This is a genomic window from Burkholderia sp. BCC1996, assembly GCF_905339955.1.
Classification (GTDB): domain Bacteria; phylum Pseudomonadota; class Gammaproteobacteria; order Burkholderiales; family Burkholderiaceae; genus Burkholderia.
The window spans coordinates 115,102-171,740 of record NZ_CAJPHM010000004.1; the positions used below are offsets into that span (position 1 = coordinate 115,102).

Consider the following 56,639-nt stretch of genomic DNA (forward strand, 5'->3'; position numbering starts at 1 on the left):
CTTACGTGGCTTCGGTTGCCGCGCTGGCGGCCGCCGCCGGCTACGCGGCGCTCGCCGGCTTCAACGTGCCGGCGCAGCGCGCATGGTGGATGATCGCGGCCGGTGCGGCCGCCTATCTGGCCGGACGCAGCGTGCCGACCTCCGCGGTGCTGTGCGCGGCGCTCGGCGGCGTGCTGCTCGCCGATCCGTGGGCCGTGTTGTCCGCCGGTTTCTGGCTGTCGTTCGGCACGGTCGCGGTAATCCTGATGGCGGTCGCGGGCTGGCGCGCGGTGCGCGAATTCGACGGGGGCGACAGGCGCGACAGCGGCGACGGTGCGGGGGATGGCACCGCCACGGTCGACCGCTGGCGGTGGCTGCGAGCAGGGTGCGCGCGTGCCGGGCGCCGAATCGCGGAGGCCACGCGCGTGCAGTACGCGGTGACGATCGGCCTCGCGCCGCTGACGGCCGCGTGGTTCGCGCAAATCTCGGTATCGGGGCCGTTCGGCAATGCATTTGCGATTCCGTGGGTCAGCGCCGTCGTGACGCCGGTCGTGCTCGCCGGTATCGGGTTGCCCGCGCCGTTGGACGGCTATGCGTTCCGGCTCGCGCATGCGGCGCTCGAACCGATGATGGCGCTGCTGGGGCATCTTGCCGACTGGCCGGCCAGCGTATTCTGGCTGCGCATGCCCGACTGGCCGGTGTTGATGCTGGCGTGCATCGGCGTCGCATGGGTGTTGATGCCGCGCGGCTGGCCGCTGCGCTGGGCCGCGCCGATCACGTGGCTGCCGCTGCTTGCGCCGGCGCCGGATAAACCGCCGCCGGGCGGCTTCCGGCTGACCGTGCTCGACGTCGGGCAGGGCGCGTCGGTGCTGGTCGAGACCGCACGCCGGACCTTGCTGTTCGATGCGGGGCCCGGGCCGGAGTCGACCCATGCCGGCCAGCGGATCGTTGCGCCTTCGTTGCGCTCGCGCGGAATCCGGACCGTCGATACGCTCGTGCTCAGTCATGCGGACGCCGATCACGCGGGCGGCGCGGCGGCCGTCTATGCGGCGGTCGAGGTGCGTCAGCTGCTTGCCGGCATCGCGCCGCGGCACCGGCTGTGGCGCGACGCGCAGGCGGCCGGCGTGACCGATCGGTTGCCTTGCGCGGCCGGGCAGCGGTGGAGTTGGGACGGTGTCGTGTTCACGATGCTGTGGCCGCCGCGCGTGGCGGGGGCCGGTCCGTCGAACGAACAATCGTGCGTGCTGCGCATCGACGCGGTGGGCACGTCGGCCCTGCTGACGGGCGACATCGAGGCACGCGCCGAGCGCCGCCTGGTGGCCGATGCGCGCGACGCGCTGGCCGCGCAGATCCTCGTCGTGCCGCACCATGGCAGCCGCACGTCGTCGGTCGAGCCTTTCCTCGATTCGGTCGGGCCGCGCGTCGCGGTATTTCCTGTAGGCTATCGCAATCGCTTCGGGCATCCGCACCGGACGGTCCTCGCGCGCTACGAGGCGCGCGGGATTCCGCTGCCACGCACCGATCGCGACGGGGCTGTGCGGTTCGACGTCGCGCCGGCGGACGGCGGTTTTGCGTTCGAGCGTTATCGCGATGCGCAGCGACGGTACTGGATGGACCGGTGAGTTGGTGTGGTGGCGCGCAGCAGGAACGAAGAGACCGGACAGGTGCTGGAGCAGCGGAGCTCGCCGATCGCGAAGCATGGGGCGGGAGTAAGTGCTAAAGCACCAACTCCGGTCGACCGCGAAGCATGGGACGGAAGTAAGCGCTAAAGCGCCAACTCCCGTCGACCGCGAAGCATGGGACTGGAGTAGGCGCTGAAGCGCCAACCCCCGTCGACCGCGAAGCATGGGACGGGAGTAAGCGCTGAAGCGCCAACTCCCGTCGACCGCGAAGCATGGGACGGGAGTAAGCGCTGAAGCGCCAACTCCCGTCGACCGCGAAGCATGGGACGGAAGTAAGCGCTAAAGCGCCAACTCCCGTCGACAAAGGAGACATTGGCGTTTGAAGGACATCCTCCACTTCTCGCATGCGAACGGTTTTCCGGCCTCGACGTACCGGACGATCTTCGCCGAGCTGGCAGACGACTACGACCTGCGTTACATCGAGCGCATCGGTCACGACCGCCGCTACCCGGTGACGCGCGACTGGCCGCATCTCGTCGAGCAGCTGCTCGACGACATCGGCAGCCGCTACGAGCGCCCGGTCTGGCTCGTCGGCCATTCGCTCGGCGGCTACCTGTCGCTGATGGCCGCGCTGAAAAAACCGCACTGGGTGCGCGGCGTGGTGATGATCGATTCACCGATCATCGCGGGATGGCGCGCCGGCGCGCTGCGCGCGAGCCAGTGGGCCGGGCTCGACGAGCGGCTGTCGCCGGCGGCCGCGACGCGCAACCGGCGCACGCGCTGGGCGAGCCGCGACGAAGCCTGGCGGCACTTTCACGAGAAACCCGCGTTCGCGCGCTGGGACGAGCGGATGCTGTCGGACTACATCGACCACGGCATCCCGCAGGCGGGCGCCGACGGCGAACGCGCGCTCGCATTCGACCGGCAGGTCGAATACCTGATCTACCGGACGCTGCCGCACACGCTCGGCCCGCGGCTCGCGCACGGCGCGCCGGTGCCGCTCGGCTTTCTCGCCGGCACGCGCTCGCGCGAGGTGCGGCAGGTCGGGCTCGAGGCGACGCGCCGCGCCGCGCGCGGGCGCATCGAATGGATCGAGGGCAGCCACCTGTTCCCGATGGAGCGGCCGATCGAGACGGCCCGCGCATTGCAGCGGATGCTGAATTCGCTGAAAACGGCGGAGGGCGGCGTGCCGCGAGACAGCGCGGCGCTCGCGAACAGCGCCTGACGCCTTGGTCCGGTGCTCCGCGTCCGGCGTGCGCGGTTGCACCGTCCGGCCGGCCGGTTCGCCCCGGCGCGCACGGCTGGCGCGGCACAGCGCGAAAGGGCGGGATCATCGCGTCAATTGCTGAGAGAAGGGCGGGCTTTACGGTATAATCCGTTTTTCCCGCGAGCATCCAGCGATGACCAAATATGTTTTCGTCACCGGCGGCGTAGTTTCTTCCCTCGGCAAGGGTATTGCCGCCGCCTCTCTCGCCGCGATCCTCGAATCGCGCGGTCTGAAAGTCACCCTCCTCAAACTCGATCCCTACATCAACGTCGACCCCGGCACGATGAGCCCGTTCCAGCACGGCGAAGTGTTCGTGACGGAAGACGGAGCGGAGACCGACCTCGACCTCGGCCACTATGAGCGCTTCATCAGCACGAAGATGCGCAAGGCCAACAACTTCACGACCGGCCAGATCTACGAATCGGTGATCCGCAAGGAACGCCGCGGCGACTATCTCGGCAAGACCGTGCAGGTGATTCCGCACATCACGAACGAAATCCAGGCGTTCATCGAGCGCGGGGCGGCATCGGCCACCTGCGGCGAACCGGACGTCGCGATCGTCGAGATCGGCGGCACGGTCGGCGACATCGAGTCGCTGCCGTTCCTCGAGGCCGCGCGCCAGATGAGCCTGCGCCTCGGCCGCAACAGCGCGTGCTTCGTGCACCTGACGCTCGTGCCGTACGTCGCGACGGCCGGCGAGCTGAAGACGAAGCCGACCCAGCACAGCGTGCAGAAGCTGCGCGAGATCGGCATCCTGCCGCACGTGCTGCTGTGCCGTGCGGACCGCCGCATCCCGGACGACGAATCGAAGAAGATCTCGATGTTCTCGAACGTGCCGGAAGACGCCGTGATCTCGGTGTGGGACGCCGACAGCATCTACAAGATTCCGCAGATGCTGCACGACCAGGGCCTCGACCGGATCATCTGCGAAGAGCTGAAGCTGTCGCCGAAGGACGCCGACCTGAGCATGTGGTCGGAGCTCGTCGAGAAGCTGGAAAATCCGAAACACGAAGTGACGATCGGCATGGTCGGCAAGTACGTCGACCTGACCGAGTCGTACAAGTCGCTGATCGAGGCGCTGCGCCACGCATCGCTGCACACGTCGACCAAGGTCAACATCGAGTACATCGACTCGGAAGAGGTCGAGACGAACGGTGTCGACAGCCTGAAGCATCTCGACGCCGTGCTGGTGCCGGGCGGTTTCGGCCGTCGCGGCACGGAAGGCAAGATCGCGGCGATCCGCTATGCGCGCGAGGCGAAGGTGCCGTACCTCGGCATCTGTCTCGGCATGCAGCTCGCGGTGATCGAATTCGCGCGCGACGTCGTCGGCCTGAAGCAGGCGAACAGCACGGAATTCGATCCGGAAACGCCGGAACGCGTGGTCGCGCTGATCACCGAGTGGCACGACCGCGAAGGCAAGGTCGAGACGCGCACCGAGGAATCCGATCTCGGCGGCACGATGCGCCTCGGCTCGCAACGCTGCCCGATCAAGCCCGGCACGATGGCCGAAGAGATCTATGGCAAGGACGTGAACGAGCGCCATCGCCACCGTTATGAAGTCAATAACCGCTTCGTGCCCCAGCTCGAAGCCGGCGGCCTTATCATCAGCGCCCGTACCCCGAGCGAGGATCTGCCGGAAATGATGGAGCTGCCGCGCTCGATGCACCCGTGGTTCGTCGGCGTCCAGTTCCACCCGGAATTCACGTCCACGCCGCGTGACGGTCATCCCCTGTTCAAGTCGTTCGTCGAAGCCGCGCTCGCCAACAAGCAAGCGCGCGGAGTGTAAAGCATGAAGCTGTGCGATTTCGAGGTCGGTCTCGACCAGCCTTTCTTCCTGATCGCGGGTACCTGCGTCGTCGAATCGGAGCAAATGACGATCGACACGGCGGGCCGCCTGAAGGAGATCTGCGAAAAGCTGAACGTCCCGTTCATCTACAAGTCGTCCTACGACAAGGCGAATCGCAGCTCGGGCAAGTCGTTTCGCGGCCTCGGAATGGACGAGGGCCTGCGGATCCTCGGCGAGGTGAAGCGCCAGCTCGGCCTGCCGGTGCTGACCGACGTGCATTCGATCGAGGAGATCGAGCAGGTCGCGTCGGTCGTCGACGTGCTGCAGACGCCCGCGTTCCTGTGCCGCCAGACCGACTTCATCCACGCGTGCGCACGCTCGGGCAAGCCCGTCAATATCAAGAAGGGCCAGTTCCTCGCGCCGCACGACATGAAGAACGTGATCGACAAGGCGCGCGACGCGGCGCGTGAAGCCGGGCTGTCGGAAGACCGCTTCATGGCGTGCGAGCGCGGCGTCTCGTTCGGCTACAACAATCTTGTGTCGGACATGCGCTCGCTCGCGATCATGCGCGAGACGAACGCGCCGGTCGTGTTCGATGCGACCCACTCGGTGCAGCTGCCGGGCGGGCAGGGCACGAGCTCGGGCGGCCAGCGCGAATTCGTGCCGGTGCTCGCGCGTGCTGCCGTCGCGACGGGTGTTGCGGGCCTGTTCATGGAAACGCACCCGAATCCGGCCGAAGCGAAGTCGGACGGCCCGAACGCGGTGCCGCTGAACCGGATGGGCGCGCTGCTGGAGACCCTCGTCACGCTCGACCAGGCGGTGAAGCGCAATCCGTTCCTGGAAAACGATTTCAACTAAAGATCGAATGAACCATGCGACGGCCTCGCGCGTCAGTAGCGTAAGCAATGTCGGCGCGCATGCCGTCGCAGTTTGAAGAATCCATCGTCATTCTCAGAGGAAACCCATGAGTGCAATCGTAGATATCATCGGCCGCGAGATTCTGGATTCGCGCGGCAACCCCACCGTCGAATGCGACGTGCTGCTCGAATCGGGCACGATGGGCCGCGCGGCGGTGCCGTCGGGCGCGTCCACCGGCTCGCGTGAAGCGATCGAACTGCGCGACGGCGAAGCCGGCCGCTACAACGGCAAGGGCGTGCTGAAGGCAGTCGAGCACATTAACACCGAAATCTCCGAAGCCATCATGGGCCTCGACGCGTCGGAACAGGCGTTCCTCGACAAGACGCTGCTCGAGCTGGACGGCACCGACAACAAGTCGCGCCTCGGCGCGAACGCGATGCTGGCCGTGTCGATGGCCGTCGCGAAGGCAGCGGCTGAAGAAGCCGGCCTGCCGCTGTACCGCTACTTCGGCGGCTCGGGCGCGATGCAGCTGCCGGTCCCGATGATGAACATCGTCAACGGCGGCGCGCACGCGAACAACAGCCTCGACATCCAGGAATTCATGATCGTCCCGGTGAGCCAGCCGACGTTCCGTGAAGCCCTGCGTTGCGGCGCGGAAGTGTTCCACGCACTGAAGAAGATCCTGAGCGACCGCGGCATGAGCACGGCAGTCGGCGACGAAGGCGGCTTCGCGCCGAACTTCGGCAGCAACGACGAGTGCCTGTCGACGATCCTGCAGGCGATCGAGAAGGCCGGCTACCGTGCGGGCGAAGACGTGCTGCTCGCGCTCGACTGCGCGGCCTCCGAGTTCTACCACGACGGCAAGTACCAGCTCGCGGGCGAAGGCCTGCAACTGTCGTCGGCCGAATTCACCGACTACCTCGCGACGCTCGCCGACAAGTTCCCGATCGTGTCGATCGAGGACGGCATGCACGAAGGCGACTGGGACGGCTGGAAGCTGCTGACCGAGCGCCTCGGCAAGAAGGTGCAGCTCGTCGGCGACGACCTGTTCGTCACGAACACGCGCATCCTGAAGGAAGGCATCGAGAAGGGCATCGCGAACTCGATCCTCATCAAGATCAACCAGATCGGTACGCTGACCGAAACGTTCGCGGCAATCGAAATGGCGAAGCGCGCGGGCTACACGGCCGTGATCTCGCACCGCTCGGGCGAAACGGAAGATTCGACGATCGCGGACATCGCGGTCGGCCTGAACGCCGGTCAGATCAAGACGGGTTCGCTGTCGCGCAGCGACCGCATCTCGAAGTACAACCAGCTGCTGCGCATCGAGGAAGATCTCGGCGACATCGCGAGCTACCCGGGCAAATCGGCTTTCTATAACCTGCGCTAACGCGCTACTATCGGGTTCGTCATCTCGACGCCGCTCTGTGCATGTCGCGCGGAGCGGCGCTTCTTATATCTGCGTCTCTTACATGCGGCTTGTCACTGTCGTCCTGATTGCCTTGCTGGCGCTCATTCAGTACCCCCTATGGTGGGGACACGGCGGCTGGTTGCGGGTGCACGAATTGCGCCAGCAGCTCGGCGATCAGCTGCAGAAGAATGCGGACGAGAAGCTGCGCAATGAACGGATCGCGGGCGAAGTGCAGGATCTGCAGGGCGGTACCGCGGCCATCGAGGAGCGCGCGCGCTACGAGATGGGCATGGTGAAGGATGGCGAAGTGTTCGTGCAGTTCGTATCGCCGAACGCGCCGGCCAGCCCGCTGAACAACACGCCGTCGAGCACGTCGACGCGCGGTACCGTGTCCGCGGCACCCGTGCGTGTCGTGCCGAACCCGCAGTCGATCGCGAAACCGTCGCGGCATCACGGCGGCGAGAAGGGCAAGGCCGCGCATCACTGAGCGCGGGAGTCCGAACCATTGAAAAAGCGCGGGAAATGCCGCGCTTTTTTATTTCCTGCCAGTCGTCAATCGGGTCGGTCGACGCGATGTCGCGTCACCACCACCAGCCCGGGTAACCGTAGCCATAGCCGATGCCGGTGCCCCATCGGCTGCCCCAGCCGCCGCCGTAATAGCCGCCGTAGACCGTCACGGGCGGCGGCGAGTAATACGACCACGCGCGCGCGGTGGCCTCGGCCGCCATCGCGTCGTTCTGCTCGCGCAGTACCTGCCGGTCGATCTCGTCGTAGCGTTTGCGCTCCGCGCTCGACAGGGCGGGCGGCCGGCCGCCCGACGCGCCCGGCTCGGGCAGGCGGCTCAGGATCGTCGACGAAGGCGGCTGCACCGCGCAGCCGGCGAGGGCCAGCGTGCCGGCTGCGACACTGGCCAGGACGAGGGTGCGGAACGGGCGATTCATGAGTTTCTCCAGCAGCGCGCCGCAGTGCAAAGCGGCTTGCGCCGAAGGCGGGACCTGCGGCGCGTGAGCCGTACGGGCGACGCTCGTGCGTCATTATGCGCCCGCGCCCGCATCGCGGGCACGGACGCGCGGCGCGCTCAGTGACGCTGCTCGGTCGCGGGCGTGATGCCGGTCGCGAGTTCCGGCGCGGCGAACAACTGCGCGACGTCGACGGGATCGAATTCGTAGCGCTGGTTGCAGAACTCGCAGTGGATCTCGACGTGACCGCGCTCGACGATCACGCTGTCGACTTCGTCGCGGCCGAGCATGCGCAGCATCGCGCCGACCTTCTCGCGGGAGCACGAGCACTGGAAACGCGTCCCGGCCGGGTCGAAGTGCTGCACGTTTTCCTGCCAGAACAGCCGGCGGAACACGACTTCCGGTTCGACCTCGAGCAGTTCCTTGGCGGACAGCGTGCCGCCGAGCGTGCAGACGCGCTCCCACGTGTCGGCGTCGGTCTCGGCGTTGCGCGGCACGATGCCGCCGTCGCCCGGCAGCTTCTGCAGCAGCATGCCGACCGCGCGGTCGCGATCGGCCGCGAGCCACAGCCGCGTGTCGAGCTGCTCCGAGTGGTGCATGTAGTGCTCGAGCACCTGCGACACCGATTCGAGCGGGCCGTCGACGCCGTTCAGCGGCACGATGCCCTGGTACGGCTGCTGGCCCGGCAGCTTCTCGGCCGGGTCGAGCGTGATCACGCAGCGGCCGTGACCGCTCGCGTTGACGAGCGACGCGAACTGCATGTCGTCGCCGATCGTCTGCGCCGCGTCGCCGGCGAACTTGGCCGTGGCGCGCATCGACAGGTCCGAGCCGCACTGGACGACCAGCATCTGGACCGGTCCGTCGCCGAAGATCTGCATGATCAGGGTGCCGTGAAATTTCAGGTTCGCCGACAGCAGCGCACACGCGGCCATCATCTCGCCGAGCACCGTGCGCACCGGGGCAGGGTAGTCACGGCGGGAAAGCACCTCTTGCCACGTGTTGCGCAGCGACACGATCTCGCCGCGCACGGGTGCCGAATTGAACATGAATTTCTGTAACTGGTCGCTCACTCTTCTTCCTTGAAATCCGCGCGAATCAGCCGATCCGCACGAGTTGCTCCTTGAAATGCGCACGCCGCTCGACGTACGTCTTCGCATTTGCGCGCAGCCGCGCGATGTCGTCTGCCGACAGCTCGCGCACGACTTTCGCCGGGGCGCCGAGAATCAGCGAATTGTCCGGGAACGTCTTGCCTTCCGTCACGACCGCGCCGGCACCGACCAGACAGTTGCGGCCGATCACCGCTCCATTCAAGACCACCGCCTGAATCCCGACCAGCGAACCCTCGCCGATCGTGCACCCGTGCAGCATCGCCTGGTGCCCGATCGTCACGTTTTCGGCAATCGTCAGCGGAAAGCCCGGGTCCGTATGCAGGACCGCGCCTTCCTGGACATTGCTGCCGGTGCCGACCGTGATCGTCTCGTTGTCGCCGCGAATCGTCGCGCCGAACCAGACGCTCGCGTTTTCCTCGAGCACGACCTTGCCGATGATGGCCGCCGTATCGGCGACGAATACGCTTTCGTGGATCGTCGGGGCCGTCTCGCCCAGTTTGTAGATCGTCACGGAGTCTCCTGGTCTCTTCGATGATGGGCGCCGGTAGAATGGCGCGTCTGGCGTGCCGGGCGCGTTGCGTGACGGCACAAACGCTTATTGTAAACCGTCGCGTGCGTGCGCTCCCGCGATGCGTGCGGATGGTGCCCCGTTTGATGAGCATGCAGCCTTCTTCCCTTACCGCGGCGCCGCGTTGCGTGCGCCGCGCCGCACTCGACGCGCTGCGGATCGCCGAGCCGGCCGCGAAGGCCGCGCAGGTCCGTGCGCTGTATGACGCGCTGCTCGTCGGACAGGCCGCGATCGCGCCGGCGCTCGGCCTGGACGAGCCGGCCGACCTGCCCGGCCGTCCGGCGCGCCCGCCGCTCGTCGAGCCGCGCCAGCTCGAGCGCCGCAGCATGCGCTCGCCCGCCGGGCGCGCGGTGTTGCTGCACGCGCTCGCGCATATCGAATTCAACGCGATCAACCTCGCGCTCGACGCCGTGTGGCGCTTCGCCGGCATGCCCGACGCGTTCTACGCGGACTGGCTGAAGGTCGCGGCCGAGGAGGCCTATCACTTCACGCTGCTGTCCGACCGGCTGGCCGGGTTCGGGCATGCGTACGGCGATTTCCCCGCGCACAACGGGCTATGGGAGATGTGCGAGCGGACCAAGGCCGATGTGCTCGCGCGGATGGCGCTCGTGCCGCGCACCCTCGAGGCGCGCGGGCTCGACGCGTCGCCGCCGATCCGTGCGCGGCTCTTGCAGGCGGGCGACGACGCGTCCGCGGCGATCCTCGACGTGATCCTGCGCGACGAAATCGGCCATGTCGCGATCGGGAACCGCTGGTTCCGGCACTTGTGCGGCGCCGCCGGCCGCGATCCGGTTCCCACCTACCGCGAGCTTGCCGAGCAGTACCATGCGCCGCGGCTGCGCGGTCCGTTCAATTTCGACGCGCGCCGTACCGCGGGATTCGAGCAGGCGGAGCTGGACGAACTCGCCGCGCAGGACGCCGTGGACGGCACGGCGGCGGGTTAGGACGACCGGGCGCTGGCGGCTCCCGACGGGCGGGCGAACGCTGCCGCCGGCTGGCCACACGGGCCGCTCGGCGGCATTTCCGCGGCAACTGGATCCACGTACCGTCGGCTCACCGTCGCTAGAGCGCTGCCTCGACTGCCGCGCGCCGGAACGGAAGTGCCATCGCTATAATCGAACGATCATTCTTTTTTTTGGCGGCTGCAATGAATGCCTCGAGTTCTGTTTCCGATTTCGTCACCGTCCGCGGCGTCAAGCTGCATGTGCGGCGCTGGGGCCGGCCCGATGCGCCGACGCTGTTCATGCTGCACGGCTGGATGGACGTCGCGGCGTCGTTCCAGTTCGTCGTCGACGCGCTCGCGGGCGACTGGCAGGTGATCGCGCCGGATGCGCGCGGCTTCGGCCTGTCCGACTGGCCGGTCGCGCGGCAGGGCGGCGGTCATTACTGGTTCCACGAGTACCTGGGCGATCTCGACGCGCTGGTCGATCACTATGCGCCGACCGGCGAAGTCAACCTGGTCGGGCACAGCATGGGGGCGAACGTCGTGTGCCTGTACGCGGGCGCGCGGCCGGAGCGCGTGCGGCGCGTGGTCGACCTCGAAGGGTTCGGGCTCGCCCCCGCGCGGGCCGAGCAGGCGCCGCGCCGGCTGCGCGGCTGGCTCGACGAGCTGCGCGCGCCACCGGTGCTGCGCCCGTACGCGTCGCTCGACGACGTCGCGGCCCGGCTGACCAAGACCAATCCGCGGCTCGATCCGGGCCGCGCGGCGTTCCTCGCCGCGCACTGGTCGAAGCGCGGCGACGACGGCCTGTATCACCTGCTGGCCGACCCCGCGCACAAGATGGCGGGCCCGCAGCTGTACCGGCTCGACGAGGTGATGGCCGTCTGGAAGCAGGTGCGCGCGAAGGTGCTGCACGTCGAGGCCGTCAATTCGCCGACGCTCGCCTACATCGCGGGCGACATCCCGCTGGCCGAGTTCAAGGCGCGCTTCGGCGCGTTCCCCGACTGGCGCGAAAAGCTCGTCGAGGATGCCGGCCACATGGTCCATCACGACCAGCCGGAGCAGGTCGCGGCGCTGATCGAGGCGTTCTGCGCATAGGCCGGCGGCGGCCGCGGCGGGGCAGGCGGGCGGCGCATTTGCCGCATTGCAGTAGAATGAAGCTTCACCTGCCATACCGACAATGAACGCTGATCTCCACTGCCATTCGAATGTTTCCGACGGGTTGCTGTCGCCTGCCGACGTCGCGCGCCGCGCCCATGCCGGCGGCGTGACCCTGTGGGCGCTGACCGACCACGACGAGATCGGCGGCCAGGCGGCGGCGCGCAGCGAGGCGGAAGCGCTCGGCATGCGCTATCTGAGCGGCGTCGAGATTTCGGTCACGTGGGCGTCGCGCACCGTGCACATCGTCGGGCTGCACATCGATCCGTCGAACCCGACGCTCGTCGACGGCCTGTACCGCACGCGCCACGGCCGTGCGGCCCGCGCGAAGGCGATCGCCGCGCAGCTCGAGACGCTCGGCATCCCCGGCGCGTACGAAGGCGCGCTGAAGTACGTGTCGAATCCCGACTTGATCTCGCGCACCCACTTCGCGCGTTTCCTGGTCGAGAACGGCCATGCCGCATCGACGTCCGACGTGTTCGACCGCCTGCTCGGCGACGGCAAGCCGGGGTTCGTTCCGCACCGCTGGGCGACGCTGTCCGACGCCGTCGCATGGATTCGCGCGGCGGGCGGGGAGGCCGTGGTCGCACACCCGGGCCGCTACCGCTATACGCCGGTCGAATTCGACGCATTCTTCGGCGAATTCATCGATCTCGGCGGCCGGGCGATCGAGGTCATCACGGGCAGCCACACGCCCGACCAATACCGCGAATACGCGGACGTCGCGCGCCGCTTCGGCTTCGAGGTGTCGCGCGGTTCGGATTTCCATGCGCCGGGCGAAGGCCGCGTCGAACTCGGCAGCCTGCCGCCGTTGCCGCCCGACCTGAAACCGGTCTGGGAGCGCTGGCTCTGACGCGTCGCGGCCGCTTGCCGTTCGCCGTTCGCGCTGCCGGCGAGGCGCGCATCCGACTTCTCCCTCTTTACGTGTCCCCATGTCCCAGTTCTTCAGGATTCATCCGGATAATCCGCAGCCGCGCCTGATCAAGCAGGCCGCGGACATCGTCAGCAAGGGCGGCGTGATCGCAATGCCGACCGATTCGAGCTACGCGCTCGCGTGCCACCTCGACGACAAGGACGCGGTCGAGCGCGTGCGCCGCATCCGCGGCCTCGACGAGAAGCAGCACCTGTCGCTGCTCGTGCGCGACCTGTCGGAACTGGCCAACTTCGCGATGGTGGACAACCGTCAGTACCGGCAGATCAAGTCGGTGACGCCGGGCCCGTACGTGTTCATCCTGCAGGCAACCAAGGAAGTGCCGCGCCGGCTGTCGCATCCGTCGCGCAAGACGATCGGGCTGCGCGTGCCCGATCACGCGATCACGCTCGCGCTGCTCGAGTCGCTGGGCCAGCCGCTGCTCGGCACGACGCTGATCCTGCCGCCGGACGACGAGCCGCTGAACGATCCCGACGACATCCGCGCGCGGCTCGAGAAGCAGGTCGATCTCGTGATCGACGGCGGCGCGTGTCCGCGCGAGCCGTCGACCGTGATCGACCTGACGGGCGACGCGCCGCAGCTCGTGCGTGCGGGACGCGGCGCGCTCGAACCGTTCGGGCTGTCGGCCGCGTAAGCGCCATTCATTTTTGCGCGAGTGCGCTTGTTACAATAACGCGATATGGACGCTTCCCTGATTCAGACCATCGCCGTCTACGCGCTGCCCGTGATCTTCGCGATCACGCTGCACGAGGCTGCGCACGGCTATGCCGCGCGCCTGCTCGGCGACAACACCGCCTACATGATGGGGCGCGTGTCGTTCAACCCGATGCGCCACATCGATCCGCTCGGCACGATCGCGATTCCGCTCGTGATGTATTTCCTGACCGGCGGCGCTTTCCTGTTCGGCTATGCGAAGCCGGTGCCGGTATCGTTCGGCAACCTGCGCGATCCGCGCTGGGGCAGCCTTTGGGTGGCGCTCGCGGGTCCGGCCTGCAACTTCGTGCAGGCGCTGGTCTGGGGCGTGCTGACCATCGTGCTGCCCGCGGCCGGCATCGACGAGCCGTTCTTCACGCGGATGGCCTATGCGGGCGTCAGCGCGAACCTGGTGCTCGGCGTGCTGAACCTGTTTCCGCTGCCGCCGCTCGACGGCGGCCGCATCCTCGCGGCACTGCTGCCGCCGAAGCAATCGATCGCGCTGTCGCGCATCGAGCCGTACGGTTTCATCATCGTCCTCGTGCTGGTCACGACGGGCGTGCTGACGAATTTCTGGCTGCGCCCGCTCGTGAACGCCGCGGCCGGCGTGCTGAGCGCCATCCTGTCTCCCTTCGCCTCGCTTTTCTAACGACAATCATGTTCCCAGATCGTATTTTCTCCGGCATGCGACCCACCGGGTCGCTGCACCTCGGCCACTACCACGGCGTGCTGAAAAACTGGGTGAAGCTGCAGTCCGAGTACCCGTGCTTCTTCTGCGTGGTCGACTGGCATGCGCTGACGACGCACTACGAAACGCCCGAGGTCATCGAGAAGAACGTGTGGGACGTGCTGATCGACTGGCTCGCGTCCGGCATCGATCCGGCGCAGGCGACGCTGTTCATCCAGAGCAAGGTGCCCGAGCATGCGGAGCTCGCGTTGCTGCTCGGCATGAGCACGCCGCTCGGCTGGCTCGAACGCGTGCCGACCTACAAGGAGCAGATGGAGAAGCTGAAGGACAAGGACCTGTCGACCTACGGCTTCCTCGGCTACCCGGTGCTGATGGCGGCCGACATCCTGCTGTATCGCGGCTCGCTCGTGCCGGTCGGTGAAGACCAGGTGCCGCACGTCGAGATGACGCGCGAGATCGCGCGCCGCTTCAACTACCTGTACGGCCGCGAGCCGGGCTTCGAGGAGAAGGCGCTCGAGGCCGCGAAGAAGCTCGGCGGCAAGCGCGCGAAGCTCTATCACGAGCTGCGCAATGCGTACCAGCAGGAGGGCGACGACGAGGCGCTCGAACAGGCGCGCGCGATGCTGCAGGAGTCGCAGAGCCTGTCGATGAGCGACCGCGAGCGCCTGTTCGGCTATCTCGAAGGCGCGCGCAAGATCATCCTGGTCGAGCCGCAGGCGCTTTTGACCGAAGCGTCGCGCATGCCGGGCCTCGACGGCCAGAAGATGTCGAAGTCGTACGGCAACACGATCGGCCTGCGCGAGGATGCGGAGACGATCACGAAGAAGGTCCGCACGATGCCGACCGATCCGGCGCGCGTGCGCCGCACCGATCCGGGCGATCCCGACAAGTGCCCGGTGTGGCAGCTGCATCAGGTCTATACGGACGAAGCGACGCACCAGTGGGTGCAGAGCGGCTGCCGCTCGGCGGGTATCGGCTGCCTCGACTGCAAGCAGCCGGTCGTCGAAGGGATCCTGCGCGAACAGCAGCCGATGCTCGAGCGCGCACAGAAGTACATGGACGATCCGTCGCTGCTGCGCGCGATCGTCGCGGACGGCTGCGACAAGGCGCGCAAGCACGCGGTCGAGACGATGCGCGACGTGCGCGAGGCGATGGGCCTGTCGTACACCTGACCTGACGGCATGCGCGAACCCGTCATTGCCGCCGCGGGCGGCCACGTCGCCCAGACCGAGCCGTCGCGCTGGGTCAGCCGGTGGTCGCGGCTCGTCCCGGCGGGCGGCGCGGTGCTCGACGTCGCCGCGGGCGGCGGCCGCCATGCGCGCTGGTTTGCGTCGCACGGGCATCCGGTCGTCGCGCTCGACCGCGATCCGGCCGCGCTGGCCGCATTGCGCGCGATTCCCGGCGTCGACGCGCACGACGCCGATCTCGAGGGCGCGCCCTGGCCGCTGCCGGCCGGCGCGTCGTTCGCGGCGGTGCTCGTCACCCATTATTTGCATCGTCCGCTCTGGCCCCATCTGCTCGATGCGGTGGCGCCGGGCGGCGTGCTGATCTACGAAACCTTCGCGCAAGGAAACGAAACGGTCGGCAAACCGTCCAATCCCGCGTTCCTGCTCGCCCCGGGCGAGTTGCTGGACGCGGTGCGCGGCCGCCTGCGGGTGGTCGCGTACGAGGACGGATTCGTCGCCGCGCCGCGCGAGGCGTTCGTGCAGCGCATCTGCGCGGTACGCGAGGGCGCGACCCCGACGGCGGGGGCGGGAATTCCACGTTACGAACTGCCCGGCTAATCCGCTACAATCTCAACGTTTACCGGTACATCAATCAATCGCGTTTCATGGCTAACGGCACCCAAGACGGCATTCAAATCCGCGGCAGCATCCCCGCGATCGTCACCCCGATGCTCGAAGACGGCAGTCTCGACCTGCCGGCGTTTCGCAAACTGATCGACTGGCACATCGCGGAAGGCACCGACGCACTCGTCGTGGTCGGCACGAGCGGCGAGTCGGCAACGCTCAACGTCGAAGAGCACATCCTGATGATCCGCACGGCGGTCGAGCATGCGGCGAAGCGCATCCCGATCATCGCGGGCGCAGGCGGCAATTCGACCGCCGAGGCGATCGAACTGACGAAGCACGCGAAGGCCGTCGGCGCCGACGCGACGCTGCAGGTCGTGCCGTACTACAACAAGCCCACGCAGGAAGGGATGTACCGGCACTTCAAGGCGATCGCCGAAGCGGTCGACCTGCCGGTGATCCTGTACAACGTGCCGGGCCGCACCGTCGCGGACATGGCGCACGAGACGACGCTGCGCCTCGCGCAGGTGCCGGGCATCATCGGCGTGAAGGAAGCGACCGGCAACATCGATCGCGCCGCGCACCTGATCAAGGCCGCGCCGAAGCATTTCGCGATCTACAGCGGCGACGATCCGACCGCGATCGCGCTGATGCTGCTCGGCGGCCACGGCAACATCTCGGTGACGGCGAACGTCGCGCCGCGCGCGATGAGCGACCTGTGCCGTGCAGCGCTGGCCGGCGACGTCGCAACGGCGCGCGAGCTGCACATGAAGCTGCTGTCGCTGCACAAGAACCTGTTCATCGAGGCAAACCCGATTCCGGTGAAGTGGGCGCTGCAGGCGATGGGCAAGATGCAGGGCGGCATCCGCCTGCCGCTTACGCCGCTCGACGAGCGCTGCCACGATGTCGTACGTTCGGCCCTCGTCGAGGCCGGCGTCCTCGCCTGAGGCTCAGGCGGCCGCGTCCTGCGGCCGCCGGCTCGACCCCTCATCAACCCGCACCGGCCGGCTCCGTCCGGCGCCGCTCCTGACGAGCGTTCTAGCAAGACGAAGGATTTCATGAAACGTTTCGCCTTTTCCTCTCGCGCCATCCAGGTTTCGGTGGTGGCGCTGGCGCTGGGCGCGCTCGCCGGCTGCGATACGCTGAACGATTATCTGGCTCCTGACCGGGTCAACTACAAGAACACGGGTTCGGCGCCGCCGCTCGCGGTGCCGAGCGACCTGAAGCCGGTGCCGACGACCCAGCAGTTCGTCGCGCCGCCGAGCAACGCCGGTCTCGGCACGCTGCCGCCGCGGGCGACCACGGCCTCGGGCAACGCGACCGACGGCGTCCCGAGCGCGCAGGATCCGCTCGGCATGCATATCGAGCGCGACGGCGATCGCCGCTGGCTCGTCGTGGACGGGCGCACGCCCGAGCAGCTGTGGCCGATCCTGAAGGAGTTCTGGCAGGAAAACGGCTTCTCGCTGAAGACCGACGCACCATCGACCGGCATCATGGCCACCGACTGGGCCGAGAACCGCGCGAACATTCCCGACGACTGGTTCCGCCGCACGATCGGCAAGGTCATCGACTTCGCATACTCGTCGGGCACGCGCGACCGTTTCCGCACGCTCGTGAACCGCACGCCGGACGGCAACACCGACATCTCGATCACGCACAGCGCGATGGAGGAAATGATGGTCGGTCCGCAGGGCGGCACGTCGTCGCGCTGGGAAGAGCGTCCGCGCAACCCGGTGCTCGAAGCCGTGTTCCTGTCGAAGCTGATGCAGAAGTTCGGCCTGAGCGACGCGCAGGCGAAGCAGCTGCTGACCGATGCGCGTCCCGCGACGGCGCCGGCGAAGGTCGCAGACACGAGCGGCGGCGCCGCGACGCTGCAGCTGGCGGAATCGTTCGACCGTGCGTGGCTGCGCGTCGGTCTCGCGCTCGACCGCACCAACTTCGCGGTCGACAATCGTGACCGCGAGAAGGGCCTGTACACCGTCCGCTACGCGAACACGATGGAAGAGCTGAAGCGCGACGGGCTGTTCGGCAAGCTGTTCTACGGCGGCCCGTCGGCGGCCAAGCCGGGCAAGGAATACCTGGTCAACGTGCGCGCGCAGGGCAATGGCGGTACGCAGGTCGCGGTGGTCGACGCGAACGGCCAGGTCGACAACTCGTCGGACGCGCAGCGGCTCATTTCGCTGCTGCAGGCCCAGCTGAACTGACCGCGTGCGCTTCGCCAGCCTTGGTAGCGGCAGCGAAGGCAACGCGCTGGTCGTCGAGGTGTCGAGCGGCACGACGACCACCCGCGTGCTGCTCGACTGCGGTTTTTCTGCGAAGGAGGTCGAGCGCCGCCTCGGCCGCCTGAATCTCGGCATCGACGATCTCGATGCGATCCTCATCACCCACGAACACAGCGACCACGTCGGCAGCGCGCTGACGCTCGCGCGGCGCGGGTCGCTGCCGCTCTACATGAGCTGGGGCACGGCGCGCGCAGTGGGCGCGGACGAGGCCGATGTCGATCTCCACGTGTTGTGGGGCGACGAGACGGCCGCGATACGCGATCTGGCCGTGATGCCCTATACGGTGCCCCACGACGCGCGGGAACCGCTCCAGTTCGTCTTCATGGACGGCTGCCGCCGGCTCGGCGTGCTGACCGACGTCGGCATGGCCACGCCGCACATCACGACCGTCCTGAGCGGCTGTGACGCGCTGGTGCTCGAATCCAACCACGATACCGCGATGCTCGCCGGGAGCCGCTATCCGCAGTCGCTGAAGGCGCGGATCGGCGGCAATCATGGCCACCTGAGCAACGATGCCGCCGCCGGCATCCTCGCATCGCTCGAACGCAGTCGCCTCCAGCATCTGGTCGCGGCGCACCTGAGCCAGCAGAACAACCGGCCCGAATTGGCCCGCCAGGCGTTTGCCGGCGTGCTGGGAACGGACGGGGAGGACGTGGTCGTGGCCACGCAGGACGCGGGCTTCAACTGGCTGACGCTCGGTTGAGCGGGCGCAGAGCGGCGCGGGAAGGGGCGGGCGGCGGCTTGGCCTGCTTGCCTGCCGGGTGCGATGCGCGGAACCGACAGACGTAAAAAAACCGGCCCGAAGGGCCGGTTTTTTTTCAGCTGATGCTGAGGCTTACTGGCTTGCGCCCGAAGCCGGAGCAGCCGTCGCTGCCGAAGCAGCCGACGCCACAGCAGCAGCTGCGTCGCTCGCAGCAGCCGTTGCCGACGAAGCAGCAGCCGAAGCGTCGCTCGCAGCACCAGCAACTGCCGAAGCAGCCGACGAAGCAGCAGCCGATGCGTCGCTAGCAGCCGACGAAGCAGCTTGATCAGCGCTCTTGTTGCAAGCAGCCAGTGCAACAGCAGCCAACAGGGAAGCTACGAGGAGGGATTTCTTCATGATCACGTCCTTTTATGGTTAAAGGTAAGCAACAGCGCGAAACAATACCGGTAATGTGCTCCAACACCGACCTGGGCCGCTGGTGGAGACGCACTTCTAGAGCGTGAATCTTCCCTACGGCTTGGGCGGAAATTATATGCACTTTCCTATCGACCGTCGACAAATGCGGGGTCAATACGTTGTCTTTCCCATACAGAATTTGATCTGCACGGGCATACGGGGCGGCCCACTAAATCCGGTATCCGACCCGCAGCCAGCCCGCACAATACCATTCGTGCAGCAAGGCTGTCATCGAGGGAGCCCGGGATAGTGTTACAAACCGTTTCGCCTCCATGTGGCGGAGATTGGCCAGTTCGGGCAGCCATTCGCCGGCTTGCTCGAGCGGTTGTTCCTCGCCATTAATGAAGTACGATCGCGCGTTATACATCAATGCGGCGCGTCTGTCGAGATGCACGCCCCGGCGCGACGCCTGCGCGACGAACGCGGCCTCGGACAGCGGCCGCGCCGGCGGCTCGAATACGACGTTCGATTTGGGCTCGCTCAGGTAGCAGCCGAGGAATTCGGCGACGTCGCGCTTGCGCCAGCGGATCGCCTCGACGATCTCGGCGACGCGCTCGACCATCGCCGGCGGCAGTTGCGCGGGGGTGTCGACCGCCGGCTGCTTGGGGTCGCGGTAGAGCGCGTCGCCGCGCTCGTCGCGCAGGCCGCCGCGTTCCGCGAGGTAGTACAGGAATTGCGCGCCCAACTCCCCGGCGGACGGCGCCCGGAAGCCGATCGAGCAGGTCATGCATTCGCCTTCGGCCACGCCGTCGTGCGCGATGTGCGGCGGCAGGTACAGCATGTCGCCCGGCTCGAGCACCCATTCGTCGCTCGGCTCGAAATGCTCGAGGATCTTCAGCGGCACGTCCGGCTGCAGCGACAGGTCCTTCTGCGCACCGATGCGCCAGCGGCGCCGGCCTTCGACCTGCAGCAGGAATACGTCGTACGAGTCGAAGTGCGGGCCGACGCCGCCGCCGTCCGTCGCGTACGAAATCATCAGGTCGTCGAGACGCGCGTCCGGGATGAAGCGGAAGCGGTCGAGCAGCGCGCGCGCCGCATCGACGTGCAGGTCGAGCCCCTGCACGAGCAGGGACCAGGATTTGCGCGAGATGGCCGGCAGCGCGCCCGGCTCGAACGGGCCGTGCGCAAGTTGCCACTTGTTACGAAAATGGGTGATCAGTCGCGATTCGGCGTCATAGTCGGCTGCCAGCTCGAACAATGCGTCGCGCGTGACAGGCGCCTTCACGCCGGGGATCGCCTGGCGGATCAGCAGCGGCTTTTTCTGCCAGTAGCGGCGCATGAATTGCGCCGGCGTGAGGCCGCCGAGCAGCGGCGTGGGAAGATCGGAAGGCGGCGCGCCGAGCGGGGCGTGAGCGGCATCCCGCGGTTCGGCTTGAGACCGGTTGCGCATCGTATAATGAGACTTGTATTTGGGAGAATTGGATGAAAATCGCAAAAAACACCGTCGTGTCGGTCGCTTACAAGCTGTCGGATGCGCAAGGCAATCTGATCGAGGAAAGCGACGAGCCGATGGTTTATCTGCACGGCGGCTATGATGGCACGTTCCCCAAGATCGAGGAACAGCTCGACGGCCAGGAGCCCGGTTACCAGGCGCAGGTTCAGCTCGAGCCGCAGGACGCGTTCGGCGACTACGATCCCGAACTCGTGAAGATCGAGCCGCGCGATCGTTTTCCCGAGCCGATCGAAGTGGGCATGCAGTTCGAAGGCACGCCGGAAGACGGCGACGAGGAAGTGGATTCGCTGATCTACACGGTCACCGACATCGCCGAAGACAAGGTCGTGCTCGACGGCAACCACCCGCTCGCGGGCATGGCGCTGCGTTTCGCGCTCACGGTCAAGGACGTTCGCGAAGCGACCGAGGACGAGATCGAGCATGAGCACGCGCACGGCGCGGAAGGCCTCGAAATCGTCGACGAGGACGAAGACGAGGACGGCGACGCACCGTCAGGGCGCACCCTGCACTGAACTGGCGGGCAGGCCGGGCGCCGGCCCCGAGGCAGGGGGCGGCGCGGGCCACGAGGCGCTGCCCGGCGTCGCGCCGTCGCCCTGCAGCGGCGGCGCGACCGACGACGAGTCGGGCAGGGCCGGCAAGGCCGGGATCTCCGGCATCTGCGGCAGCGGGACCTCGTCGCGCGGCACGACCGGCAGCGCGGGCGGGGTCGGCAGATTCTTCGGCACGTCCTGCAGGCTCACGTTGAAGATCGTCTGCCGGGCCGGCGACACGTTGACCTTCACCCACTGATTCGCCGGCTGACGCGGTCCGATCGCGACACGCGTCACATTTCCCACCAGCACACCGTCGTCCGCATGCAGCGGGCGATCGATCAGGAAACCATTCGCAAGCGGCTCGCTGCTCGCGTGCATCACCAGAATCGGGCCGCGGAATGTCGCCGCCGCCTTCACCAGCGTTCGTTTCAGTTCACGGAAGCCGTCGCGCACGCGCGGCCGGTTGAAACGCAACCACGCGAAGCGTTCGGTCCGCTCGTAGCGATCGAACTGCGGATCGCCTTCGAACATCACCACCATGGCGCGCGCTTCGCGCCGCTTCGCGTATTCGGCCGCGTGGTCGATCCAGAAGCCGTTCGCGACGATGCGGTCCTCGAATTCACCGTTGCGGCCGCCGGCCGTCAGATAGTGATTGTTCGGCGCCGGTGCGTTCAGCGCGACGTAGACGACGTCGTCATGCATCCAGCGCGCGTTTTCGCGATACGGCCGGAACCGCGCGACTTCACTTTCGCGGGTGATCTGCAGCGCGCCGGCGTCGGGCAGCGCGGCGTCCGCCAGCAGCGTCTGGCGCAGGAAGTCCAGGCGTTCGACCGGATCGTAGCTGCCGCCGGCCGCGGTGTTGCACGTGACCCAGTCGTCGTGGCCGGGAATGAACACGAGCGGCACGCGCGATGCGCCCAGGATCGCGCCGCGCTGCGTGTACAGCGGGTCGCGGCACGCTTCCTTCGCACCCTTGAGGTCGCCCGCATAGACGACGAAGGCCAGATTGCGCTCGCGCGCGATCGATTCGAACAGCCGCTGCGCGGCCGGCTCGTCGGCCGGCGCGTTGATGACGCCCGACACGATCGCGAACGAGTAGGGAGCGGCGGCACGCTTGGGCGGCGCCGCGAGCGCGCTCGCCTGGGCGAGCGCGAGCATCGCCGCGACCAGTGCGGTTGCGGCGGCGCGGGCCGGCCGGCCCGACAGGAGGCGTTTACGCGTGCCCGTCGGCATCGTGCGAGCGGACGAGCGTGCGCAGTTCGTACAGCAGGTCGAGCGCCTCGCGCGGCTTGAGGTCGTCGGGATCGATGTCGCGCAGCTTTTCGAGTGCCGGATGCGGGACGTCGGCCGGCGCCGGCGCATCCGCGCACGCGAGTTCGTCGGCCGCGGCGGGCGGCGCGCTGAACAGGTCGAGTTGCGGCGTGTGCTGAGCGGCCGACTGCTGTTCGAGATACGCGAGATGCTTGCGCGCGGCGCGGATCACCGGCGCCGGCACGCCCGCGAGTTGCGCGACCTGCAGCCCGTAGCTCTGGTTCGCCGGGCCTTCGTTGACCGCGTGCAGGAACACGATGCCGTGGCCGTGCTCGACGGCCGACAGATGGACGTTGGCCGCTTGCGGGAATTCGGCCGGCAGCTGCGTCAGCTCGAAGTAGTGCGTCGCGAACAGCGTGTAGCAGCCGTTTTGTGCGAGCAGGTGACGCGCGATGGCCCATGCGAGCGCGAGGCCGTCGAACGTCGACGTGCCGCGGCCGATTTCGTCCATCAGCACGAGGCTCTGCGGTGTCGCGTCGTTCAGGATCGCGGCGGCTTCGGTCATCTCGACCATGAAGGTGGAGCGTCCGCCGGCGAGATCGTCGGCCGCGCCGATGCGCGTGAAGATCCGGTCGATCGGGCCGAAGCAGGCCGATTTCGCGGGCACGTAGCTGCCGACGTACGCCATCAGCGCGATCAGCGCCGTCTGCCGCATGAAGGTCGACTTACCGCCCATGTTCGGGCCGGTGATCAGCAGCAGCTTGCGCTCGGCGCCGAACCGGCAGTCGTTCGCGATGAACTGCTCGACCTGCGCTTCGACGACCGGGTGGCGACCCTGTTCGATCTCGATGCCGATTTCGTCGGTGAAGGCGGGCGCGACCCAGTCGAGCGTGCGGGCGCGCTCGGCGAACGCGGCGAGCACGTCGAGCTCCGCGAGCGCCGACGCGACGCGCTGGCACTCCGGAATGAACGGCAGCAGCGCCTGCAGCACGCCGTCGTACAGCGCGCGCTCGCGGGCCAGCGCGCGTTCCTGCGCGGACAGCGCCTTGTCCTCGAAGGTCTTCAGTTCGGGCGTGATGTAGCGCTCGGCGTTCTTCAGCGTCTGGCGGCGGCGATAGTCGTCGGGCACCTTGTCGGTCTGGCCGCGCGTGACCTCGATGTAGAAGCCGTGCACCTTGTTGTATTCGACGCGAAGGTTCGCGATGCCCGTGCGGGTGCGCTCGCGCGCCTCGAGATCGATCAGGAACTGCCCGCAGTTCTCGGAGATGTCGCGCAGTTCGTCGAGCTCCGCGTCATAGCCGCGCGCGATCACGCCGCCGTCGCGCACCATCGCGGCCGGCTCGGGGGCGATCGCGCTCGTCAGCAGGTCGAGGCATTCGGCGGGCGGCGCGAGCGCCGCGTCGACGCGGGCAAGCGCATCCGCGTTCGCGACGATCGCGCTGATGCGCTCGCGCAGCGCGGGCAGCGCGGCAAACGTGTCGCGCAGGCTCGACAGGTCGCGCGGCCGCGCGGACAGCAGCGCGAGCCGCCCGGTGATCCGTTCGACGTCGGCGATCTGGCGCAGCGCGCTGCGCAGTGCGTCGAGGCTCGCGTTCGCGGGCGCGTCGAGCAGTGCGCCGATCGCTTGCTGGCGCGACTGCGCGGCGACCGACGCGCGCGGCGGGTGATGCAGCCAGTGACGCAGCAGGCGGCTGCCCATCGTCGTGCAGCAGGTGTCGAGCAGCGAGTACAGCGTCGGCGATTCGGTACCGCGCAGCGTTTCGGTCAGCTCGAGGTTGCGGCGCGTCGCCGGATCGAGCCCGATGTATTCGGTTTCGTTCTCGACCTTCAGGCTGCGCACGTGACGCAATTGCTGACCCTGTGTCGCGGCTGCGTACAGCAGCAATGCGCCGGCGGCTCCGCATGCGCTCGTCAGCGAATGCGCGCCGAAGCCGTCGAGGCCCGCGACGTCGAGCTGGTCGCACAGGCGCTGCGTGCCCGATGCGATATCGAAGTGCCATGCCGGCACGCGCTTGATCGCGCCGGCGCCCGCCGGCACGGCGTCGGTCGCGCCGTCCGCCGTCAGGATTTCGGCCGGCCGGATGCGTTCGAGCGCGGCGCCGAGCTGGTCGGGTTCGATCTCGGCGAGCCGCAGCGCGCCGCTCGCGAGGTTCAGCCACGCGAGGCCGATGTTGACCGCGACGCCGCGCTTGTTGTGGCCCGTGCACATCGCGAGCAGGTAGACGTCGTTCTTGTCGGACAGCAGTGCCGCGTCGGTCAGCGTGCCGGGCGTGACGACGCGCACGACCTTGCGCTCGACCGGCCCCTTCGACGTGGCGGGGTCGCCGATCTGCTCGCAGATCGCGACCGATTCGCCCATTTTCACGAGCTTCGCCAGATACTGTTCGACCGCATGATGCGGGACGCCGGCCATCTTGATCGGCGTGCCGGCCGAGGCGCCGCGTTGCGTGAGGGTCAGGTCGAGCAGGCGTGCGGCTTTCTCCGCATCCTCGAAGAACAGCTCGTAGAAGTCGCCCATCCGGTAGAAGACGAGCGTGTCGGGGTGATCGGCCTTGATGCGCAGGTACTGCTGCATCATCGGAGTATGGCCGGCGAAGGCTTCGGGCGACAGCGTGGTCATAGGTCAGGCAGGAAGTTGTTGCTTTGGTTGCCCGAGTTTACCAGTCGCTTCCATGCGCACGCGCGAAGTTCGCCGTTCGGCCAGTTGCCGGCGGCCGCGACGAGCCGCTGCCGGCTTGGACGGTCGGATGTCCAAAGCACCCGAAATCGGCTGGACGTCGCCGGATCCGCTACCTGATCTTGAACGAATAATCGCCGTGCGTGCGATGCCCGTCCGACGCGACCGCCACCCAGTGCACCGTGTACGTGCCGGGTGGCGATGGCGGCAATGCCACATGGATCGCCTTCGTGTCATTCGGGTCGACTTCCGCCTTTTCCGTGTTCACCTGTTTGCCCGCCGAATTGCTGACGCTGAGCGAGCTGAATGCGGGTTCGAGCGGTCCGTCGAAGATGATCGTCACGCCTGCCGGCGCCGCTACTTCCGCGCCCGCGGACGGCGATTGTTTCTGCGGAAACACATGGGCGAATGCCGTCGACGCGGTCAGGATGCCCGTCGCGAAGGCAGCTGCGCATGCGCCGGAATGAAATCGGTCGAATCTGCGCATCATTATTCTCCGTTGCCGAACAGCGGCTTGCCGATCGAGCGGGGCAGGATGTCATCGAGATAAAGATGCACTTGCAACAGGATGCCCACGCCCGTTCCGCTCGCGTGATTGACCGGGATCTGCGCCTCGATGCCGAGCTGGCCCCAGCGATTCAGCCACAACGCGCCGGGGTTGATCGTTCCGGTCGTATGGCCCGAACACGGACTGGCGGTGCACGTGCTCATCGGCAACTCGACGACCGGGATCAGGCTGTCGAACGGCGCCTTGAGGCCCACGTCGCGCACGAAGTGCTGCAGATAGGGCAGGCTGTATTGCACGGTGACGCCCCAGTTCAACGAATTCGGATCGGCACGGTTCAATGCCAAGCGGGGGCCGACGGTGCCCGTGATCGCCAGCGGCTTCAGGTACTTCAGGCTGTCTGGCAGGTCGCCGAAGCCCTTGCCGAAGTACAGCGTCGGCGTGATCGCCGAGTGCGGATCGGCGATCGACCTCGCCCCCGTTCCGCCCAGCTCCGCGGTCGCGCCGACGGAGGCCATGAGCTCATGCCTTTCGTTGACGTAGAAGCGGTATTTGGCACCGACCTGCCAGTTGTCGAAACCGCGCGCCGAGCCGTCATTGGGCGCATTGAGATTGACGTACGTGCCGGTCACGGATAGCTGGAAACGGGACGTGATCAGCTTGTCCCATTCGAGTGTCGTCGTGTTGCTGTTCTGCTTGTCGCCGTCATCCGTGTCGGACTGGAGGTGGCCGAACTCGAGGTTGAGTTCGTCCCCGACGCCGGGATCGTCGACCGCCATGGTCGCCGGAAACACGCGGTTGCCGGCAATCGCGTGAGCCGTTGCAACGGACGGTAAAAGCAGCAGGACGGCAAATGCGGCTGGAATGACGGACGCTACAAGCGCCGGCATGGTATTGCGTGCAGGTTGGGTGTACATGGTCCCCTCGTTCTGAAGATCGCGTCGATGCGCTCGCGGGTCCGTCAAAAGACAAAGGACGCGCGAGCACCGGCGATGCAATGTCACAAGCATCGCCGCTGGCTGACTCATTCAGGATGAAAGCGGAGGGGCGCGCGGCTGTGCCGCGGTAAATCGGAAAGCGCTGCGGGGTGCCTGCAACAGGGGCGCCAACGCCGGATGAGCGGCCCGGTCCGTCGGCACGAATCCCGAGGTTCCGCCCAGTAACACCGGCATGTCGGCAAGCAGCCCGCAATATGCGCACGCCTGCCAGTGAACTGCCTTCCCGGGCAACGATGAACGGTCGGGGGCGGTGACATCCGGACCGTCCTCGCTCCGTACTGTACAGAACGACCCGGATACCGCCTCGAATGCTCGCTCGGACGACAGGCTCTGCGACACAGTCGGCGCAAGCGTCGTCAGCAGGATCGCAAGCAATCCCAGAATGCTGCCGATCTTCCTGCGAAGCAGAGCTGACATGACCTTGGCGGAATCATGCACCAGCAGGCGCGTTGCCGAAATTATGGCATGCGTGCCGGACCGCCCCCGATGGGTAATCTCCCGCCTCGTGCATACGCAACGGGAGGAATTTCGTGTCTGTTCTGACGCATGTCGGGCGTTCGTTTGCGCCAGACGCGACCGGCCGCTTCGGGTGCGGGAGCGGCCGGTGCAGGCGTTTCATGGCGTAGGCTCGGGCCTCATCGCTTGGTCGATGCTTGGTCGGATGACGCGCAGGTACCGCTGCCTTCATCGGCGTGACGTCGGCAGGTGCGGTGGCGGGTCGGGCGTTCATGCGACGCGCAAAGCTCGCGTCGGCCACGCTCCTCAAACGTTGTCCATGCGCCAACGACGCGGCGTAACACCGGTCACGCGCGTGAATGTTCTCGTGAAGTGGCTCTGGTCGGCGAAGCCGCATGCATCCGAGATCATTTGCAGCGGCATCGACGATGTGCGCATGTACATCATTGCGCGTTCGATGCGCTGATTGATCAGCCAGCGATGGGGCGGTAACCCGGTGGTCTGATGAAAGGCCTTGACGAAGTGGCCACGAGACAGGCCGCACGCTTTCGCCACGTCGGCGATCGAGATGTTGCCGGTAAGGTGTTCGAGCAGAAAGCCTTTCGCCACGCGCTCCTGCCACGCCGTGAGTTTGCCGGTCGACTTTTCCCGCCGCTCGCCGATGCCGCCGTACAGACGCGCGACATGCGTCTGAAAGGCGAGCGCGACGTGGTCGATAAACAGCTGGGATGCGTGCTCGGGCCGCGCCAGGGCGGGGAGCAGGGCTTGGCCCAGGCGATGGATGACCGGATCCGTCGCACTCAAATGCGGCGGCAAGTAAAGCTGGGGCCGCTGCCTGCCACCGATTTCATCGACTGTCTCCTCCAGCGTTCGGCGCGGGAGGTGAAAATGGATGCAGTCGAACGCCCCCTTCAGGTCGGAAACCCAGTTGCGATCGAGGTCGTGAATCGTGACGGTCCCCGCGTCATAGGGGACGAAACGAGCAACACGTCCGTCAAGCCACAATTCCTGTTCGCCGAACGCGCGCAATTGCAACACGATGAGATCGGCGTCTTCAAGTTCGTATGGCGCGGTTCGGCCAATATTTCTACGAGATGTCTGCAGTCGGCTGATGCCGACCTGGGCGTGCGGCAGCGTCTGCGTGACCACGCTTTGCCTGAGGTCGGCCGGCATGAAATCAGATGACGCGTTGTCCGACTGTGCGGCGGTCATGGATTCGTGGAAACGTGGAGCATTCGGCCGCGGAGTATACCAAAGCGAAATTTGGCCTGGCATCGGCCGTGTTCGGCACATTGACCACTAATGGCCGCGGCGCATCGCAAAGAGGGGGCTTCGCGTGGCGAGCCTTGTCAGGCAGGGTGCAGATACCGCTGGATCACCCGGCGCACGGACCTTCGTGCGCCGGGCCTGACGGGCAAGATCAGGACGCGTGCGCCGACATCAGATCGAGGGCCACCGCCTGCGCGACCTCGATACCGTCGATGGCTGCCGAATAGATGCCGCCGGCATACCCGGCGCCTTCGCCGGCCGGATACAACCCTTCGACGTTCACGCTCTGGTAATTGTCCTTGCGCCGGATCCGGATCGGCGATGACGTGCGCGTTTCCACGCCGGTGAGCACCGCGTCGTGCATCGCGAAGCCGGCGATCTTCTTGTCGATCTGCGGCAGCGCTTCACGAATGGCTTCGATCACGTAGTCGGGCAGCGCGGTGCTGAGGTCGGTCGGGCGCACGCCCGGCTTGTACGACGGCACCACGGAACCGAGCGACGTCGACGGCCGTCCTGCGATGAAATCGCCGACCAGCTGGCCCGGCGCGCTGTAATCGCCGCCGCCGAGTTCGAACGCGCGTTCTTCCCACTTGCGCTGGAACGCGATGCCCGCGAGCGGGCCGCCCGGATAGTCCTCCGGCGTGATGCCGACGACGATGCCCGCGTTCGCGTTGCGCTCGGCGCGCGAATACTGGCTCATGCCGTTGGTGACCACGCGGCCCGGCTCGGAGGTCGCCGCGACCACCGTGCCGCCGGGGCACATGCAGAAGCTGTAGACCGCGCGTCCGTTGCTGCAGTGATGAACCACCTTGTAGTCGGCCGCGCCGAGCTGCTTGTGGCCCGCGAACTTGCCGAAGCGGCTGCGATCGATCAGCCCCTGCGGATGTTCGATCCGGAAACCCAGCGAGAACGGCTTCGCTTCGACATACACCCCGCGATCGTGCAGCATCTGGAACGTGTCGCGTGCGCTGTGGCCCACGGCCAGCACCACGTGATCGCACCGGAGCGTTTCGCCGTTCGACAGCGTCAGCGAGCGCACCTTGCCCTGATCGATCTCGATGTCCTCGACCCGGGTTTCGAAGCGCACTTCACCGCCCAGTTCGTGGATGGTCGCGCGCATCTTTTCCACCATGCTGACGAGGCGGAACGTGCCGATATGCGGCCGGCTCAGATACAGGATGTCCTCCGGCGCGCCGGCCTTGACGAATTCGTCGAGCACCTTGCGGCCGTAGTGATGGGGATCCTTGATCTGGCTGTACAGCTTGCCGTCGGAAAACGTCCCGGCCCCGCCTTCGCCGAACTGCACGTTGGACTCGGGATTGAGGACGCTCTTGCGCCACAGGCCGAAAGTGTCCTTGGTGCGCTCGCGCACGGCCTTGCCGCGTTCGAGGATGATGGGGCGGAAACCCATCTGCGCGAGGATCAGCCCCGCAAACAGGCCGCACGGCCCCATGCCGATGACGACCGGGCGCAGGAAGTTGCCGTGCTCGGGCGCCTTCGTGACGAAGTGGTACGCCATGTCGGGCGTCACGCCGCAATGCGGCGTGCCGGCGAGTCGCGGAAGCACGGCCGCTTCATCCTTGACCTCGACATCGACGATGTACGTGAGCTTGATGTCGGAGCGCTTGCGCGCATCGTGCGCACGGCGGAACACCGTGTAACGGAGGAGCCCGTCTGCCGCCACGCCAAGCTCCGCGAGGCGCGCGCGAATCGCGGCTTCGAGGGCGCTCTCGGGGTGGTCGAGCGGGAGTTTAAGTTCGCTTAGCCGTAACATGAGTATTCGGATACGGTCGCCACGAAGTCGTGGCGGTGTTGAGACGGGCGCGGGCGCGGCGCGGATTTACTCCGCTGCCGGATGCATGTAGCTGTAGCGGTTCAGGATCGGGATCATCTGCGCGTAGATCTTCGGATTCGCCGCGACGATCTCATGACGATGCAGGAAATCGGCGTCGCCCGTGTAGTTGCCGACGAGGCCGCCGGCTTCGGTGATCAGCAGGCTGCCCGCCGCCATGTCCCACACGTTGATGCCTTGCTCGAAGAACGCGTCGAGACGGCCGGCCGCGACGTTCGCGAGATCGAGTGCGGCCGCGCCCGGGCGGCGCAGCCCCGTGCAGGCCTGGGTCATTTCGGTGAACAGGCGCGCGTAGGCGTCGAGGCCGTCCTTCTCGCGGAACGGGAAGCCCGTGCCGACCAGCGCGTCCGCCAGGCGGTCGCGGCGGCCGACGCGGATGCGGCGGTCGTTCAGGTACGCGCCGCGGCCGCGGGTGGCCGTGAACAGGTCGTTCTTGTTCGGATCGTAGACGACGGCCTGCGTGACGACGCCCTTGTGCTCGAGCGCGATCGACACGCAGTAGTAAGGGAAGCCGTGGATGAAGTTGGTCGTGCCGTCGAGCGGATCGATGATCCACTTGAATTCGGATTCGTTCTCCGATTCGCCCGATTCTTCCGCGAGGATCGCGTGGTCGGGGTAGGCGGTCTTCAGCGTCTCGATGATCGCCTCTTCGGCGGCCTTGTCCACTTCGGTGACGAAGTCGTTCTGCTGCTTCTTGCGGATCTCGATCAGGTCGAGGTCGAGGGAGGCACGGTTGATGATCTGTCCGGCGCGGCGCGCAGCCTTGACAGCGATGTTGAGCATGGGATGCATGAGCCTGGATCCTGTAGCCGGCGGCACGGGCCGCCACGAAGTGGAACACACCGCCCGGAACGGCGCAAAACGTGCCGGGCGAGATGAGACGCGAATTGACAAAGAGCAGGGTACGACCCGCGTCGCACGGGGTGCGGCGCGTAAGCGCATGATTTTACCCGATTTTCGGGAGTTTCAGGTGACCGGGATGCGGGGAAACCCCACTGGCCGTCCGGACGAGTGGGTTTGCCGGGGCGATGGCGATACCATACTGCCATTCTGACGAACCGAGTCGTATGTAGTGGAAACCCCGCAGAACCCCGCCGTGCCGTCCGAATCGGGCGCGGCTTCGTCCCCGCCGCCGTCCGGCGGCTTCACTTCCACCCGTTTCGTGCTCGTCGAGCCGAGCCATCCCGGCAATGTCGGGGCGGCCGCACGCGCGCTGAAGACGATGGGTTTCTCCAGGCTCGTCCTGGTCGCGCCGCGCGTGCCGCACGTGCAGAGCGACCCCGAGGCGATCGCGATGGCGAGCGGCGCGGACGACGTCCTCGCGTCCGCGCACGTCGTGCCCACGCTCGGCGACGCGCTGTCCGGCGTCCACTGGTCGATCGCGCTGACCGCGCGCACGCGCGAATACGGACCGCCGCGCCTTGCGCCGCGCGCGGCCGCCGAACAGGCGCACACGCAGGTCGGCACCGGTGACATCGCGCTCGTGTTCGGCAACGAACGGACGGGCCTTGCGAACGAGCACGTCGAGCAGTGCAGCGCGCTCGCGCATATCCCGGCGAATCCGGCCTACAGTTCGCTGAACCTCGCGCAGGCCGTGCAGGTGCTCGCGTATGAACTGCGTGTCGCGTTCCTGGAGCAGGGGAGCGAGTCGCCGCGCGACGCGCAGCCCGAGGTCGGCACGCTCGCGCAGAGCGACGAGATCGAGCGGATGTACGCGCACCTCGAGAATGCGCTGGTCGCGCTCGATTTTCTCGACCCGCGCAACCCGAAGAAGCTGATGCCGCGGCTGCGGCGCCTGTTCGCGCGCACCGGCCTCGAGCGCGAGGAGGTCAACATCCTGCGCGGCATCGCGAAGCACATCCTGCTGAAGTCCGGCACGCCCGAAGGCGACGCGTAAGCGGCCGAAGTACGCCGTGGCCGGGCGCTCATGCGTTCGACGGATGCGCTCCGCCTGCAGCCGGCGTGTCGCATCGGCCGCCGCGACGGGGGTGCCCGGTCCGTGCCCGGCCACCGGATGACCGCATAACCGCATAACCGCGTTACCTGGCCACGACGGGCGTCCCGCGCGAATACCCGCGCCGCCGACGGGGTGAACGCGCGACGCTGTGCGGCCGCGGGCGAGTGGCCCTACAATCGCCGAACATCATAAGCAAATTACCCGGCGCGATAACGACCGGCCGTTGCCGGCGGGCGTGCCGGCCTTTTCCCCAGCCCAGACCCGATCATGTTCACCAGACTGCGCGAAGACGTTGCGACGATTCGCGAGCGGGATCCCGCCGCTCGCAGTGCCTGGGAAGTGCTGACCTGTTATCCGGGGCTGCACGCGCTCGTGCTGCATCGCTTCGCGCATGCGTGCTGGCGCGCGAAGCGCTACTGGCTCGCACGCTTCGCGTCGCAGGCCGGGCGCTTCCTGACGGGTATCGAGATCCACCCGGGCGCGACGATCGGCCGGCGCGTGTTCATCGATCACGGGATGGGTGTCGTGATCGGCGAAACCGCGATCGTCGGCGACGACTGCACGATCTATCAGGGCGTGACGCTCGGCGGCACGTCGCTCACGCGCGGCGCGAAGCGCCATCCGACGCTCGAGGCCGGCGTGATCGTCGGTGCGGGCGCGAAGGTGCTCGGCGGTTTCACCGTCGGCGCGGGCGCGAAGATCGGTTCGAACGCGGTCGTCGTGAAGCCGGTGCCGGCAGGCGGCACCGCGGTCGGCAATCCGGCGCGCATCGTGATGCCGGCGCAACCGAAGCCGCAGCCCGAGCGCGCCGCGTTCTGCGCGTACGGGATCACGCCGAACGCGGACGACCCGATGTCGCTCGCGATTCACGGCCTGATCGACCACGCGGCGAAGGAAAGCCGGCGCGTCGACGAGATCGTCGCGGCGCTCGAGCAGCTCGGCACGCATCTGGAAACGCTGCAGGGTGCGGACGCGGCGCGTCTCGATCTGCGCAGGCTGTCGGCGGTGCTGGAAGGCAAGGCGGTCGAGCGCCAGGCGTAACGCGGCGCATGCCGGCGGCCGCCGGCAGCTGCGGTCGTGTCGCTCGCGTCAGTCGAGCGGCATCGCGTGGATGCCTTCGGCGTCCACGCGCAGATAGCCGCCGCGCGGCATGCCGTGGTCGAGATCCCAGTCGGGCAGTACCCAGCGAATCCCGCCTGGTTCGAGGTGGCGCGCGGGGCGATGCGTGTGGCCGTGAATGATCACGCTCGCACGGCTCTTCCGGAACAGCGCGGCGATGCCTTCACGCGTGACATCGTAGATCGCCGAAGCGGGGCGCATCCGGCCCGCTTCGCTGTTCGAGCGCATCCGTTGCGCGAGCGCGCGGCGCCAGCGGAACGGCCACGCGAGAAACAGCGCCTGCGCGACGCCATTGCGGGCAAACCGCCGAAATATCTGATAGCCGCGATCGGCCGTGCATTGCGCGTCGCCGTGGGTGAGCACGATGCGCTGGCCGAACGACGTGATCAGCGCCGGGTCGCGCAGCAGCATCGCGCCGGCCGCCTTCATGAAGCGCCGGCCGAGCAGGAAATCGCGGTTGCCGTGCATCACGTAGAGCGCGATCCCGCGCTCCGAGAACGTATGCATCAGCGCGGCCATGCGTGCCGCGAACGGATCGTGGTCGAGCACGTCGTCGCCGATCCAGTATTCGAACAGGTCGCCGAGGATGAACACCGAGTCGGCGCTGTCGGCCGTGTATTTCACGAAATGCTCGAACGCGGCGACCGTCTTCGGAATCGCCTCGCTCAGGTGCAGATCGGAGAGAAACAGGAACGGGCGTGCGGCTTGCGCGTATTCGCGCTCGCCCGGCACGCCCGCGGAGACGCTTCGCGGCGGACTCTCCTGCAACATCGAAGTGCCTCCGTAACGGCTGTGGGTCAGACCACCACGGCCTTTTCGATCACGACGTCGTCGGTCGGGACGTCCTGGTGGAAGCCCGCGTTGCCCGTCTTGACGCCCTTGATCTTGTCGACCACGTCCTGGCCTTCGACAACCTTGCCGAACACGGCGTAACCCCAGCCCTGCGGCGTCGGCGACGAGTGGTTCAGGAAATCGTTGTCGTTCACGTTGATGAAGAACTGGGCGGTCGCCGAGTGCGGATCGTTCGTGCGCGCCATCGCGATCGTGTAGTTGTCGTTCTTCAGGCCGTTGTTCGCTTCGTTGTCGATCGGCGCGTCGGTCGGCTTCTGCTTCAGGCCCGGCTCGAAGCCGCCGCCTTGAATCATGAAGCCGTTGATCACACGGTGGAACACCGTGCCGTCATAGTGGCCCTTCTTCACGTAGTTGAGGAAGTTCTCGACCGTCTTCGGTGCCTTCGCGGCGTCCAGCTCGAGCTTGATCACGCCGTGGTTCGTGTGCAGTTCAACCATGATGAATTCCTTCGGTGAGGCGGTTTAAATGGCACGCGGCCGGTCGTGCGACGCGGCCGCGTGTGGCGCCGGACGTGCCGGCAGGTGCTTATTTCGAAACGATGCTGGCCGATTCGATCAGGACCGGCTGGGCCGGCACGTCCTGCATCGGGCCGCGCGAGGTCGTCGCCACGCCTTCGATCTTCTTCACGACGTCGAGGCCCGACACGACCTTGCCGAACACCGCATAGCCGTTGCCGTCCGGGTTCGGGTAGTCGAGGCCGCTGTTGTCGACCGTGTTGATGAAGAACTGCGCGGTGGCCGAGTTCGGATCGCTGGTACGCGCCATCGCGATCGTGCCCGTCAGGTTCTTCAGACCATTGCGGCTTTCCAGCGGGATCGGCGCGCGGGTCGGCTTCTCCTCGAAGTTGGTCTTGTAGCCGCCGCCCTGGATCATGAAGCCCTTGATCACGCGATGGAAGATCGTGCCGTTGTACTGGCCGGCCTTCACGTAGTCGAGGAAGTTGGCGACCGTCTTCGGCGCCTTCTCCGGGTAGAGCTCGACACGGATGTCGCCCTGGGAGGTCTTCAGCTGCACGACGGGGTGCGCGGTGGCCGATTGCGCGAACGCGGGCGCGGTCGCGAGAAGGGCGGCGCCGCCAAGCGCCAGCAACAGACGTTTCATTGCGATCCTCAGGTTGGGAGGGAGGGAAGGTTGCGCCGCTTACTGCGACGGCGCGACGTACGGCGCTGTCAGCGCACCGGACGGACCGTTGAACTGGAACGTCGGCGACATCGGCAGCGTAGTGGTGCTCACGTTTGCGGCGGCGCGATCGGTGTACGCGCGCGTGGCCGGCGTGACGGCGCGCGCGTTGGCTGCCGGCTTCGGCGGCGACACGATCTTCTGCAGGTCGGCGAGGCGCTGGGCGGTCGCGCCGCTCGTGCGGCCGAGCGATTGCGCGCGCTTGTACGATTCGGCCGCGAGGCGCAGATAGAGGTCGCCGAGGTTTTCGTAAGCGAGCGAGTAGCTCGGGTTCGATTGCGTCGCGGTGACGAGCGCGCTGCGCGCTTCGTCGTAGCGGCCGTGCTTCGCGTAGAGCGCCGCGAGGTTGTTGTACGGTTCGGGCAGTTCGGGGTAGGCCTGCGTGATCGCGACGAACTGCTGGATCGCGTCGTCGTCGCGGTTCAGGCGGGCGAGCACGGTGCCGCGCTTGAACTGCGCCTGCACGTCGTGCGGATTCGCCGCGATGCGCGCGTCGAGTTGCGCGAGCGCCTGTTTCCATTGCTTGCCGGAGATCGACGCGTCGATTTCGGGCGTGCCGTCGGCGGTGGCCGGGGCCTTCTGCGCATGCGCCGCGGGGGCCGCGAACAGCGTCAGCGCGACGCCCATGACGGCGGTCGCAACGAGGGTCGCAGCGCTCGGCGCGCGGCCGCGATGAGGTTTCATAGGCGTAAATCGGAATGTTATACTCCGAGCCATTCTAACAAAACGTCTGCGCGTTCCGGCGAGCGGCAGACAGTCTTTCTTTGCCTCTCGTGGCCGTCACCGCTGTGCTTGCAGCCTGACCGCCCCATGTGATAACGAGGACGCGCGGCGGCGAGCCGCAGCTGGTGGTCCGTCCGTTTCGCATGCTGGGCGAGCTTCGCCAGGGCGGTTTCCTTCGGCTCACGGTTCATCTCTATGGAATCACTGCGCATCTACAACACGCTCGCGCGTGACAAGCAAGTTTTCGTGCCGCGCCAGTCAGGCGAAGTGCGGATGTACGTATGCGGGATTACCGTCTACGACTATTGTCACGTGGGCCACGCGCGCATGCTGGTCGTGTTCGACCTCGTCCAGCGCTGGCTGCGTGCGATCGGCTACCGGGTCACGTACGTGCGCAACATCACCGACATCGAGGACAAGATCATCCGCCGCGCGGTCGAGAACGGCGAGACGATCAAGTCGCTGACCGACCGGTTCATCGGCGCGATGCACGAGGATGAGGCGGCGCTCGGCATCCAGCGTCCGGACATCGAGCCGCGCGCGACGCAGTTCATTCCGCAGATGCTCGGGATGATCGAGAAGCTCGAGGCGAACGGCTACGCGTACCAGGCGAGCGACGGCGACGTCAACTATTCGGTGCGCAAGTTCGCGAACTACGGGAAGCTGTCGGGCAAGTCGCTCGACGACCTGCGCGCGGGCGAACGCGTAGCCGCAAACGATGCGAAGCAGGATCCGCTCGACTTCGTGCTGTGGAAGCGCGCGAAGGAGGACGAGCCCGACGGTGCGTCATGGGCATCGAAGTACGGGATGGGCCGGCCGGGCTGGCACATCGAGTGCTCGGCGATGGGCTGCACGCTGCTCGGCGAGCATTTCGACATCCACGGCGGCGGGCAGGATCTGCAATTCCCGCACCACGAGAACGAGATCGCGCAGAGCGAGGGCGCGACCGGCCAGACGTTCGTCAACTACTGGATGCACAACGGCTTCGTGCAGGTCGACAACGAGAAGATGTCGAAATCGCTCGGCAACTTCTTCACGATCCGCGAAGTGCTCGAGCGGTACGACGCCGAGGTCATGCGCTTCTTCATCGTGCGCACGCACTACCGGTCGCCGCTCAACTACAGCGACGTGCATCTCGACGACGCGCGCGCGTCGCTCACGCGCCTGTACACGGCGCTGAAGGATGTCGAGCCCGACACGCTCGCGCTCGACTGGAACGAGCCGCACGCGCAGCGTTTCGCGGCCGCGATGAACGACGACATCAACACGCCGGTCGCGGTGGCGACGCTGTTCGAACTGGCGGGTGAAGTCAATCGCACGCGCGATGCATCGCTCGCGCGGCAACTGAAACAACTGGCCGGCCTCCTGGGCCTGCTCGGCCGCGAACCGCGCGCGTTCCTGCAGCAGGGCACCGGTGCCGCGCAGGCGGGCGGGCTCGCAGCCGACGAAATCGAAGCGAAGATCGCCGCGCGTGTCGCGGCGAAGCAAGCGAAGGACTATGCCGAAGCGGACCGGATTCGGGCGGAACTGCTCGACGCCGGTATCGCACTTGAAGACAAACCGGGCGGATCGACCGAATGGCGTCGCGTATGAGCGCGATGCGTTCCACTGACCGATCCGTCAGGTAGGAGGCAGGATGGCAACGGCCAGAAAAGCGCCGGTCAGGCGTGCGACTCCGCTCGCCGCGCGTCCGGCAGCCAAGCGCGCGCCAGCCGCGAAGGCGGACGCGACGCGCGCCGTGCCGAACGGCGCGCTCAACGGTCATGCAAAGCCCGCGCGCGCGAAGGGCGTGGACGCGGCGCAGCCGGAGGTCGCGATGGCGGCCGCCGACGCGGCCCGCAAGGTGCGGGCAGCCGATGCGGCAGTCGACGGCGCCGATGGCGTCGTGCGTCCCGCGTACTGGGATAAAGCGAGCGCCGATCTCGTCAAGCGCGACCGCATCCTGAAGAAGCTGATCCCGAAATTCGGCCCCGCGCATCTCGTGAAGCGCGGCGACCCGTTCGTCACGCTCGCGCGTTCGGTCGTCGGCCAGCAGATATCGGTGCCGTCCGCGCAGGCGCTGTGGGCGCGCATCGAGGATGCGTGTCCGAAACTCGCACCGCAGCCGGTCATCCGGCTCGGCGCGGACAAGCTGATCGCGTGCGGGCTGTCGAAGCGCAAGACGGAATATATTCTCGATCTCGCGCAACACTTCGTGTCGGGCGCGCTGCACGTCGACAAATGGACGTCGATGGACGACGAGGACGTGATCGCGGAACTCACGCAGATCCGCGGCATCAGTCGCTGGACGGCCGAGATGTTCCTGATCTTCAACCTGTCGCGGCCGGACGTGCTGCCGCTCGACGATCCGGGCCTGATCCGCGCGATCAGCGTCAATTACTTCAGCGGGGAGCCCGTCACGCGCAGCGAGGCGCGTGAAGTGGCCGCCAACTGGGAGCCGTGGCGTACCGTCGCGACCTGGTACATGTGGCGCAGCCTCGACGCACCGGACGCCGACGCCGATTGACGGCTATCGGGTTTTAAACATCAATAGTTGAGAGCCGGTTTTGCACGTCGCCCGCGCGGGTAGAATACGCGCTGCCGCAAGACCCAAGGATTCGAACACATGAAGACCACGTTTCTGGATTTCGAACAGCCGATCGCCGAACTCGAGGCCAAGATCGAAGAGCTGCGATTCGTGCAGGACGACTCGGCTGTCGATATTTCGGAAGAAATCGAGCGGCTGTCGAAGAAAAGCCAGCAACTGACGAAGGACCTCTACGCGAACCTGTCGCCGTGGCAGGTCTCGCAGATCGCGCGGCATCCGCAGCGTCCGTACACGCTCGATTACGTTGCGGAACTGTTTACCGATTTTCACGAGCTGCATGGCGACCGCGCGTTCGCGGACGACCTGTCGATCGTCGGCGGCCTCGCGCGCTTCGGCGGCCATCCGTGCATGGTGATCGGCCACCAGAAGGGCCGCGACACGAAGGAGCGCGCCGCGCGCAACTTCGGGATGCCGCGTCCGGAAGGCTATCGCAAGGCCGAACGGCTGATGCGTCTCGCCGAGAAATTCGGGCTGCCGATCTTCACGTTCGTCGACACGCCGGGCGCATACCCGGGCATCGGCGCGGAAGAGCGCGGCCAGTCGGAGGCGATCGGCCGCAACCTGTACGTGATGGCCGAACTGAAGACGCCGATCATCACGACCGTGATCGGCGAGGGCGGTTCGGGCGGTGCGCTCGCGATCGCGGTGGCCGACACCGTGATGATGCTGCAGTTCTCGACCTACTCGGTGATCTCGCCGGAAGGCTGCGCGTCGATCCTGTGGAAGAGCGCCGCGAAGGCGCCCGAGGCCGCGGAAGCGCTGGGCCTGACCGCGCATCGCCTGAAGGCGCTTGGCCTGATCGACAAGATCATCAACGAGCCGCTCGGCGGCGCGCACCGCGATCCGAAGGGCATGGCCGCGCTGCTGCGCCGTGCGCTCGCCGATTCGCTGCGCCAGTTCCAGGGCATGAGCATCGATGCGCTGCGCGAGCGCCGCTTCGAGCGCCTGATGGCCTACGGCAAGTTCAAGGAAACCACGCCCGGCGCATGACCGGCGTGTTCGTATCGCGCGCCGTCCGGCGCGCGTCTCGTTCGTGATCCCCCCGACCGAATTCTCCGCCGACCGCGTCGTCCTCGACGCGGTCGGCGTTGCGCTTGCCGATCTGCCGGCCGATGCGCGCATCGCGATCGCGTACAGCGGCGGCCTCGACTCGACGGTGCTGCTCGACGCGGCCGTGCGTGTGGCGGGCGCCGCGCGTTGCGTCGCGCTGCACGTGCACCACGGCCTGAGCGCGAACGCCGACGCATGGGTCGCGCATGCGCAGGCGACGGCCGGGCAACTTGGCGTCGCGTTCGAGTCGGAGCGTGTCGATGTGCCGCGCGACAGCGGCCTCGGCATCGAGGCGACCGCGCGCGAGCGCCGCTATGCGGCGCTCGACGCGATGTGCGAGCGCCACGGCGTGGCCGCGCTCTGGGTCGCACAGCATGCGGACGACCAGGCGGAGACCGTGCTGCTTCAGCTGTTGCGCGGCGCGGGGATCGCGGGCCTGGCCGCGATGGCACCGCGTTATCGGCCTGACGGCGCAAGCGTCGAGCGCGTGCGGCCGCTGCTGCGATTGTTGCGCGCGCAACTGGAGCGCTATGCGGCGCAGCGCGCGCTGACGTGGGTCGACGACGAATCGAACGGCGACACGCGCTACGCGCGCAATGCGCTGCGCATCGACGTGCTGCCGGCGCTCGCCGTGCATTTCCCGGGTTTTCGCGATGCGCTGGGCCGCGCGGCCCAGCATGCGGCCGCCGCGCAGCGGCTGCTCGACGATCTCGCCGAACTGGATTTCGCCGGCGCAGCGCGCGACGACGGCCGCGCGCTGTCGCGCGATGCGCTGGTCTCGTTCGACGATACGCGCGGCGCCAACCTGCTGCGTTTCTGGATGCGCCGGCTCGGGCTGCCCGGTGCGTCGGCGGGGCGGCTGGCGAACATGATGCGGCAGCTGCGCGCCGCGCACGACGCACATGCGCTGCGGGTCGATCACGCGGGGCAGTGCCTGCGGCTCTATCGCGACACCGTGTACTGGGAGGCGGGCGACAGCGCCGAGCCGGCCGACGACGGCACCGGAACGCCGCATCCCGAATCCTCGCTCGCGTGGGACGGCCAGGAAGTCTGGCGCGTGCCGGCATGGCGCGGCACGTTCGTGTTCGCGCCGGCCGAGGCCGGCAGCGACGGTGCGGTGCCGGAGGCGCTGCTGCGCGGCGCGACGCTCGCCGCGCGTGCCCGCGCGGGCGGCGAGCGGCTGCGCACGTCGCCCGGCGGCCCGGGCCGCACGCTGAAGAACCTGTTCCAGGAGCGCGGCGTGCCGGCCTGGCAGCGCGACGTGCCGCTGTTGTTTGCGGGCGACCGGCTCGTCTACGTGCCGCGGCTCGGCGTGAACCACGGCGATGGGCTATCTGGCGACGGCGGATGGCGCCGGATCGAGTGGCGTCCCGACCTGCTGATCGCATAGCGGCGACACGCTTGCCGCCGCGCGATCGCGCGCCGGTTTTCACCATTTGGTAAACAGCGCCGGAACGCTTGCCGAACCGGCGAGCGGCTTGTCAAGCGGGCCTCTATCGGGTACGCTCGGTCGTTTGCTCGGCTCGATTTTTGAGCGATTTGTGCAGGTTTTCCGCGTGACGTACCCGGTTTGCGCGGCCTGATCGGCCTTCCGGGCAAAATCCGTCACGCTTGCGTGTTGCGTCCCAGCCGTCCCCCTCGTCGTCCGTCCACAGCCACAAGCCGCGTGACCGAACGGCAACGCGGCCTGCCCAGCGCGCCCGTGCGGCTTCTCCTCCAGTTCAGAACGACAATGGCACTCATCGTACACAAATACGGCGGCACTTCGATGGGCTCGGTCGAGCGCATCAAGAACGTCGCGAAACGCGTCGCAAAATGGCATCAGGCCGGGCACCAGCTGGTGGTCGTGCCGTCCGCGATGTCCGGCGAAACCAACCGTCTGCTCGGTCTCGCGAAAGAGATTTCGAGCCAGCCGAGCCCGCGTGAGCTCGACATGATCGCGTCGACCGGCGAGCAGGTCAGCGTCGGCCTGCTGTCGATCGCGCTGCAGGAAATCGGCGTCGAGGCCGTGAGCTATGCCGGCTGGCAAGTGCCGATCAAGACGGACAGCGCGTTCACGAAGGCGCGCATCCACTCGATCGACGACGAGCGCGTGAAGGCCGATCTGAACGCCGGCAAGGTCGTGATCATCACGGGCTTCCAGGGCGTCGATCCGGACGGCCACATCACGACGCTGGGCCGCGGCGGCTCGGACACGTCGGCGGTGGCGGTCGCGGCCGCGCTGGATGCCGAAGAGTGCCTGATCTATACGGACGTCGACGGCGTCTACACGACCGACCCGCGCGTGGTCGAAGAGGCGCGACGCCTCGATCGCGTGACGTTCGAGGAAATGCTGGAAATGGCCAGCCTCGGCTCGAAGGTCCTGCAGATCCGCTCGGTCGAATTCGCCGGCAAATACCAGGTGAAGACGCGCGTGCTGTCGAGCCTGACCGATCCGCTGATTGCGCTCGACGAAGAAATGCGCTCGGGCACCCTGATTACTTTTGAAGAAGACGAGACCATGGAAAAGGCAGTCATTTCCGGCATCGCGTTCCAGCGCGACGAAGCACGCATTGCGGTGATGGGCGTGCCCGACAAGCCGGGCATCGCGTATCAGATCCTCGGCCCGGTCGCCGACGCGAACGTCGACGTCGACATGATCATCCAGAACCAGAGCGTCGAAGGGAAGACGGACTTCACGTTCACGGTCGGCCGCGGCGACTACCAGAAGGCGATGGACATCCTCACCAACCAGGTGCAGGGCCATGTGAGCGCCGAGCGCGTGCAGGGCGACCCGAAGGTGTCGAAGGTGTCGGTCGTCGGCGTCGGCATGCGTTCGCACGTGGGCGTCGCGAGCAAGATGTTCCGCACGCTGTCGGAAGAGGGCATCAACATCCAGATGATCTCGACGTCCGAAATCAAGATTTCGGTGCTGATCGACGAGAAATACATGGAGCTGGCCGTCCGCGCGCTGCACAAGGCATTCGAACTCGACCAGGCCGCGTGAATTTTTTCGTGATGCATTGAAGAAAATGCATCACGGAAATTGACGCACGGTTCGAAACCCTATATTATCTCGTTCTCGTCGCACTGCCTCCCTGGTGCGAGCGAAAGTTTGGGAGACGTGGCCGAGAGGTCGAAGGCACTCCCCTGCTAAGGGAGCATCTGGGCCAAAACCTGGATCGAGGGTTCGAATCCCTCCGTCTCCGCCAAAAGCGGTGACAAAGCCCCGCAAGTTCTCGGACTTGCGGGGCTTTTTCTTTTCCGGCGTCGTTTCCGCACGCACCGCCCGGCGCCACGCTTCGTCCGGACAGCCAATCAATGCTCGACTCGGGCGGCGCTCATGCGCTAAATAGGCGTATCGCCTCGCGCGGCTCAATCGGGAGTTCCGGCACGCATGCATTCCGTACTGACCATCCTTTCGCACCGTCCCGTCGACGGGCTCGTCGACAATCACGAACGTTACGCGCGAGCCCACGGCTACCGGCACGCGATCGTCGACGGCACGCACGTGTACGGCGAGCGCCAGCAGGTGCTGCACAAGTACCACGCGATCATCGCGCAGCTCGTCGCGATGGAGCAGGGCGCGTTGCTGCTCGTCCTCGATCCGTTCTCGGTCGTGTTCGGCCAGCATGCGTTGCCGGCCGTCGCGGACGGTTATGACGCGATCGTCACGACGCAGACCTCGAAGTCGTCGTTGCCCGCCGCGAGCGGCATGATCTTTCGCAACGTGCCCGACGTGCGCGAGTGCTTGCGCAAGCTGGTGGTCGAGCTCGGCAAGTGGGCGATGCGCCTGCCCGAGCGGCAACACGCATGCGAGGCGACGCTGCTTGCCGAGCACTTCCCGCCGCTGCCGTTCGACCAGCCGCTCGCGACCGGCCATTTCGCGTCGGCCCAGACGGTATGGCGCGACGGGCTAGCGATCGACGCGGTCGTCGGCGCGCATCCGCTCGTGGCGCACCAGGCGCCCGAATGGCAGCAGATCGATGGCGTATGGGCGCCGACGCCCGACTACGACTTTCGCTACGTGCTCGCGCTCGTCGACGACGCGGCGCGTGTCCAGCGGGGCGAGCAGCCGCGCGCGATGGACGACTGGCGCACCGCGCAGGAACGGCCGCGCGAGCCGGTGCGGCACCTGAACCCGCATGCAAGCATTGCGTTCGTGAGCCTGCACACGTCGCACATCGCCGGTTACGGCGATCTTCACGAAGAGAACTTCGTTCGCTACTGCACGCGACACGGCTATGCGTACCACGCGTATCGCGAACCGCCCGCGTTCCTGCCGGCCGGCGTCGATGCGAACTGGGCGAAGCTGCACCTGATTCGCGAACATCTGCCGGATCACGCGTTCGTGTTCTGGGTCGACGCCGATATCCTCGCGATCGACCAGCGCCAGACGGTCGACGGCGTGATCGACGGCCGCGATTTCGTGATCGGCACCGACCACACGGCCTGGGCGATCAACTCGTGCATGATCGGCGTGCGCAACGTCGCGCCGATGCGCGAACTGGTCGAACGCATATGCGTGCGCATCGAGCGCATCGGCGATCGGTCGTCGGTCTATGCGAGCGGCGGCGACCAGCAGGCGATCTATGTCGAACTGCTGGAGGCGGGCATGATCGACGCGCGCTACATCGTCGATGCGATGTCGCTCGCGTCATCGCCGGTCTATGCGACGCGCGACAGCCGCTTCGTCCATTTCCCCGCGCAACACAACCACTATCGCGCGGTGACGATGCGCGTATGGGACAGGCTGAGCCATCAACGCTGACGGAATGCGCCGCGATTTCCGGTGTTCCGGATCGCGGTGATCGGCGGTCGGTGAAATAAAAATGAAAGTATTCGTGTAAGGTTTGAATCGCTCTCATTCATCCTTCCCCGCATTCCACGCTTGCGCCCCGAAGAATCGGTCTTCCGGCCAAAAATGCGGCATCGCACCGATTCGTGCGATCGGCGTCGCATCACAATACGAAAAATTACGCATAAAAATCAGCGATCTATCCGGGCGTCGTGAAAAGCTTCTCTGCTGCGATGCAAAAAATAATCATTCGCCTTATGCTGGTTAACCCGATTGCGCTTGAGCGGCGTCAAGCTTTGCCCTGATTCCGCTTTACATTTTGCCAACATTGGCGGTCCGCGAAATCTATCTGTCGATTTGATTTCGTTTCCTTCGTCACGCCTGTTTCCGATGCAGCGCGCGACCCTCTCAAGGCCTGTTGACATGCATGATTTCCCCTTTCTGAGCCTGGCGATCTGGGTTCCGATCCTGTTCGGCGCGTGCCTGCTGCGCGCCAGTTCCGACCGTCATCCGCATCGCACGAGGCTGATCGCGCTGGTCGGCGCACTCGCGGGGCTGGCCGCCGTCGTGCCGCTCGTCACCGGTTTCGATTCGCACTCGGCCGCGATGCAGTTCGCCGAAACCCGCAACTGGCTGGCGGCCTTCAACGCCGGCTGGCGTGTCGGGATCGACGGCGCGTCGCTGTGGCTCGTCGTGCTGACCGCCTTCACGACGCTCGTCGTCGTGATCGCGTCATGGGAAGCGGTGACGGTGCGCGTCGCGCAGTACTACGCGTCGTTCCTGATCCTGTCGGGGCTGATGGTCGGCGTGTTCGTCGCGCAGGACGGGCTGCTGTTCTTCATCTTCTTCGAGGCGACGCTGATTCCGCTGTACCTGCTGATCGGCACGTGGGGCAGGGAGCATCGCGTCTACGCGGCCGTGAAGTTCTTCTTCATCTCGTTCGCGGGTTCGCTGCTGCTGCTGATGGCGATGCTGTACCTGTACGCGAAGTCGCATACGTTCGACATGAACGCATGGCGCACGCTGCAGCTCGGCTTCGCGCCGCAGCTGCTGGTGTTCCTCGGCTTCTTCGCCGCGTTCGCGGTCAAGGTGCCGATGTGGCCGGTTCATACGTGGCTGCGCGACGTCTACACCGACGGCCCGACGGGTGCCGCGCTGATGCTCGCGATGCTCAAGCTCGGCGGCTACGGCTTCCTGCGCTTCGCGCTGCCGATCACGCCGGACGCGAGCCACTTCTTCGCGCCGGCCGTGATCGCGCTGTCGCTGTTCGCGATCGTCTACGCGAGCCTGATCGCGCTCGCGCAGACCGATCTCGGCAAGCTGCTCGCGTATTCGACGGTCGCGCACATGGGGATCGTCACGCTCGGGCTGTTCCTGTTCAACCAGATCGGCGTCGAAGGCGCGATCGTGCAGCTCGTGTCGTACGGCTTCGTCGCGGGCGCAATGCTGCTGTGCGTGAGCGTGCTGGTCGATCGCACGAAGCAGCGCGAGATCGCCGCGTACGGCGGCGTGGCGGGCGTGATGCCGCGCTTCGCGACGTTCGCGCTGCTGTTCGCGATGGCCAACGTCGGCCTGCCGGGCACGTCGGGTTTCGTCGGCGAGTTCATGGTCATCATGGGCGCGATCCGCGTCAACTTCTGGATCGGCGCGATCGCGGCGCTCACGCTGATCCTCAGCGCGTCGTACACGCTGTGGATGGTGAAGCGCGTCGTGTTCGGCAAGATCGCGGGTCCGCGTATCGCGAAGCTCGCCGACCTGAGCCGCCGCGAGATCGTGATGTTCGCGTCGCTCGCGCTGATCGTGCTGATGGTGGGCGTCGATCCGAAGCCGTTCACCGACGCGATCGATCCGACCGTCGCACGGCTGATCGAGGAAGCGAGCCGTTCGAAGCTTCCGGCCGGCGATGGCGGCGCACCGGCGCAGCCGGCGTACATGGCCGCGGCGCACGGCTGAGCGCGTGACGCCGCGCACGAGGTCCGCATCGCGTGCCGATGCGGACCTCGTTGCGCGCGCATTCATCGGGGCAGGGCGGACACGAGCCCGCGGCTTCCGACGATTTCGGCCGTCTCAAGGCCCTCGGCGTGAGGCCCGCGGCCGCCTCCCGGCTGCGTGAAATTGCCCCGCGACAATCTGTCTCACTGCGGATTCTGCAATGATGATTTGTCGCACCCACCGGTTTTTCGCCGCGCCCGCGCGACGTATGATTCGGCCACTTTCGTGGATCGAATGCGCATCGGGCAAACGCAACGGATTCAATGACCCTCGGGCTGTGTGATGAAAAGAAGAGCTTCAAAAGGCTGGACGGCGCTGATATCGATCGGCGCGGCGCTGAGCCTGTCAGGCTGTAATTTAGATGTACTAAATCCGAAAGGAAGCGTCGGGGCCGCCGAAAAGGCGCTGATCGCGACCTCGACATGGGCGATGCTGATCGTCGTCGTGCCGGTGATCCTGCTCACGCTGTGGTTCGCGTGGCGTTACCGCGCATCGAACCGCAACGCCGCCTACGCGCCGAACTGGTCGCACTCGACCGCGATCGAGGTCGTGATCTGGACGGTGCCGACGCTGATCATCCTGTTCCTCGGCGTGCTCACGTGGAAAACCACGCACGAGCTCGATCCGTACAAGCCGCTCGAGTCGTCGGTGAAGCCGATCGACGTCGAGGTCGTCGCGCTCGACTGGAAGTGGCTGTTCATCTATCCGGAACTCGGCATCGCGTCGGTGAACCAGCTCGCGATTCCGGTCGGCACGCCGGTGAATTTCCGCATCACGTCGGATTCGGTGATGAACTCGTTCTTCATTCCGCAACTCGGCGGCCAGGTCTACGCGATGGCCGGCATGCAGACGCGCTTGCACCTGATCGCCGACGAAGCCGGCGACTACGCGGGCACGTCCGCCAACTTCAGCGGCCGCGGCTTCTCCGACATGAAGTTCCGCACGCTCGCCGAGCCGCGCGAACAGTTCGACGCGTGGGTGCAGAAGGTCAAGGCGTCGCCCGACCGGCTCGACGCGACCGTGTACGGCACCGTCGCGCAGCCGAGCGAGAAGGCGCCCGTGCGCTACTTCTCGTCGGTCGATCCGCGGCTCTTCCACAACATCATCGCGAAATACAACGATGGCCACGTCCTCGATCTGAAGGACGCCGCCTGCGGCACGAAGGGGTAACGCATGTTCGGCAAACTCACACTGGCGGCGATCCCGTTCGATCAGCCCATCATCATGGTGGCAGGCGCCTTCATGGGGCTGGTCGTGCTGGGCATTCTCGCCGCACTGACGATCACCGGCCGCTGGAAGTGGCTGTGGACGGAATGGCTGACGACGGTCGACCACAAGAAACTCGGCGTGATGTACATCATCGTCGCGCTGATCATGCTGCTGCGCGGCTTCGCCGACGCGATCATGATGCGCATGCAGCTTGCGCTCGCGTACAACGCGCCCGGCTACCTGCCGCCGCACCACTATGACCAGATCTTCACGGCACACGGCGTGATCATGATCTTCTTCATGGCGATGGTGTTCATGGTCGGCCTGATGAACCTCGTCGTGCCGCTGCAGATCGGCGCGCGCGACGTCGCGTTCCCGTTCATCAACTCGCTGTCGTTCTGGATGACGGCGGTCAGCGCGATCCTGATCAACATCTCGCTCGTGATCGGCGAGTTCGCGCAGACGGGCTGGCTCGCGTATCCGCCGCTGTCGGAGCTGCAGTTCAGCCCGGGGGTAGGGGTCGACTATTACCTGTGGGCGCTGCAGATTTCGGGTGTCGGCACGCTGCTGACCGGCGTGAACTTCTTCGTGACGATCATCAAGATGCGCGCGCCGGGCATGACGCTGATGAAGATGCCGGTGTTCACGTGGACGGCCCTCTGCACGAACGTGCTGATCATGGCGTCGTTCCCGATCCTGACCGCGACGCTCGCGCTGCTCGGCCTCGACCGCTACCTCGGCATGCACTTCTTCACGAACGAAGCCGGCGGCAACGCGATGCTGTACCTGAACCTGATCTGGGCGTGGGGCCATCCGGAGGTGTACATCCTGATCCTGCCGGCGTTCGGCATCTTCTCGGAAGTCATCGCGACGTTCTCGAAGAAGCCGTTGTTCGGCTACAAGACGATGGTGTACGCGACCTGCGCGATCATGGTGCTGTCGTTCCTCGTGTGGCTGCATCACTTCTTCACGATGGGCTCCGGTGCGAACGTGAACGCGTTCTTCGGCATCATGACGATGATCATCGCGATCCCGACCGGCGTGAAGGTGTTCAACTGGCTGTTTACGATGTACCGCGGCCGGATCGAATTCACGACGCCGGTGCTGTGGACGATCGGCTTCATGGTCACGTTCACGCTCGGCGGCATGACCGGCGTGATGATGGCGATCCCGGGCGCGGACTTCGTGCTGCACAACAGCCTGTTCCTGATCGCGCACTTCCACAACGTGATCATCGGCGGCGTGCTGTTCGGCTATCTCGCGGGCTTCAACTACTGGTTCCCGAAGGCGTTCGGCTTCAAGCTGAACGAGAAGCTCGGCAAGGCCGCGTTCTGGTTCTGGCAGGTCGGCTTCTACGTCGCGTTCGTGCCGCTCTACGTGCTCGGCTTCATGGGCATGACGCGGCGCCTGAACCACTACGACAATCCGGCGTGGCATCCGTGGCTGCTGGTCGCCGCGTTCGGCGCCGTGCTGATCGCGATCGGCATCGCGTGCCAGCTGCTGCAACTGGTGGTCAGCATCCGCAACCGCAACCTGCCGGCATATCGCGACACCACGGGCGACCCGTGGGGCGGCCGCACGCTGGAATGGGCGACCTCGTCGCCGCCGGCCGAGTACAACTTCGCGGTGATCCCGCAGGTGCGCACGCTCGACGCGTACGCCGACATGAAGGCACGCGGCGACGGCCGGCCGAACCCGGCGGCGATCCGCGACATCCACATGCCGTCGAATACGTGCGCGGGTCTCGTGGTCGCGGTCTTCAGCCTGGTGCTGGGCTTCGCGCTGGTGTGGCACATCTGGTGGATGGCGATCGGCGGCCTGGTCGGCATCGTCGCGACGCTCGTGGTCTACAGCTCGCGTGACAACGACGGCTACTACATCCCGGCGTCGAAGGTGCGCAGGATCGAAGAGAAGCAACCGGCGGCGCGCGTGGCCACGCGTGTCGACGACGTGGAACTGGAGACCAACTGATGTTGCAGAAAACCCTGAGCGCAACCCTGCTCGAGCACGACGACCATCCGCCGTCGCACTCGGTGTTCGGCTTCTGGCTGTACCTGATGACCGACTGCGTGATCTTCGCGGCGCTGTTCGCGACGTTCGCGGTGCTCGGCAACCAGTACGCGGGCGGTCCGACCGCGAAGGACCTGTTCGACATTCCGGGCGTCGCGGTGGAAACCGCCGCGCTGCTGCTGTCGAGCATCACCTACGGCTTCGCGATGCTGGCCGCCTACAAGCAGCGGCGCGGCGCGCTGCTCGCGTGGCTCGCGGTGACGTTCGTGCTCGGCGCGGCGTTCCTCGCGATGGAGCTGCGCGAGTTCTCGCACCTGATCGCGGAAGGCGCGGGCCCGCAGCGCAGCGCGTTCCTGTCGGCGTTCTTCACGCTGGTCGGCACGCACGGGCTGCACGTGACGGCCGGCCTCGTGTGGATGATCGTGCTCGCCGGGCAGATCGTGCTGCGCGGCGGCGACCTGACCGATCGCGACCTGCGGCGTCTGACGTGCCTGAGCCTCTTCTGGCACTTCCTCGACATCGTGTGGATCTGCGTGTTTTCCTTTGTCTATCTCGCGAGCGTGATCTAAATGGCCCATTCGCATTCGTCGCAACTCGAAGAAGGGCTCGGCAGCGTCGGCGGCTATGTCGCCGGTTTCATCCTGTCGGTGCTGCTCACGGCCGCGTCGTTCGGCCTCGTGATGGGCGGCGTGCTGTCGCCGCACGCATCGCTGATCGCGCTCGCCGTGCTCGCATTCGTGCAGATCGTCGTGCACCTCGTGTACTTCCTGCACATGAACGGTTCGTCCGGCCAACGCTGGAACGTGATGGCGTTCAGCTACACCGTGCTGACGGCGGCGATCCTGATCGTCGGCACGCTGTGGGTGATGCACAACGTCAGCATGAACATGATGTCGCGCTGAGCCCGTGAGCGGCTGAGCGGCATCGCGGCGCAGCGGACGATCTCCATGCGCTTTCATGCATCAAAGGCGGCACGCGAGTGCCGCCTTTGTCATTGTGGCCGCGCGGTGTGCGTGGCGTCGCTCGACGCGGCGCGGGCCAGGATGAAAGATGTTTCAGGAAACGGCGGAGCGGACGTCGCGGCAGCGCGTCAATTGTTACAAGACGTTAGCGGACGCTTCCACGTGCGATGCAGCGCATCAGTTCTTACAAACTTGAAATATGCGCAGACTGTGCGTGCCGTTATAGTCGAATCACACATGAAACAACTCGAAGAGGAATCCATGAAGACTTTGCGTATTGCCTCGCTCTTGACCGGTATGACGGCCTTGCTCGTGTCGGGCGCAGCAATGGCGGGAGTCAATGTCGGGATCAACGTCGGCGTGCCGGCTCCGGTCTACGTCGCACCCGCGCCCGTGTATGCGCCGCCGCCTCCGCCGGTCGTCTACCAGCCGGCGCCCGTGTATGCGCCGGCGCCCGTCTACGCGCCGGCCCCGGCGATCGTGATCGGCTGGCACGGCGATCGCTACTGGGACGGCCGCCGCTACTGGGGCCGCGACGAGTGGTATCGCCATCATGGCCGCGGCTGGCACGGCGATCGCGGTCACTGGGACAACGGCCGTCACAACGGCTGGCGCTGATCGATCTGCGGCGCACGCGCGATGCGTGCGCGCCTCGAAGGAAAACCGCCCGTGTGAACTGAACACCGGGCGGTTTTTCTTTGCCGGTGCGAGTCGCACGCGGCAGCCGCAACGCGCCGGTGCCGTGCGCGAAAACCCGCAAGTTGGCTCGACGTCGAATTGAATGGGTAGAATCGACCCACGTTCCATCCCTCAATCGACCGACAGGGCCTCTATGACGAAGGGTTCGCCCCGGACCGCCGCCACCCGCATCCGCTTCGGCGCCGCGCATGCGGTACGGGCCGCCGGCCGCACGGCGGCAGCATGGGCACTACAGGCGGTACTGGCTGCAACCGCCGCGCACGCGGCCCATGCGATCGCGCAGTACGGCGAGCCGAAATATCCGCCGGGCTTCAGGCATTTCGACTACGTGAACCCCGACGCGCCGAAGGGCGGCACGCTCGTGCTCGCGAACCCGAGCCGGCTCACGTCGTTCGACAAGTTCAATCCGTTCACGATGCGCGGCAACCCCGCGCCGGGCATCGACCTGCTGTTCGAGAGCCTCGCGACCGGCAGCATGGACGAACCGGCATCCGCCTACGGGCTGCTCGCCGACGACATCGCGATCGCGCCGGACCGCCGCTCGGTCACGTTTCACCTGAACCCGCGCGCGCGCTTTTCGAACGGCGATCCGGTCACGGCCGACGACGTCAGGTTTTCGTTCGACACGCTGAAGAGCAAGCAGGCCGCACCGCAGTTCGGCGCGTATTTCGCCGAGATCGCGAAGGCGGTGGTGGTCGATCCCGCGACCGTGCGTTTCGAGTTCCGCAGCACGAACCGCGAGCTGCCGCTGATCGCCGGCGGCGTGCCGGTGTTCTCGCGCAAGTGGGGGCTGCGCGCGGACGGTTCGCGGATTCCGTTCGACCAGCTCGCGTTCGAGCAGCCGATCGGCAGCGGCCCGTACCTGATCGAGCGCTACGACAACGGCCGCACGATTACCTATCGGCGCAATCCCGCGTACTGGGGCGCCGACCTGCCGGTGCGGGTCGGCACCGACAACTTCGAGCGGATCGTCTACAAGCTCTATGGCGACGGCGTCGCGCGGCTCGAGGCGTTCAAGGCCGGCGAGTACGACGTGCTGGTCGAATACATCGCGCGCAACTGGACGCGGCGCGACGTCGGCAAGCGCTTCGACAGCGGCGAGCTCGTCAAGCGCGAGTTCCGCCAGCACAACGGCGCGGGCATGCAGGGCTTCTTCATGAACCTGCGCCGGCCGCTGTTTCGCGACGTGCGCGTGCGCCAGGCGCTCGATCTCGCGTTCGACTTCGAATGGCTGAACCGCCAGTTGTTCTATAGCGCGTACACGCGCCTCGACAGCTATTTCGCCGATACCGACCTGCAGGCGACCGGTACGCCGGGCCCGGGCGAGCTGAAGCTGCTGGAGCCGTTGCGCACGCAACTCGACCCGGCCGTGTTCGGCCCGATGGTCACGCAGCCGAACACGAACCCGCCGGGCTCGCTGCGCGCGAACCTGCTGAAGGCGCGCGCGCTGCTCGCGCAGGCCGGCTGGACCTACCGCGACGGCGCGTTGCGCAACGCGCAGGGCGAGCCGTTCACGTTCGAGATCCTCGACGATTCGGGCGCGGCGATGGAAGGCGTCGTGACCGCCTACCAGCGCAATCTCGCGAAGCTCGGCATCGACGCGCGTTTTCGCACGGCCGATTACGCGCTGCTGCAGAAGCGCCTCGACGCGTTCGACTACGACATGACGACGGTTCGCCTGCCGGGTGTGCAGGTGCCGGGCGCCGAGCAGTTCTCGCGCTACGGCAGCAAGTTCGCGGACGAACCGGGCTCCGACAACATCATCGGCCTGAAGTCGCCGGCCGTCGACGCGCTGCTGCATGCGCTCGGCGCCGCGCAGACGCGCGAGGACCTGCTCGACGCGACGCATGTGCTCGACCGCGTGCTGATGCACGGCTATTACGCCGTTCCGCAGTGGTACAGCACCACGCACCGGATCGCATACAAGCGCACGCTCGGCTATCCGCAAACGCTGCCGCTGTACTATTCGGCCGAGGGCTGGGTCGTGTCGACCTGGTGGGCCAAGCCCGATCACTGAAGCCTGCCGGCCCTTCGTTCAACCCAGCCTATCGATCGCGAGTCGACGCCCTATGTGGAGCTACATCCTCAAACGCCTGCTGCTGATGATCCCGACGCTCGTCGGCGTGCTCACGCTCACGTTCGCGGTGATCCAGTTCGTGCCGGGCGGCCCGGTCGAACAGGCCGTGCAGGAACTGCGCAAGGGCGCGACGGAGCAGGGCGCGGCGCCGTTCGGAATGCGCGCGCACACCGGCGTCGACGCGCAGCAGCTCGCGCAGCTCAAGGCGCTGTACGGCTTCGACAAGCCGCCGCTCGAGCGTTACTGGCTGATGCTGAAGCGTTTCGCGCGCTTCGATCTCGGCGACAGCTACTTCCGCCACCAGAGCGTGTGGTCGCTGGTCGTGCAGAAGCTGCCGGTGTCGATCAGCATCGGGCTGTGGACGTTCTTCGTCACCTATCTGATCTCCGTGCCGCTCGGCATCGCGAAGGCCGTGCGCAACGGCTCGCCGTTCGATGTCGCGACGAGCCTCGTCGTGCTGGTCGGCTATGCGATTCCGGGCTTCGTGCTCGGCGTGCTGCTGCTCGTGCTGTTCGGCGGCGGCTCGTTCTGGCAGCTGTTCCCGCTGCGCGGGCTCACGTCGGACAACTTCGCCCAGCTGTCGCTCGCCGGCAAGGTGCTCGATTATCTGTGGCACATCGCGCTGCCGATCACGGCGTCGGTCGTCGGCAGCTTCGCGGTCATCACGATGCTCACGAAGAACGCGTTCCTCGACGAAATCCGCAAGCAGTACGTGCTGACCGCGCGCGCGAAAGGGCTCGCCGAGCGCACCGTGCTGTGGAAGCACGTGTTCCGCAACGCGATGCTGCCGCTGATCGTCGGGTTTCCGGCCGCGTTCATCGGCGCGTTCTTCACGGGCAGCCTGCTGATCGAGACGCTGTTCTCGCTCGACGGCCTCGGGCTGCTGTCGTACGAGTCGGTCGTGCGGCGCGACTATCCGGTCGTGCTCGGCACGCTGTACCTGTTCACGCTGATCGGGCTCGCGACCAAGCTGATCTCGGATCTCTGCTATGTGTGGGTCGACCCGCGCATTCAATTCGACAACCTGGAGCGCTGACATGAAACCGTCCGCCAGCACGCCGCTCGCCGGCGCGCCCGTCCGCCTGCGCGCGCTCGCCGGGCGAGGTGCGCGATGAACCGGGCCGTCGTGTCGTCCCGCATCGACGCGGCCCGTGCGCGCGTGTCGCCGTCGCCCGCGCGCCGCGTCTGGCAGCGCTTTCGCCAGCAGCGCCTCGGCTACTGGAGCTTCGTGATCTTCGTCGTCGCGTTCGCCGCGAGCCTCGCGGCGCCGCTGTGGTCGAACGACAAGCCGCTCGTCGTGCGCTACGACGGCCAGACCTATTTCCCGATGTTCCATGCGTATCCGGAGACGACCTTCGGCGGCGACTTCCCGACGCCGGCCGACTATCTCGATCCGTACGTCCGCAAGCGGCTCGAGGCGCCGGGCAACTTCGTCGTGTATCCGCCGAACCGCTATTACTACGACACGCTGAACTATTTCTCGAGCGTGCCGAATCCGGCGCCGCCGTCGCGTGCGAACTGGCTCGGCACCGACGCGCAGGGGCGCGACCTGCTCGCGCGGCTCGTGTACGGGTTCCGCGTGTCGGTCGAGTTCGGGCTGGTCCTGACCGCGATCGGCACGCTGCTCGGGATCGCCGCGGGCGCCGTGCAGGGCTTCTTCGGCGGGCGCATCGACATCGTCGGGCAGCGGCTGATCGAGATCTGGAGTTCGCTGCCCGAGCTGTACCTGCTGATCATCTTCGCGTCGATCTTCGAGCCGAGCTTCCTGCTGCTGATCGTGCTGCTGTCGCTGTTCGGCTGGATCGGCCTGGCCGACTACGTGCGCGCCGAGTTCCTGCGCAACCGCATGCAGGACTACGTGCGCGCGGCCCGCGCGATGGGGCTCACGAACTGGCAGATCATCTGGCGCCACGTGCTGCCGAACAGCATGACGCCCGTGATCACGTTCCTGCCGTTCCGGATGAGCGGCGCGATCCTCGCGCTCACGAGCCTCGACTTCCTCGGGCTCGGCGTGCCGCCGCCGACGCCGAGCCTCGGCGAGCTGCTCGCGCAGGGCAAGGGCAACCTCGATGCGTGGTGGATCTCGCTGTCGACGTTCGGCGTGCTGGTCGCGACGCTGCTGCTGCTGACCTTCATGGGCGACGCGCTGCGCAACGCGCTCGACACGCGGATCGCCGATTCGGTGCGCGCGGCAGGAGGCCAGCGATGAGCGACACGGCCGTATCGAACGCGGGCGAGCCGCTGCTGTCGCTCGAGCATCTGCAGGTGCGCTTCGGCGACACGGTGGCCGTCGACGACGTGACGCTCGCGATCGGCCGCGGCGAGCGCGTCGCGCTCGTCGGCGAGTCGGGATCGGGCAAGAGCGTGACCGCGCTGTCGATCCTGCGGCTGCTGCGCGACGCCGACGTGAGCGGCACGATCCGCTTCGCCGGGCACGACCTCGCCGGCAAGAGCGAACGCGAGATGCGCGGGCTGCGCGGCTCGGACATCGCGATGATCTTCCAGGAGCCGATGACGGCGCTCAACCCGCTGTACACGATCGGCACGCAGATCGGCGAGACGATCGTGCTGCACGACGGCGTGACGGCGGTGGAGGCGCGCAAGCGCGCGATCGCGCTGCTTGCGCGTACCGGCATCGCGGAGCCGGAGCGGCGCGTCGACAGCTACCCGCACCAGTTGTCGGGCGGCCAGCGGCAGCGCGCGATGATCGCGATGGCGCTCGCCTGCCGGCCGCGCCTCCTGCTCGCGGACGAACCGACCACGGCGCTCGACGTGACGATCCGCGCGCAGATCGTCGACCTGCTGCTCGAGCTGCAGCGCGAGGAGGCGGAAAAGCGCGGGATGGCGATCCTGCTGATCACGCACGACCTGAACCTCGTACGGCACTTCGCCGAGCGGGTCGCGGTGATGGAGCGCGGCAAGCTGGTCGAAAGCGGGCCGGTCGAGCGGATCTTCGCGGAGCCGGAGCATCCGTATACGCAGCGGCTGCTGAACAGCCGGCCGCAGCGCGCGGTCGCGCCGGTGATGCCGATCGCGCCCGTCGTGCTCGATGCGCGCCACGTCAGCGTGCAGTTCGCGCGCAAGCGGCCGGGCTTCGCAGGCTGGTTCGGCACGACGCCCGTGACGGCGGTCGCGGACGTGTCCGTGTCGGTGCGGCAGGGCGAGACGCTCGGGATCGTCGGCGAATCCGGCTCCGGGAAGTCGACGCTCGCGATGGCGCTGCTCGGGCTGCAAAGGACGGCGCACGGCGAG

Annotated in this window: 53 protein-coding genes, 1 tRNA gene and 1 pseudogene (2 of these 55 only partly in view); 37 read left to right on the plus strand and 18 right to left on the minus strand. The window is 66.8% G+C overall.

Features of this window, described 5'->3' with window-relative positions; all coding sequences use genetic code 11:
* The 6 genes from U4Z64_RS06705 to ftsB all read left to right on the plus strand — a co-directional run.
* On the plus strand, positions 1-1,601 hold the 3' portion of the coding sequence (locus U4Z64_RS06705; RefSeq protein ID WP_321819513.1) for a DNA internalization-related competence protein ComEC/Rec2. 907 nt of this gene lie to the left of the window's left edge; only the last 1,601 of its 2,508 coding nucleotides appear in the window; its start codon lies off the left edge, out of view; its stop codon occupies positions 1,599-1,601.
* Positions 1,602-1,980: 379 nt separating this feature from the next.
* Complete coding sequence (locus U4Z64_RS06710) at positions 1,981-2,826, plus strand: alpha/beta fold hydrolase (RefSeq protein WP_044848179.1); 846 nt, start codon at positions 1,981-1,983, stop codon at positions 2,824-2,826.
* Positions 2,827-3,001: 175 nt separating this feature from the next.
* Entirely contained in the window at positions 3,002-4,654 is a 1,653-nt protein-coding gene (locus U4Z64_RS06715; RefSeq protein ID WP_044848178.1) for a CTP synthase, read from the plus strand.
* Positions 4,655-4,657: 3 nt separating this feature from the next.
* Positions 4,658-5,512, plus strand: a complete 855-nt coding sequence (gene kdsA, locus U4Z64_RS06720) for a 3-deoxy-8-phosphooctulonate synthase (RefSeq protein ID WP_044848177.1) — start codon at positions 4,658-4,660, stop codon at positions 5,510-5,512.
* Between the two features lie 106 nt (positions 5,513-5,618).
* Positions 5,619-6,902: a phosphopyruvate hydratase gene (eno, locus tag U4Z64_RS06725; RefSeq protein WP_011885396.1), complete on the plus strand. Its 1,284-nt coding sequence runs from the start codon at positions 5,619-5,621 to the stop codon at positions 6,900-6,902.
* Between the two features lie 82 nt (positions 6,903-6,984).
* Positions 6,985-7,410, plus strand: a complete 426-nt coding sequence (gene ftsB / locus U4Z64_RS06730) for a cell division protein FtsB (protein WP_044848176.1) — start codon at positions 6,985-6,987, stop codon at positions 7,408-7,410.
* A gap of 94 nt (positions 7,411-7,504) precedes the next feature.
* On the opposite strand, the gene U4Z64_RS06735 is transcribed toward ftsB, so the two are convergent.
* From U4Z64_RS06735 to U4Z64_RS06745, 3 genes are all read right to left on the minus strand, one after another.
* Positions 7,505-7,864 (minus strand): hypothetical protein, encoded by a 360-nt coding sequence (locus U4Z64_RS06735; RefSeq protein ID WP_321819514.1) that lies wholly within the window; start codon positions 7,862-7,864, stop codon positions 7,505-7,507.
* 137 nt (positions 7,865-8,001) lie between these two features.
* Positions 8,002-8,952, minus strand: coding sequence for an Hsp33 family molecular chaperone HslO (hslO, locus tag U4Z64_RS06740; RefSeq protein WP_044848175.1), 951 nt, complete (start codon positions 8,950-8,952; stop codon positions 8,002-8,004).
* Positions 8,953-8,977: 25 nt separating this feature from the next.
* Positions 8,978-9,502, minus strand: coding sequence for a gamma carbonic anhydrase family protein (locus U4Z64_RS06745; protein ID WP_044848174.1), 525 nt, complete (start codon positions 9,500-9,502; stop codon positions 8,978-8,980).
* Between the two features lie 143 nt (positions 9,503-9,645).
* On the opposite strand from U4Z64_RS06745, the gene U4Z64_RS06750 reads away from it, so the two are divergent.
* The 11 genes from U4Z64_RS06750 (at position 9,646) to U4Z64_RS06800 (ending at position 19,049) form a co-directional block, all read left to right on the plus strand.
* The gene (locus U4Z64_RS06750; RefSeq protein ID WP_321819515.1) at positions 9,646-10,503 is read left to right on the plus strand and encodes a ferritin-like domain-containing protein; all 858 of its coding nucleotides are present in this window, start codon (positions 9,646-9,648) and stop codon (positions 10,501-10,503) included.
* Between the two features lie 203 nt (positions 10,504-10,706).
* Entirely contained in the window at positions 10,707-11,597 is an 891-nt protein-coding gene (locus U4Z64_RS06755) for an alpha/beta hydrolase (RefSeq protein WP_321819516.1), read from the plus strand.
* A gap of 82 nt (positions 11,598-11,679) precedes the next feature.
* Positions 11,680-12,510, plus strand: a complete 831-nt coding sequence (locus U4Z64_RS06760) for a 3',5'-nucleoside bisphosphate phosphatase (RefSeq protein ID WP_044847996.1) — start codon at positions 11,680-11,682, stop codon at positions 12,508-12,510.
* 79 nt (positions 12,511-12,589) lie between these two features.
* The gene (locus U4Z64_RS06765; RefSeq protein ID WP_124522131.1) at positions 12,590-13,222 is read left to right on the plus strand and encodes an L-threonylcarbamoyladenylate synthase; all 633 of its coding nucleotides are present in this window, start codon (positions 12,590-12,592) and stop codon (positions 13,220-13,222) included.
* A 45-nt stretch (positions 13,223-13,267) separates the two neighbouring features.
* A complete protein-coding gene (locus tag U4Z64_RS06770; RefSeq protein WP_044847994.1) occupies positions 13,268-13,930 on the plus strand; it encodes a site-2 protease family protein in 663 nt (220 codons plus the stop codon).
* An 8-nt stretch (positions 13,931-13,938) separates the two neighbouring features.
* The gene (locus tag U4Z64_RS06775) at positions 13,939-15,141 is read left to right on the plus strand and encodes a tryptophan--tRNA ligase (RefSeq protein ID WP_044847993.1); all 1,203 of its coding nucleotides are present in this window, start codon (positions 13,939-13,941) and stop codon (positions 15,139-15,141) included.
* Positions 15,142-15,150: 9 nt separating this feature from the next.
* A complete protein-coding gene (locus U4Z64_RS06780) occupies positions 15,151-15,753 on the plus strand; it encodes a class I SAM-dependent methyltransferase (protein WP_321819517.1) in 603 nt (200 codons plus the stop codon).
* Between the two features lie 47 nt (positions 15,754-15,800).
* Positions 15,801-16,706, plus strand: coding sequence for a 4-hydroxy-tetrahydrodipicolinate synthase (dapA, locus tag U4Z64_RS06785; RefSeq protein WP_044847991.1), 906 nt, complete (start codon positions 15,801-15,803; stop codon positions 16,704-16,706).
* A gap of 111 nt (positions 16,707-16,817) precedes the next feature.
* Positions 16,818-17,963: an outer membrane protein assembly factor BamC gene (gene bamC, locus U4Z64_RS06790; RefSeq protein WP_044847990.1), complete on the plus strand. Its 1,146-nt coding sequence runs from the start codon at positions 16,818-16,820 to the stop codon at positions 17,961-17,963.
* A gap of 4 nt (positions 17,964-17,967) precedes the next feature.
* Positions 17,968-18,744 (plus strand): MBL fold metallo-hydrolase, encoded by a 777-nt coding sequence (locus U4Z64_RS06795; protein ID WP_321819518.1) that lies wholly within the window; start codon positions 17,968-17,970, stop codon positions 18,742-18,744.
* A gap of 122 nt (positions 18,745-18,866) precedes the next feature.
* Positions 18,867-19,049, plus strand: coding sequence for a hypothetical protein (locus U4Z64_RS06800; RefSeq protein WP_185500420.1), 183 nt, complete (start codon positions 18,867-18,869; stop codon positions 19,047-19,049).
* A 20-nt stretch (positions 19,050-19,069) separates the two neighbouring features.
* Here U4Z64_RS06800 and U4Z64_RS37585 read toward each other — a convergent pair whose 3' ends face one another.
* Both U4Z64_RS37585 and U4Z64_RS06805 read right to left on the minus strand, forming a co-directional pair.
* Positions 19,070-19,315, minus strand: a complete 246-nt coding sequence (locus U4Z64_RS37585) for a hypothetical protein (protein ID WP_011657350.1) — start codon at positions 19,313-19,315, stop codon at positions 19,070-19,072.
* Between the two features lie 54 nt (positions 19,316-19,369).
* Positions 19,370-20,590, minus strand: a complete 1,221-nt coding sequence (locus U4Z64_RS06805; protein ID WP_321819519.1) for a cupin domain-containing protein — start codon at positions 20,588-20,590, stop codon at positions 19,370-19,372.
* A 32-nt stretch (positions 20,591-20,622) separates the two neighbouring features.
* Between U4Z64_RS06805 and U4Z64_RS06810 the strand changes: the two genes are divergently transcribed.
* A complete protein-coding gene (locus tag U4Z64_RS06810; RefSeq protein ID WP_044847987.1) occupies positions 20,623-21,165 on the plus strand; it encodes an FKBP-type peptidyl-prolyl cis-trans isomerase in 543 nt (180 codons plus the stop codon).
* On the opposite strand, the gene U4Z64_RS06815 is transcribed toward U4Z64_RS06810, so the two are convergent.
* The 8 genes from U4Z64_RS06815 to U4Z64_RS06850 form a co-directional block, all read right to left on the minus strand.
* The gene (locus tag U4Z64_RS06815) at positions 21,145-22,419 is read right to left on the minus strand and encodes a hypothetical protein (protein WP_321819520.1); all 1,275 of its coding nucleotides are present in this window, start codon (positions 22,417-22,419) and stop codon (positions 21,145-21,147) included. The genes U4Z64_RS06810 and U4Z64_RS06815 overlap by 21 nt on opposite strands.
* Positions 22,400-25,057 carry a DNA mismatch repair protein MutS gene (gene mutS / locus U4Z64_RS06820; protein WP_321801144.1) on the minus strand — a complete coding sequence of 886 codons (2,658 nt, stop codon included), beginning with the start codon at positions 25,055-25,057 and terminating at the stop codon, positions 22,400-22,402. Before mutS ends, U4Z64_RS06815 begins: the two co-directional genes overlap by 20 nt.
* A gap of 169 nt (positions 25,058-25,226) precedes the next feature.
* Entirely contained in the window at positions 25,227-25,604 is a 378-nt protein-coding gene (locus U4Z64_RS06825; protein WP_321819521.1) for a copper resistance protein CopC, read from the minus strand.
* Entirely contained in the window at positions 25,604-26,536 is a 933-nt protein-coding gene (locus tag U4Z64_RS06830) for a hypothetical protein (protein ID WP_044847983.1), read from the minus strand. Before U4Z64_RS06830 ends, U4Z64_RS06825 begins: the two co-directional genes overlap by 1 nt.
* 111 nt (positions 26,537-26,647) lie before the next feature.
* Positions 26,648-27,034, minus strand: coding sequence for a DUF2946 domain-containing protein (locus U4Z64_RS06835; RefSeq protein WP_321819522.1), 387 nt, complete (start codon positions 27,032-27,034; stop codon positions 26,648-26,650).
* Positions 27,035-27,379: 345 nt separating this feature from the next.
* Positions 27,380-28,285: an AraC family transcriptional regulator gene (locus U4Z64_RS06840; RefSeq protein WP_321819523.1), complete on the minus strand. Its 906-nt coding sequence runs from the start codon at positions 28,283-28,285 to the stop codon at positions 27,380-27,382.
* Between the two features lie 208 nt (positions 28,286-28,493).
* The gene (locus tag U4Z64_RS06845) at positions 28,494-30,116 is read right to left on the minus strand and encodes an NAD(P)/FAD-dependent oxidoreductase (RefSeq protein ID WP_124522119.1); all 1,623 of its coding nucleotides are present in this window, start codon (positions 30,114-30,116) and stop codon (positions 28,494-28,496) included.
* 66 nt (positions 30,117-30,182) lie between these two features.
* Entirely contained in the window at positions 30,183-30,986 is an 804-nt protein-coding gene (locus tag U4Z64_RS06850; RefSeq protein WP_044847980.1) for an inositol monophosphatase family protein, read from the minus strand.
* Between the two features lie 280 nt (positions 30,987-31,266).
* Between U4Z64_RS06850 and U4Z64_RS06855 the strand changes: the two genes are divergently transcribed.
* A complete protein-coding gene (locus tag U4Z64_RS06855) occupies positions 31,267-32,091 on the plus strand; it encodes an RNA methyltransferase (protein WP_321819524.1) in 825 nt (274 codons plus the stop codon).
* Positions 32,092-32,418: 327 nt separating this feature from the next.
* Complete coding sequence (gene cysE / locus U4Z64_RS06860) at positions 32,419-33,192, plus strand: serine O-acetyltransferase (RefSeq protein ID WP_044847978.1); 774 nt, start codon at positions 32,419-32,421, stop codon at positions 33,190-33,192.
* Between the two features lie 48 nt (positions 33,193-33,240).
* Here the strand turns inward: cysE and U4Z64_RS06865 are convergent, their stop codons facing one another.
* The 4 genes from U4Z64_RS06865 to U4Z64_RS06880 all read right to left on the minus strand — a co-directional run bounded on the left by U4Z64_RS06865 (position 33,241) and on the right by U4Z64_RS06880 (position 35,985).
* Entirely contained in the window at positions 33,241-34,041 is an 801-nt protein-coding gene (locus tag U4Z64_RS06865) for a UDP-2,3-diacylglucosamine diphosphatase (RefSeq protein ID WP_044847977.1), read from the minus strand.
* A 26-nt stretch (positions 34,042-34,067) separates the two neighbouring features.
* Complete coding sequence (locus U4Z64_RS06870; protein WP_006483987.1) at positions 34,068-34,559, minus strand: peptidylprolyl isomerase; 492 nt, start codon at positions 34,557-34,559, stop codon at positions 34,068-34,070.
* A gap of 88 nt (positions 34,560-34,647) precedes the next feature.
* Positions 34,648-35,223, minus strand: coding sequence for a peptidylprolyl isomerase (locus tag U4Z64_RS06875; RefSeq protein WP_012364186.1), 576 nt, complete (start codon positions 35,221-35,223; stop codon positions 34,648-34,650).
* A gap of 39 nt (positions 35,224-35,262) precedes the next feature.
* Positions 35,263-35,985: a tetratricopeptide repeat protein gene (locus tag U4Z64_RS06880; RefSeq protein WP_321819525.1), complete on the minus strand. Its 723-nt coding sequence runs from the start codon at positions 35,983-35,985 to the stop codon at positions 35,263-35,265.
* Between the two features lie 234 nt (positions 35,986-36,219).
* Between U4Z64_RS06880 and cysS the strand changes: the two genes are divergently transcribed.
* The 4 genes from cysS (at position 36,220) to tilS (ending at position 41,051) form a co-directional block, all read left to right on the plus strand.
* A complete protein-coding gene (cysS, locus tag U4Z64_RS06885; protein ID WP_044847975.1) occupies positions 36,220-37,617 on the plus strand; it encodes a cysteine--tRNA ligase in 1,398 nt (465 codons plus the stop codon).
* A 43-nt stretch (positions 37,618-37,660) separates the two neighbouring features.
* Positions 37,661-38,530 carry a DNA-3-methyladenine glycosylase family protein gene (locus U4Z64_RS06890; RefSeq protein ID WP_124488283.1) on the plus strand — a complete coding sequence of 290 codons (870 nt, stop codon included), beginning with the start codon at positions 37,661-37,663 and terminating at the stop codon, positions 38,528-38,530.
* A 99-nt stretch (positions 38,531-38,629) separates the two neighbouring features.
* Positions 38,630-39,601, plus strand: a complete 972-nt coding sequence (locus tag U4Z64_RS06895) for an acetyl-CoA carboxylase carboxyltransferase subunit alpha (RefSeq protein WP_006478433.1) — start codon at positions 38,630-38,632, stop codon at positions 39,599-39,601.
* Positions 39,602-39,644: 43 nt separating this feature from the next.
* A complete protein-coding gene (tilS, locus tag U4Z64_RS06900; protein WP_321819526.1) occupies positions 39,645-41,051 on the plus strand; it encodes a tRNA lysidine(34) synthetase TilS in 1,407 nt (468 codons plus the stop codon).
* Between the two features lie 122 nt (positions 41,052-41,173).
* Here tilS and U4Z64_RS37590 read toward each other — a convergent pair.
* A pseudogene (locus U4Z64_RS37590) lies at positions 41,174-41,411 on the minus strand (hypothetical protein); the annotation flags it as partial.
* Between U4Z64_RS37590 and U4Z64_RS06905 the strand changes: the two are divergent.
* The 13 genes from U4Z64_RS06905 to U4Z64_RS06965 all read left to right on the plus strand — a co-directional run.
* Positions 41,394-42,647, plus strand: coding sequence for an aspartate kinase (locus U4Z64_RS06905; RefSeq protein ID WP_321819527.1), 1,254 nt, complete (start codon positions 41,394-41,396; stop codon positions 42,645-42,647). The pseudogene U4Z64_RS37590 and the gene U4Z64_RS06905 sit on opposite strands and share 18 nt — an antisense overlap.
* A gap of 111 nt (positions 42,648-42,758) precedes the next feature.
* A tRNA-Ser gene (locus U4Z64_RS06910) sits at positions 42,759-42,852 on the plus strand.
* Positions 42,853-43,037: 185 nt separating this feature from the next.
* Positions 43,038-44,411: a hypothetical protein gene (locus tag U4Z64_RS06915; RefSeq protein WP_321819528.1), complete on the plus strand. Its 1,374-nt coding sequence runs from the start codon at positions 43,038-43,040 to the stop codon at positions 44,409-44,411.
* A gap of 450 nt (positions 44,412-44,861) precedes the next feature.
* Positions 44,862-46,391, plus strand: coding sequence for an NADH-quinone oxidoreductase subunit M (locus U4Z64_RS06920; RefSeq protein WP_321819529.1), 1,530 nt, complete (start codon positions 44,862-44,864; stop codon positions 46,389-46,391).
* Between the two features lie 321 nt (positions 46,392-46,712).
* On the plus strand, positions 46,713-47,600 hold the full coding sequence (gene cyoA / locus U4Z64_RS06925) for a ubiquinol oxidase subunit II (RefSeq protein WP_044847970.1): 888 nt from the start codon (positions 46,713-46,715) through the stop codon (positions 47,598-47,600).
* A gap of 3 nt (positions 47,601-47,603) precedes the next feature.
* Positions 47,604-49,610 (plus strand): cytochrome o ubiquinol oxidase subunit I, encoded by a 2,007-nt coding sequence (cyoB, locus tag U4Z64_RS06930; protein ID WP_321801176.1) that lies wholly within the window; start codon positions 47,604-47,606, stop codon positions 49,608-49,610.
* Positions 49,610-50,218, plus strand: a complete 609-nt coding sequence (gene cyoC / locus U4Z64_RS06935; protein WP_044847968.1) for a cytochrome o ubiquinol oxidase subunit III — start codon at positions 49,610-49,612, stop codon at positions 50,216-50,218. Before cyoB ends, cyoC begins: the two co-directional genes overlap by 1 nt.
* Entirely contained in the window at positions 50,219-50,551 is a 333-nt protein-coding gene (gene cyoD / locus U4Z64_RS06940; protein ID WP_321819530.1) for a cytochrome o ubiquinol oxidase subunit IV, read from the plus strand.
* Positions 50,552-50,872: 321 nt separating this feature from the next.
* The gene (locus U4Z64_RS06945; protein ID WP_044848002.1) at positions 50,873-51,229 is read left to right on the plus strand and encodes a hypothetical protein; all 357 of its coding nucleotides are present in this window, start codon (positions 50,873-50,875) and stop codon (positions 51,227-51,229) included.
* A gap of 214 nt (positions 51,230-51,443) precedes the next feature.
* The gene (locus U4Z64_RS06950; RefSeq protein ID WP_321819531.1) at positions 51,444-53,327 is read left to right on the plus strand and encodes an extracellular solute-binding protein; all 1,884 of its coding nucleotides are present in this window, start codon (positions 51,444-51,446) and stop codon (positions 53,325-53,327) included.
* 52 nt (positions 53,328-53,379) lie between these two features.
* On the plus strand, positions 53,380-54,423 hold the full coding sequence (locus U4Z64_RS06955; protein ID WP_321809244.1) for a microcin C ABC transporter permease YejB: 1,044 nt from the start codon (positions 53,380-53,382) through the stop codon (positions 54,421-54,423).
* A 75-nt stretch (positions 54,424-54,498) separates the two neighbouring features.
* Positions 54,499-55,596: an ABC transporter permease gene (locus U4Z64_RS06960; RefSeq protein ID WP_321819532.1), complete on the plus strand. Its 1,098-nt coding sequence runs from the start codon at positions 54,499-54,501 to the stop codon at positions 55,594-55,596.
* Positions 55,593-56,639 carry the 5' portion of a dipeptide ABC transporter ATP-binding protein gene (locus tag U4Z64_RS06965; protein ID WP_321801182.1) on the plus strand. It continues 576 nt past the right edge of the window, so the window shows 1,047 of its 1,623 coding nt (coding positions 1-1,047); its start codon is at positions 55,593-55,595; the stop codon falls past the right edge of the window. The genes U4Z64_RS06960 and U4Z64_RS06965 overlap by 4 nt, the downstream gene beginning before the upstream one ends.

Bases quoted from the DNA above. Each gene is read 5' to 3' on its own strand.
- U4Z64_RS06715 (WP_044848178.1), top strand. From the start codon at position 3,002: ATGACCAAATATGTTTTCGTCACCGGCGGCGTAGTTTCTTCCCTCGGC.
- kdsA (WP_044848177.1), top strand. From the start codon at position 4,658: ATGAAGCTGTGCGATTTCGAGGTCGGTCTCGACCAGCCTTTCTTCCTG.
- eno (WP_011885396.1), top strand. From the start codon at position 5,619: ATGAGTGCAATCGTAGATATCATCGGCCGCGAGATTCTGGATTCGCGC.
- ftsB (WP_044848176.1), top strand. From the start codon at position 6,985: ATGCGGCTTGTCACTGTCGTCCTGATTGCCTTGCTGGCGCTCATTCAG.
- U4Z64_RS06735 (WP_321819514.1), bottom strand. From the start codon at position 7,864: ATGAATCGCCCGTTCCGCACCCTCGTCCTGGCCAGTGTCGCAGCCGGC.
- U4Z64_RS06750 (WP_321819515.1), top strand. From the start codon at position 9,646: ATGAGCATGCAGCCTTCTTCCCTTACCGCGGCGCCGCGTTGCGTGCGC.
- U4Z64_RS06755 (WP_321819516.1), top strand. From the start codon at position 10,707: ATGAATGCCTCGAGTTCTGTTTCCGATTTCGTCACCGTCCGCGGCGTC.
- U4Z64_RS06760 (WP_044847996.1), top strand. From the start codon at position 11,680: ATGAACGCTGATCTCCACTGCCATTCGAATGTTTCCGACGGGTTGCTG.
- U4Z64_RS06765 (WP_124522131.1), top strand. From the start codon at position 12,590: ATGTCCCAGTTCTTCAGGATTCATCCGGATAATCCGCAGCCGCGCCTG.
- U4Z64_RS06770 (WP_044847994.1), top strand. From the start codon at position 13,268: ATGGACGCTTCCCTGATTCAGACCATCGCCGTCTACGCGCTGCCCGTG.
- U4Z64_RS06775 (WP_044847993.1), top strand. From the start codon at position 13,939: ATGTTCCCAGATCGTATTTTCTCCGGCATGCGACCCACCGGGTCGCTG.
- U4Z64_RS06780 (WP_321819517.1), top strand. From the start codon at position 15,151: ATGCGCGAACCCGTCATTGCCGCCGCGGGCGGCCACGTCGCCCAGACC.
- dapA (WP_044847991.1), top strand. From the start codon at position 15,801: ATGGCTAACGGCACCCAAGACGGCATTCAAATCCGCGGCAGCATCCCC.
- bamC (WP_044847990.1), top strand. From the start codon at position 16,818: ATGAAACGTTTCGCCTTTTCCTCTCGCGCCATCCAGGTTTCGGTGGTG.
- U4Z64_RS06800 (WP_185500420.1), top strand. From the start codon at position 18,867: ATGCTGAGGCTTACTGGCTTGCGCCCGAAGCCGGAGCAGCCGTCGCTG.
- U4Z64_RS06805 (WP_321819519.1), bottom strand. From the start codon at position 20,590: ATGCGCAACCGGTCTCAAGCCGAACCGCGGGATGCCGCTCACGCCCCG.
- U4Z64_RS06810 (WP_044847987.1), top strand. From the start codon at position 20,623: ATGAAAATCGCAAAAAACACCGTCGTGTCGGTCGCTTACAAGCTGTCG.
- U4Z64_RS06815 (WP_321819520.1), bottom strand. From the start codon at position 22,419: ATGCCGACGGGCACGCGTAAACGCCTCCTGTCGGGCCGGCCGGCCCGC.
- mutS (WP_321801144.1), bottom strand. From the start codon at position 25,057: ATGACCACGCTGTCGCCCGAAGCCTTCGCCGGCCATACTCCGATGATG.
- U4Z64_RS06825 (WP_321819521.1), bottom strand. From the start codon at position 25,604: ATGATGCGCAGATTCGACCGATTTCATTCCGGCGCATGCGCAGCTGCC.
- U4Z64_RS06830 (WP_044847983.1), bottom strand. From the start codon at position 26,536: ATGTACACCCAACCTGCACGCAATACCATGCCGGCGCTTGTAGCGTCC.
- U4Z64_RS06835 (WP_321819522.1), bottom strand. From the start codon at position 27,034: ATGTCAGCTCTGCTTCGCAGGAAGATCGGCAGCATTCTGGGATTGCTT.
- U4Z64_RS06840 (WP_321819523.1), bottom strand. From the start codon at position 28,285: ATGACCGCCGCACAGTCGGACAACGCGTCATCTGATTTCATGCCGGCC.
- U4Z64_RS06845 (WP_124522119.1), bottom strand. From the start codon at position 30,116: ATGTTACGGCTAAGCGAACTTAAACTCCCGCTCGACCACCCCGAGAGC.
- U4Z64_RS06850 (WP_044847980.1), bottom strand. From the start codon at position 30,986: ATGCATCCCATGCTCAACATCGCTGTCAAGGCTGCGCGCCGCGCCGGA.
- cysE (WP_044847978.1), top strand. From the start codon at position 32,419: ATGTTCACCAGACTGCGCGAAGACGTTGCGACGATTCGCGAGCGGGAT.
- U4Z64_RS06865 (WP_044847977.1), bottom strand. From the start codon at position 34,041: ATGTTGCAGGAGAGTCCGCCGCGAAGCGTCTCCGCGGGCGTGCCGGGC.
- U4Z64_RS06870 (WP_006483987.1), bottom strand. From the start codon at position 34,559: ATGGTTGAACTGCACACGAACCACGGCGTGATCAAGCTCGAGCTGGAC.
- U4Z64_RS06875 (WP_012364186.1), bottom strand. From the start codon at position 35,223: ATGAAACGTCTGTTGCTGGCGCTTGGCGGCGCCGCCCTTCTCGCGACC.
- U4Z64_RS06880 (WP_321819525.1), bottom strand. From the start codon at position 35,985: ATGAAACCTCATCGCGGCCGCGCGCCGAGCGCTGCGACCCTCGTTGCG.
- cysS (WP_044847975.1), top strand. From the start codon at position 36,220: ATGGAATCACTGCGCATCTACAACACGCTCGCGCGTGACAAGCAAGTT.
- U4Z64_RS06890 (WP_124488283.1), top strand. From the start codon at position 37,661: ATGGCAACGGCCAGAAAAGCGCCGGTCAGGCGTGCGACTCCGCTCGCC.
- U4Z64_RS06895 (WP_006478433.1), top strand. From the start codon at position 38,630: ATGAAGACCACGTTTCTGGATTTCGAACAGCCGATCGCCGAACTCGAG.
- U4Z64_RS06905 (WP_321819527.1), top strand. From the start codon at position 41,394: ATGGCACTCATCGTACACAAATACGGCGGCACTTCGATGGGCTCGGTC.
- U4Z64_RS06915 (WP_321819528.1), top strand. From the start codon at position 43,038: ATGCATTCCGTACTGACCATCCTTTCGCACCGTCCCGTCGACGGGCTC.
- U4Z64_RS06920 (WP_321819529.1), top strand. From the start codon at position 44,862: ATGCATGATTTCCCCTTTCTGAGCCTGGCGATCTGGGTTCCGATCCTG.
- cyoA (WP_044847970.1), top strand. From the start codon at position 46,713: ATGAAAAGAAGAGCTTCAAAAGGCTGGACGGCGCTGATATCGATCGGC.
- cyoB (WP_321801176.1), top strand. From the start codon at position 47,604: ATGTTCGGCAAACTCACACTGGCGGCGATCCCGTTCGATCAGCCCATC.
- cyoC (WP_044847968.1), top strand. From the start codon at position 49,610: ATGTTGCAGAAAACCCTGAGCGCAACCCTGCTCGAGCACGACGACCAT.
- cyoD (WP_321819530.1), top strand. From the start codon at position 50,219: ATGGCCCATTCGCATTCGTCGCAACTCGAAGAAGGGCTCGGCAGCGTC.
- U4Z64_RS06945 (WP_044848002.1), top strand. From the start codon at position 50,873: ATGAAGACTTTGCGTATTGCCTCGCTCTTGACCGGTATGACGGCCTTG.
- U4Z64_RS06950 (WP_321819531.1), top strand. From the start codon at position 51,444: ATGACGAAGGGTTCGCCCCGGACCGCCGCCACCCGCATCCGCTTCGGC.
- U4Z64_RS06955 (WP_321809244.1), top strand. From the start codon at position 53,380: ATGTGGAGCTACATCCTCAAACGCCTGCTGCTGATGATCCCGACGCTC.
- U4Z64_RS06960 (WP_321819532.1), top strand. From the start codon at position 54,499: ATGAACCGGGCCGTCGTGTCGTCCCGCATCGACGCGGCCCGTGCGCGC.